The organism is Actinomadura sp. NPDC048955, assembly GCF_040649435.1.
Lineage (GTDB): Bacteria > Actinomycetota > Actinomycetes > Streptosporangiales > Streptosporangiaceae > Spirillospora > Spirillospora luteofluorescens.
This window is the reverse complement of the sequence record NZ_JBEZJI010000003.1, coordinates 110,058-166,798: the sequence shown is the minus strand read 5'-3', so window position 1 is coordinate 166,798 and position 56,741 is coordinate 110,058. Positions and strand designations below refer to the sequence as shown.

48 protein-coding genes (2 of these 48 cut by a window edge) are annotated in these 56,741 nt (G+C 73.2%); 28 read left to right on the top strand and 20 right to left on the bottom strand.

The features are described 5' to 3' along the window. A protein-coding gene (locus AB0C84_RS04595) for a hypothetical protein (protein ID WP_361061099.1) crosses the window boundary here: on the top strand, positions 1-475 show its 3' portion. 65 nt of this gene lie to the left of the window's left edge; 475 of the gene's 540 nt are visible here — the last part of the coding sequence; its start codon lies off the left edge, out of view; the stop codon is at positions 473-475. A gap of 19 nt (positions 476-494) precedes the next feature. Here AB0C84_RS04595 and AB0C84_RS04590 read toward each other — a convergent pair whose 3' ends face one another. From AB0C84_RS04590 to AB0C84_RS04580, 3 genes are all read right to left on the bottom strand, one after another. Further along, positions 495-1,223 carry a hypothetical protein gene (locus AB0C84_RS04590; protein WP_361061097.1) on the bottom strand — a complete coding sequence of 243 codons (729 nt, stop codon included), beginning with the start codon at positions 1,221-1,223 and terminating at the stop codon, positions 495-497. Positions 1,224-1,358: 135 nt separating this feature from the next. After that, the gene (locus tag AB0C84_RS04585; protein WP_361061095.1) at positions 1,359-1,559 is read right to left on the bottom strand and encodes a DUF397 domain-containing protein; all 201 of its coding nucleotides are present in this window, start codon (positions 1,557-1,559) and stop codon (positions 1,359-1,361) included. Next, positions 1,556-2,440, bottom strand: coding sequence for a helix-turn-helix transcriptional regulator (locus AB0C84_RS04580; protein WP_361061093.1), 885 nt, complete (start codon positions 2,438-2,440; stop codon positions 1,556-1,558). Before AB0C84_RS04580 ends, AB0C84_RS04585 begins: the two co-directional genes overlap by 4 nt. A 415-nt stretch (positions 2,441-2,855) precedes the next feature. Here AB0C84_RS04580 and AB0C84_RS04575 point away from each other — a divergent pair, with 415 nt between their 5' ends. The 3 genes from AB0C84_RS04575 to AB0C84_RS04565 all read left to right on the top strand — a co-directional run bounded on the left by AB0C84_RS04575 (position 2,856) and on the right by AB0C84_RS04565 (position 4,848). Continuing rightward, complete coding sequence (locus AB0C84_RS04575) at positions 2,856-3,143, top strand: hypothetical protein (protein ID WP_361061091.1); 288 nt, start codon at positions 2,856-2,858, stop codon at positions 3,141-3,143. Beyond that, complete coding sequence (locus AB0C84_RS04570) at positions 3,140-3,436, top strand: hypothetical protein (RefSeq protein ID WP_361061089.1); 297 nt, start codon at positions 3,140-3,142, stop codon at positions 3,434-3,436. The genes AB0C84_RS04575 and AB0C84_RS04570 overlap by 4 nt, the downstream gene beginning before the upstream one ends. Positions 3,437-3,540: 104 nt before the next feature. After that, positions 3,541-4,848 carry an aspartyl protease family protein gene (locus AB0C84_RS04565; protein ID WP_361061087.1) on the top strand — a complete coding sequence of 436 codons (1,308 nt, stop codon included), beginning with the start codon at positions 3,541-3,543 and terminating at the stop codon, positions 4,846-4,848. 24 nt (positions 4,849-4,872) lie between these two features. Here AB0C84_RS04565 and AB0C84_RS04560 read toward each other — a convergent pair whose 3' ends face one another. The 3 genes from AB0C84_RS04560 to AB0C84_RS04550 all read right to left on the bottom strand — a co-directional run bounded on the left by AB0C84_RS04560 (position 4,873) and on the right by AB0C84_RS04550 (position 9,637). Continuing rightward, positions 4,873-5,715, bottom strand: a complete 843-nt coding sequence (locus AB0C84_RS04560) for an oxidoreductase (protein ID WP_361061085.1) — start codon at positions 5,713-5,715, stop codon at positions 4,873-4,875. A 34-nt stretch (positions 5,716-5,749) separates the two neighbouring features. Next, complete coding sequence (locus tag AB0C84_RS04555; RefSeq protein ID WP_361061083.1) at positions 5,750-6,772, bottom strand: alpha/beta hydrolase; 1,023 nt, start codon at positions 6,770-6,772, stop codon at positions 5,750-5,752. A gap of 117 nt (positions 6,773-6,889) precedes the next feature. Further along, the gene (locus AB0C84_RS04550; protein ID WP_361061080.1) at positions 6,890-9,637 is read right to left on the bottom strand and encodes an AAA family ATPase; all 2,748 of its coding nucleotides are present in this window, start codon (positions 9,635-9,637) and stop codon (positions 6,890-6,892) included. Between the two features lie 318 nt (positions 9,638-9,955). Between AB0C84_RS04550 and AB0C84_RS04545 the strand changes: the two genes are divergently transcribed. Continuing rightward, positions 9,956-11,458 carry a N,N-dimethylformamidase beta subunit family domain-containing protein gene (locus AB0C84_RS04545; RefSeq protein ID WP_361061078.1) on the top strand — a complete coding sequence of 501 codons (1,503 nt, stop codon included), beginning with the start codon at positions 9,956-9,958 and terminating at the stop codon, positions 11,456-11,458. A gap of 20 nt (positions 11,459-11,478) precedes the next feature. Here AB0C84_RS04545 and AB0C84_RS04540 read toward each other — a convergent pair whose 3' ends face one another. From AB0C84_RS04540 to AB0C84_RS04525, 4 genes are all read right to left on the bottom strand, one after another. Then, positions 11,479-12,243, bottom strand: a complete 765-nt coding sequence (locus AB0C84_RS04540; RefSeq protein ID WP_361061076.1) for an SDR family oxidoreductase — start codon at positions 12,241-12,243, stop codon at positions 11,479-11,481. An 87-nt stretch (positions 12,244-12,330) separates the two neighbouring features. Continuing rightward, a complete protein-coding gene (locus AB0C84_RS04535) occupies positions 12,331-12,933 on the bottom strand; it encodes a TetR/AcrR family transcriptional regulator (RefSeq protein ID WP_361061074.1) in 603 nt (200 codons plus the stop codon). 170 nt (positions 12,934-13,103) lie between these two features. Next, positions 13,104-14,993 (bottom strand): hypothetical protein, encoded by a 1,890-nt coding sequence (locus AB0C84_RS04530; RefSeq protein ID WP_361061072.1) that lies wholly within the window; start codon positions 14,991-14,993, stop codon positions 13,104-13,106. Between the two features lie 315 nt (positions 14,994-15,308). Continuing rightward, positions 15,309-15,938, bottom strand: a complete 630-nt coding sequence (locus AB0C84_RS04525) for a hypothetical protein (protein ID WP_361061070.1) — start codon at positions 15,936-15,938, stop codon at positions 15,309-15,311. Between the two features lie 439 nt (positions 15,939-16,377). On the opposite strand from AB0C84_RS04525, the gene AB0C84_RS04520 reads away from it, so the two are divergent. The 6 genes from AB0C84_RS04520 (at position 16,378) to cydC (ending at position 24,801) form a co-directional block, all read left to right on the top strand. After that, positions 16,378-17,550 (top strand): helix-turn-helix domain-containing protein, encoded by a 1,173-nt coding sequence (locus tag AB0C84_RS04520; RefSeq protein ID WP_361061068.1) that lies wholly within the window; start codon positions 16,378-16,380, stop codon positions 17,548-17,550. A 33-nt stretch (positions 17,551-17,583) separates the two neighbouring features. Then, entirely contained in the window at positions 17,584-18,813 is a 1,230-nt protein-coding gene (locus AB0C84_RS04515; protein ID WP_361061066.1) for a helix-turn-helix domain-containing protein, read from the top strand. Positions 18,814-18,929: 116 nt separating this feature from the next. Beyond that, positions 18,930-20,348 carry a cytochrome ubiquinol oxidase subunit I gene (locus AB0C84_RS04510; protein ID WP_361061064.1) on the top strand — a complete coding sequence of 473 codons (1,419 nt, stop codon included), beginning with the start codon at positions 18,930-18,932 and terminating at the stop codon, positions 20,346-20,348. Between the two features lie 23 nt (positions 20,349-20,371). Then, positions 20,372-21,478: a cytochrome d ubiquinol oxidase subunit II gene (gene cydB / locus AB0C84_RS04505; RefSeq protein ID WP_361061062.1), complete on the top strand. Its 1,107-nt coding sequence runs from the start codon at positions 20,372-20,374 to the stop codon at positions 21,476-21,478. 7 nt (positions 21,479-21,485) lie between these two features. Next, positions 21,486-23,099, top strand: coding sequence for a thiol reductant ABC exporter subunit CydD (gene cydD / locus AB0C84_RS04500; RefSeq protein WP_361061060.1), 1,614 nt, complete (start codon positions 21,486-21,488; stop codon positions 23,097-23,099). 22 nt (positions 23,100-23,121) lie between these two features. Next, positions 23,122-24,801, top strand: a complete 1,680-nt coding sequence (gene cydC / locus AB0C84_RS04495) for a thiol reductant ABC exporter subunit CydC (RefSeq protein WP_361061058.1) — start codon at positions 23,122-23,124, stop codon at positions 24,799-24,801. Between the two features lie 4 nt (positions 24,802-24,805). On the opposite strand, the gene AB0C84_RS04490 is transcribed toward cydC, so the two are convergent. After that, positions 24,806-26,311: a cryptochrome/photolyase family protein gene (locus tag AB0C84_RS04490; protein WP_361061056.1), complete on the bottom strand. Its 1,506-nt coding sequence runs from the start codon at positions 26,309-26,311 to the stop codon at positions 24,806-24,808. 167 nt (positions 26,312-26,478) lie between these two features. Here AB0C84_RS04490 and AB0C84_RS04485 point away from each other — a divergent pair, with 167 nt between their 5' ends. The 3 genes from AB0C84_RS04485 to AB0C84_RS04475 all read left to right on the top strand — a co-directional run bounded on the left by AB0C84_RS04485 (position 26,479) and on the right by AB0C84_RS04475 (position 30,014). Next, positions 26,479-27,594 carry a Vms1/Ankzf1 family peptidyl-tRNA hydrolase gene (locus AB0C84_RS04485; RefSeq protein ID WP_361061054.1) on the top strand — a complete coding sequence of 372 codons (1,116 nt, stop codon included), beginning with the start codon at positions 26,479-26,481 and terminating at the stop codon, positions 27,592-27,594. A gap of 73 nt (positions 27,595-27,667) precedes the next feature. Beyond that, the gene (polX, locus tag AB0C84_RS04480) at positions 27,668-29,386 is read left to right on the top strand and encodes a DNA polymerase/3'-5' exonuclease PolX (RefSeq protein ID WP_361061052.1); all 1,719 of its coding nucleotides are present in this window, start codon (positions 27,668-27,670) and stop codon (positions 29,384-29,386) included. Between the two features lie 127 nt (positions 29,387-29,513). Continuing rightward, the gene (locus AB0C84_RS04475) at positions 29,514-30,014 is read left to right on the top strand and encodes a DUF2267 domain-containing protein (protein WP_258943907.1); all 501 of its coding nucleotides are present in this window, start codon (positions 29,514-29,516) and stop codon (positions 30,012-30,014) included. A gap of 33 nt (positions 30,015-30,047) precedes the next feature. Here the strand turns inward: AB0C84_RS04475 and AB0C84_RS04470 are convergent, their stop codons facing one another. Together AB0C84_RS04470 and AB0C84_RS04465 are read right to left on the bottom strand one after the other, a co-directional pair. Beyond that, on the bottom strand, positions 30,048-31,520 hold the full coding sequence (locus AB0C84_RS04470; protein WP_361061049.1) for a phosphoribosyltransferase: 1,473 nt from the start codon (positions 31,518-31,520) through the stop codon (positions 30,048-30,050). 2 nt (positions 31,521-31,522) lie between these two features. Continuing rightward, complete coding sequence (locus AB0C84_RS04465; RefSeq protein ID WP_361061047.1) at positions 31,523-32,404, bottom strand: universal stress protein; 882 nt, start codon at positions 32,402-32,404, stop codon at positions 31,523-31,525. A gap of 85 nt (positions 32,405-32,489) precedes the next feature. Here AB0C84_RS04465 and AB0C84_RS04460 point away from each other — a divergent pair, with 85 nt between their 5' ends. Then, entirely contained in the window at positions 32,490-36,095 is a 3,606-nt protein-coding gene (locus AB0C84_RS04460) for a hydantoinase B/oxoprolinase family protein (protein WP_361061045.1), read from the top strand. On the opposite strand, the gene AB0C84_RS04455 is transcribed toward AB0C84_RS04460, so the two are convergent. Further along, entirely contained in the window at positions 36,083-37,315 is a 1,233-nt protein-coding gene (locus AB0C84_RS04455) for a serine hydrolase domain-containing protein (RefSeq protein ID WP_361061043.1), read from the bottom strand. The genes AB0C84_RS04460 and AB0C84_RS04455 overlap by 13 nt on opposite strands. 169 nt (positions 37,316-37,484) lie before the next feature. On the opposite strand from AB0C84_RS04455, the gene AB0C84_RS04450 reads away from it, so the two are divergent. After that, positions 37,485-38,855 carry an erythromycin esterase family protein gene (locus tag AB0C84_RS04450; RefSeq protein ID WP_361061041.1) on the top strand — a complete coding sequence of 457 codons (1,371 nt, stop codon included), beginning with the start codon at positions 37,485-37,487 and terminating at the stop codon, positions 38,853-38,855. A gap of 64 nt (positions 38,856-38,919) precedes the next feature. Here the strand turns inward: AB0C84_RS04450 and prs are convergent, their stop codons facing one another. Next, positions 38,920-39,873, bottom strand: coding sequence for a ribose-phosphate diphosphokinase (prs, locus tag AB0C84_RS04445; RefSeq protein ID WP_361061039.1), 954 nt, complete (start codon positions 39,871-39,873; stop codon positions 38,920-38,922). Between the two features lie 162 nt (positions 39,874-40,035). Here prs and AB0C84_RS04440 point away from each other — a divergent pair, with 162 nt between their 5' ends. The 4 genes from AB0C84_RS04440 (at position 40,036) to AB0C84_RS04425 (ending at position 43,311) form a co-directional block, all read left to right on the top strand. Continuing rightward, positions 40,036-40,239: a DUF1918 domain-containing protein gene (locus AB0C84_RS04440; protein WP_179845602.1), complete on the top strand. Its 204-nt coding sequence runs from the start codon at positions 40,036-40,038 to the stop codon at positions 40,237-40,239. A gap of 17 nt (positions 40,240-40,256) precedes the next feature. Then, positions 40,257-41,060 carry a sigma 54 modulation/S30EA ribosomal C-terminal domain-containing protein gene (locus tag AB0C84_RS04435; RefSeq protein ID WP_179845601.1) on the top strand — a complete coding sequence of 268 codons (804 nt, stop codon included), beginning with the start codon at positions 40,257-40,259 and terminating at the stop codon, positions 41,058-41,060. Between the two features lie 285 nt (positions 41,061-41,345). After that, entirely contained in the window at positions 41,346-42,617 is a 1,272-nt protein-coding gene (locus AB0C84_RS04430) for a YncE family protein (protein ID WP_361061037.1), read from the top strand. A 142-nt stretch (positions 42,618-42,759) separates the two neighbouring features. Further along, complete coding sequence (locus AB0C84_RS04425; protein WP_361061035.1) at positions 42,760-43,311, top strand: hypothetical protein; 552 nt, start codon at positions 42,760-42,762, stop codon at positions 43,309-43,311. A gap of 5 nt (positions 43,312-43,316) precedes the next feature. Here AB0C84_RS04425 and AB0C84_RS04420 read toward each other — a convergent pair whose 3' ends face one another. Continuing rightward, the gene (locus AB0C84_RS04420) at positions 43,317-44,045 is read right to left on the bottom strand and encodes an HD domain-containing protein (protein ID WP_218905564.1); all 729 of its coding nucleotides are present in this window, start codon (positions 44,043-44,045) and stop codon (positions 43,317-43,319) included. Positions 44,046-44,245: 200 nt separating this feature from the next. On the opposite strand from AB0C84_RS04420, the gene AB0C84_RS04415 reads away from it, so the two are divergent. Then, positions 44,246-45,754: an MDR family MFS transporter gene (locus tag AB0C84_RS04415; RefSeq protein ID WP_361061033.1), complete on the top strand. Its 1,509-nt coding sequence runs from the start codon at positions 44,246-44,248 to the stop codon at positions 45,752-45,754. A gap of 86 nt (positions 45,755-45,840) precedes the next feature. Here the strand turns inward: AB0C84_RS04415 and AB0C84_RS04410 are convergent, their stop codons facing one another. The 3 genes from AB0C84_RS04410 to AB0C84_RS04400 form a co-directional block, all read right to left on the bottom strand. Continuing rightward, positions 45,841-46,812 (bottom strand): DUF523 and DUF1722 domain-containing protein, encoded by a 972-nt coding sequence (locus AB0C84_RS04410; protein ID WP_361061031.1) that lies wholly within the window; start codon positions 46,810-46,812, stop codon positions 45,841-45,843. Beyond that, a complete protein-coding gene (locus tag AB0C84_RS04405) occupies positions 46,809-47,321 on the bottom strand; it encodes an RNA polymerase sigma factor (protein ID WP_361061029.1) in 513 nt (170 codons plus the stop codon). The genes AB0C84_RS04410 and AB0C84_RS04405 overlap by 4 nt, the downstream gene beginning before the upstream one ends. 114 nt (positions 47,322-47,435) lie before the next feature. After that, positions 47,436-48,368: a MerR family transcriptional regulator gene (locus tag AB0C84_RS04400; RefSeq protein ID WP_361061027.1), complete on the bottom strand. Its 933-nt coding sequence runs from the start codon at positions 48,366-48,368 to the stop codon at positions 47,436-47,438. Between the two features lie 217 nt (positions 48,369-48,585). On the opposite strand from AB0C84_RS04400, the gene AB0C84_RS04395 reads away from it, so the two are divergent. From AB0C84_RS04395 to AB0C84_RS04370, 6 genes are all read left to right on the top strand, one after another. Further along, positions 48,586-49,116, top strand: coding sequence for a TspO/MBR family protein (locus tag AB0C84_RS04395; protein ID WP_361061025.1), 531 nt, complete (start codon positions 48,586-48,588; stop codon positions 49,114-49,116). Beyond that, positions 49,116-50,432, top strand: a complete 1,317-nt coding sequence (locus AB0C84_RS04390; RefSeq protein WP_361061023.1) for a deoxyribodipyrimidine photo-lyase — start codon at positions 49,116-49,118, stop codon at positions 50,430-50,432. Before AB0C84_RS04395 ends, AB0C84_RS04390 begins: the two co-directional genes overlap by 1 nt. Before the next feature lie 53 nt (positions 50,433-50,485). Next, positions 50,486-51,991, top strand: a complete 1,506-nt coding sequence (locus tag AB0C84_RS04385; RefSeq protein ID WP_361061021.1) for an SDR family oxidoreductase — start codon at positions 50,486-50,488, stop codon at positions 51,989-51,991. Between the two features lie 180 nt (positions 51,992-52,171). After that, positions 52,172-53,641 carry a phytoene desaturase family protein gene (gene crtI, locus AB0C84_RS04380; protein ID WP_361061019.1) on the top strand — a complete coding sequence of 490 codons (1,470 nt, stop codon included), beginning with the start codon at positions 52,172-52,174 and terminating at the stop codon, positions 53,639-53,641. Beyond that, complete coding sequence (locus tag AB0C84_RS04375; RefSeq protein WP_258943931.1) at positions 53,638-54,543, top strand: phytoene/squalene synthase family protein; 906 nt, start codon at positions 53,638-53,640, stop codon at positions 54,541-54,543. The genes crtI and AB0C84_RS04375 overlap by 4 nt, the downstream gene beginning before the upstream one ends. Position 54,544: 1 nt before the next feature. Beyond that, positions 54,545-55,483, top strand: coding sequence for a phosphate acyltransferase PlsX (locus AB0C84_RS04370; RefSeq protein WP_361061017.1), 939 nt, complete (start codon positions 54,545-54,547; stop codon positions 55,481-55,483). On the opposite strand, the gene AB0C84_RS04365 is transcribed toward AB0C84_RS04370, so the two are convergent. Beyond that, complete coding sequence (locus AB0C84_RS04365) at positions 55,477-56,211, bottom strand: spheroidene monooxygenase (RefSeq protein WP_361061015.1); 735 nt, start codon at positions 56,209-56,211, stop codon at positions 55,477-55,479. The genes AB0C84_RS04370 and AB0C84_RS04365 overlap by 7 nt on opposite strands. Positions 56,212-56,223: 12 nt before the next feature. On the opposite strand from AB0C84_RS04365, the gene AB0C84_RS04360 reads away from it, so the two are divergent. Next, positions 56,224-56,741: the 5' portion of a glycerol-3-phosphate acyltransferase gene (locus tag AB0C84_RS04360; protein ID WP_258943934.1), read on the top strand. 88 nt of this gene lie beyond the right edge of the window; 518 of the gene's 606 nt are visible here — the first part of the coding sequence; it begins with the start codon at positions 56,224-56,226; its stop codon lies off the right edge, out of view.

Below are 56,741 nucleotides of genomic sequence, written 5' to 3'. Positions count from 1 at the left end.
CGGAGAGTTCATCTCGGACGGGTTCGAGCTGACCGATTTCGGAGAGCCCCAGCACGACTCATGGTCGGACGCCCAGGAGTTCGTCGAGGCGTTCCTCCCCTTCGCGCAGGCCAACGGCTCAGGCTCGTTCTACGCCTTCTGGCGCGTGGACGACCGCGCGGACCTCGCCACCCTGCCGATCGCGGCGTTCGGTGACGAGGGAGGAATCCATCTCACCGCACGCCACCTCCGGGATCTGCTCTGCCAGCTCGCGAGCGACCGGCCGCTGTCGATCGACTGGGACGACGCCTACTTCGCGGAGTACGAGGGGTACCACCGCGAACGCGAAGGCGCCCCCGAGGCACACCAGTCCTACGTCGCATGGCTGAAGCAGCACTTCGGCCTGGCTCCGGTGAGCGACCCCAATGACCTGATCAAAGCGGCCCGGGACGAGTTCGGGGCACGGTTCGAGACCTGGATCAGGCCCTTCATTTGAGCGGCGCTCTGCCGGGGCGTCATTGGTCCCTGCGCACGGGTTCCTCGGTCGGGGCCGGTTTGAAGGAGAGGCTTCCGTCGGGTCGTTCGCCATCTTCTGCGGACAAGACCACACGGAAGGCGGCGACCCTGGTTTTGTAACCGAGGCGGTAGAGGTCATAGCAGCGATAAGGCGTCGGTCCCGGGGGCACCACAATCGCTTCTGGGATGTGGGCGTCGCAGCGGTACTCGTTATCGTCGTCACCAGACGGGTGGTAGCCCCACTGGCGGTGGACGCCTTCGCGGGTGAGCACGAGCTTCGTCGCAACGGCCGTGAGCCTGTACTTGTACTCGGTCCCGCTCGGGAAGTTCTGTCCGGGCTCGGACGTCAGCCGCTTCGACAGCACTGAGACGCTAGCGCGGAACTCGGCGGTCTTGCCTTTGTAGGACACCGTGCACGCAAAGGTCTCGGGGCGCGTCCCGATTCGTTTCTTGTCGGTCTCGCAACGTGCCTTGGTCGGTGCGGCCACGCCCCCGGCCCTCACGGTCGCCTCCTCCATGTGATGCATGAGCTGGTCGAGGCGGGGGGCGCCGACGGGTGGGGCGGAGGTAAGTGGTTTCGGCACCGTGTAGCCGTCTGATACCGGGACGCGAACACCAGGCTTCTTGCCGTCGTCACCGCAGCTCGCAACCATGCCCGCCGCCAGAATCATCGCGGCTGCGAACGTCCAGCGCCGACGTTCCGAAGCCCGATTAACACCGAAGGTCATCGGACGATTACAGCATGGTGGACGTGCCCGCACCGCATGCTAAAGAAATCCGGCCGCCGCCCGACAATGCCGGGCTTCATCCGGGTGGAGAGGCGTCCCAGGAGGTGACCGGGACGCCTCTCGCGGGGAGCGTTGTCAGAGGTCCAGGTCACCGGCCTTCACACGAGCGAGAAGCCCGTTGAACGCGCTGCGGTCGAGGGCCAGGTGCCCGCCCTCGGGATTCTTACTGTCCCGGACACCGATGGCGATCGGCGACTGGGCCACCTCCACACACTCCTGCTCGGAGTTGCTGCGACTGCTCTTGCGCCACTGGGCCCCTGCGAAGTCAGCGTTCATGGCCCGATCATCTCCCTTGCCGTCTGTCGGAACAATGCCGAACTCTCCTCCTGCGGCAGAGCGGCGTCCCAGATGGCCGCGAAGCCCGCGGCGTAGCGGTCGATCTCGCGGGGTTTATCCAGGTACAAGGCTCCGGTGAAGCCTTGTATGTACACCGTTGGCGGTTCGTGGTTTCGTCCATCCCCTGCGGTTGGGAACCGCATGAGTATGAAGGAGCCGCTGTCAAGCCCCTGATGCGCCCCCAGTGAGAAGGGCACGAGACGGATCGAGACGTTGGGGCGTTCGTTCAGTTCCGCCAGCCAGGTGAGTTGAGCTGCCATGACCGTCGTCCCGCCCACGGCCCGGCGAATGACGGCTTCGTTCAGGACCGCGCGGAGGATGGTCGGCTCCGTGAAGCGTGTCACCAGCGTCTGTCGCTGGACTCTCAACTGCACTCGGCGGTCGATCTCCTCCTCTTGAAGACGAGAGTTGTTCTTGATGACCGCGCGGGCGTAGTCAGAAGTCTGGAAGAGGCCGGGTACCAGTTCCGGCGAATACAGTTCCAGGCTGCTGGCTGCCTCCTCCAGGCCGATGAAGAGATCGAAGCTCTCCGGGATCACGTCGCCGTAGGCGTGCCACCATCCCTTTCCCTTGGTCTCCTTGGCGAGGCCCATCAGGGCGATCTTCAGTTCCTCGGGTGCGCCGTACACGCGGCACATCGTCTCCACGTCGTGGGAACGCAGGGACGTTTGGCCGGTCTCGATCCTCCACATCTTTGCTTCGGACCATTCAAGCGCTTTCGCCGCGACTTGGACGGTTAAGCGGGCATTAGTCCGAAGTTCGCGGAGGTACCGGCCGAGTTGCCGCCGGGGGACGGTCGAACCCGTGGTTGCTTCCGACACTCAGATCACCTCCATCTCGCATCTCGGGGCCGCCTTTCACCCGGAATGAAAGCATCCCCTCGCCCGGTCCGCAACAGGCTCTGACCTGCGAAAATTCCCGGCCGAGAATCGATCCGATTGCTTGCGGACGTTGCTTTCATGGTGCTCTACTCGGAGTCAGCACGGGAGTGAATCGCGATAATCCGCGATCACGGCGAGCCGGACAGGGCGCCCGTTCCGCGCATCGCCCCATCAAATGGATCAACTGTCCCCCGCACCAAAAAGAGGTCGATCATGAAAAGTAACCGACGATCCCCGGGCGTCCGCCGCCGGGCGCCCGGAGCGTGACGCCGTGGGAGCGCACGAGCGGACTTCCCAAGGACGCCGCCTTCCGCCGCCACTCCCCGAACTGAACCGGCCGCGAGGGCCCGCGCTGGTGATCCCGCAACGCGAGCGGATCACCTTTCTCGTCCTTCTCGCGGACGTTCTCGCCCCGTGGACCGGCGTGGTGACCGCGTTCACGGCGATCGAGGGTTTCGCCGTCCTCAACGTGATCCCCGTGGAACCGGCCCGGCGTTCCCTGACGATCGGGTGCCGCTACAGCAGGCACGGGGCCTGGTGGCTCTACCACGTCCACAGCGGGGAACTCATCGGGCCGGCGAACGACCTGGCCGGAGCGGCGCGCCAGATCAGGAACCAGATGGAAGTGGCGGCAGCGGCATGATCCCGTCGAATCCGGATGGGCCCGGCGCGGGCCCGACGGGCGTGGAGTTCACGACCACGCTCGGGAATCTGTTGCGAGGCCAGAAACTCGCGGTGGAGAGCGTTTCGGCGCTGCGACTGCGCGTGGCGAAGGAGCCGGAGGCCTGCGGCGTGGAGGTCGAGTGCCGCCGTCGCGCGAGTGACGGCGACCGCTGGTGGTTCGTCCAGGGCGGTTTCTGGATGTGCGAGGCCGACAGCCCCGTCAATGCCGTCGTCCTGTTAAAGGCGGCCCTCGGGGCCGACGCGGGCCTTTGACCGCACCCCGGGGCGCGGGGAGGCGCGCCCCGGGGTGTTTTCGATACGCCGACGATATGTGCCGGTTCGTAGCGTTCGAGGCGCATCTTGATCGCCGGAGAAGAATGGAGAAGGCCGTGGCCGACAACGGGAAATGGGATCGGCGTTCGCTGCTGCGGGGCGCCGCCGTGGTGGCCGGTGCCGCGGCGAGCGCGCCGCTGCTGGGCGGGACGGGCGCAGCGCGCGCCGACGACGCCGACGCGGACGCGCTGTTCAAGGCCGGAGAGTTCGAACAGGCCGGCCGCGCCTATGAGGAGATCCTGAGAAAGGATCCTTCGAACGTGCACGCGGCCCGGCAGCGCGGCCACGTGGCGCTACTGGTGAACCAGTTCCCGGTCGCCGAGAAATATCTCCTAATGGCGTCCGAACTAGCGCCCGGCGACAAGGAGACCAACCAGCTCCTGGGCGACTGCTACATCCGGCAGGACAAACTCTCCTTGTCCGTTCCGTGCTGGCAAGCGGCCGGCAAGGACGTCTTCGCCAAATGGTTCGGGGCGGTTCACGGCGAGCCGTACCAGGTCCACGGCGACACCGCGCGGCTGCCGTGGCAGCAGATGGACCCGTCACCGCAGGTCGAGGGATCGGTCAACGGCGGACCGACGAAGCGCTTCATGCTCTACACCGGCGCCCCGTGGCTCGGCCTGTCCGCGGACGCGGCCAGGGAGGCCGGGCTGACCGCCGTGGCGAAGCAGCAGATCGACTACCTGGACGGCACCGCGTGGCAGTACTTCGGGGTGCTGGAGTCCTTCAAGCTGGGCGGCATCGAACTGCGCAACCTCCCCGTTGAGTGGACGGAGACGGACCAGGCCTCACCCGGGGGGCCGAGCGACGGGATCATCGGCACGTGGATCTTCTACCACCTGCTGACCACCTTCGACTACGCGGGCCGGTCGCTGATCCTGCGCCGCCCGACTTCCGAAACGGCCCGCAGGGCACGGCGCGACGCCGCTCGGGCGGGCGCCGAGCCGCTGCCGCTGTGGCTGGCCCATGAGCACGGGCTGTACAGCAGGGGCAGCATCGGCGGTTCCGGCACGCGAGTGGTGGGCCTGTCCATCGGCGGGACCAGCGAGAGCGCCGTGGCCATGCCCGAGGAGACGGCCAAGCAGCTGCGGATCCGCACCGACTACGACCGCCCGCTGGAGACTTTCGCGCACAGTCACCCGGCCGTCACCTACCCCTGCTACCCGGAGGAGATCCGCCTCGGCGACGCCGTCGCCAGGGAGGTCTACTGCGTGGCGAACCCGACCAGCAGACCCCCTCGCTCCGGGTTCGACTCGCTGGGCGCCTTCTTCCACCCGTTCTTCAAGCCCTACAACGTCACCCTCGACTTCACCGGCATGAACCTCTACATCGCCCGCGGTCCGGCCGCCTGATCGAGCAGGGCGGCCCGCCCGCGGCTAGCGGTCGTCCGGCGGGAAGTCGGTCGAGCCGGTCACCGCGGCCCACTGCTCGGCCTCGGCGGCGCGGGCCTCGCCGGACCTGCGGGCCAGGGCGAGGGCGTCGCTGCCGAGGATGAGGCGGCGGGGCGGTTCGCCGGCGCCGACCACGTCGACGATGGCCCTGGCGGCGCGGGCCGGGTCGCCCTGCTGGGTGCCGTCGTTGGCCTGCCGGTAGCCGTTGACGGCGCCGACCGTCTCCTCGTAGTCGGGGCCGACGGGGTGGAGTTCCATGGACGAGCCCTGCCAGTCGGTGCGGAACGCGCCCGGCTCGACGATGAGGACCTTCACGCCGAACGGCGCCACCTCGGCGGCGAGTACCTCGGAGAAGCCCTCGACGGCGAACTTCGCGGCCTGGTAGGCGCCCATTCCGGGGGTGCCGCCGACGCGTCCGCCGATGGAGGAGATCTGCACGAACATCCCGGAGCGCTGCGCGCGCAGGAAGGGCAGCGCCGCGCGCGTCACGTTCACGACGCCGAAGAGGTTGGTCTCGATCTGGGCGCGGAAGTCGTCCTCGGCCATCTCCTCGATCGGGGCGCTGTTGGCGTAGCCCGCGTTGTTGACGACGACGTCGAGGCGGCCGAAGGCGCCGGTGGCCTCCGTCACCGCGCGGGCGGCCGCGGAGGGGTCGGTGACGTCGAGCGCGACCGCCCGGATCCGTTCGCCGTGCCGGGCCGCCAGGTCGTCCAGTTGCTCCGGGCGCCGCGCGGTGGCGACGACACGGTCACCACCGTTCAGGACGGCCTCGGTGAGGTGGCGTCCGAGTCCTCGCGACGCCCCGGTGATCAGCCATGTCCTGGCCATGGTCGTTCCTCCTTATCGGTGAGAGTGGTCTCGGTCAGAAGTGGTCCGCGTCGGTGACGGCCTGGGCGAAGGCCGCGGGAGCCTCCTGCGGGACGTTGTGGCCGATGCCCTTGAGCAGGCGGTACTCGTAGGCGCCGGTGAACCTGTCCCGGTAGGACGCGTCGCTCAGGGCCGTGAAGGGGTCGCGGTCGGCGTCCAGCACGATGGTCGGGGCGGTGATGACCGGCCGCGCGTCGAGCCGCTTCTCCAGGCCGTCGTAGCGGCGCTCGCCGTCGGCGAGGCTCAGCCGCCAGCGGTAGTTGTGGACGACGATGGCGGCGTAGTCGGGGTTGCGGAAGGCCGCGGCCGTGCGCTCGAAGGTGGCGTCGTCGAAGCCCCACGTCGGGGAGACGGTGTCCCAGACGAGCCGGGCCAGGTCGTGCCGCTTGCGTTCGTCCCGCATGGCCAGCAGTCCTCGCTCCGTGGCGAAGTAGTACTGGTACCACCATGCGTGTTCGGCCTTGGGCGGCAGCGGCCGGAGGTTGGCCTCGCGGTCGGTGACCAGGTACCCGCTGACCGAGACGAGGGCCTTGCAGCGTTCCGGCCACAGAGCCGCGACGATGTCGGCGGTCCGGGAGCCCCAGTCGAAGCCGGCGAGGACGGCCTTCTCGATCTTGAGGGCGTCCATCAGGGCGATGACGTCGAGGGCGATCACCGACTGCTGGGCGTTCCGGAACGTCCGGGCGGACAGGAAGCGCGTCGTCCCGTGCCCCCGCAGGTAGGGGACGATCACGCGGTAGCCCTTCGCCGCCAGCGCCGGGGCGACGTCGACGAAGCTGTGGATGTCGTAGGGCCAGCCGTGCAGGCAGATGACCACCGGCCCGCGCGCGGGGCCCGCCTCCGCGTAACCGACGTCCAGCAGGCCCGCCCTGATCTGTTTGAGGGTGGTGAAGGACGTGCGGCCGCCGGGGGCCGGGCTCGGCGCGGCGGCCGACGCGTCCGGCAGGCCGGCCGCGGAGGCGGCGGCCCCGCCCGCGACCAGGCCGAGCCCCTTGCCGAAAGTACGTCTGTCGATCATGGTCCCACCGTGTGCCCGATGTGTGCCGGCGCTGTGCCGGCACCGTCGACTCTCGTTCCGGAGGGGATGCGGCCACATCCGTCATTTGACGGTGGGACCCGATTCAGTCGTTGCGGATCAGGTGTCCCGGGCCCTGGCCAGGGCGTCGCGCAGGGCGCCCCGTGAGGTGATACCCAGTTTCGGGAAGACGCGGTAGAGGTGGGAGCTGACGGTGCGCGGGGACAGGTGCGTCCGCTCCCCGATCTCCTTGTTCGTCAGTCCGGTGGCGGCGAGCTCGGCGATGCGGCGTTCCTGCCAGGTCAGGGCCGTCAGGGACGGGAGCGAGGCGCGGGCGGGCGCCCCGCACGCCCGGAGTTCGGCGCGGGCGCGCCCGGCCCAGCCCGAGGCTCCGAGCCGTTCGAAGGACTCGGCGGCACCGGTGAGGACGGGCCATGCCGCCTTCGGCCCCTGGGTGTGCCTCAACCGGACGCCGTGGGCGAGGCGGACGCGGGCCAGCTCGAACGGGAAACCCGAGGCCTCGGGGTGGGACTCGGCCCGCGCGTACATGTCGTCCGCCTCCTTCTCGCCGGACGCGGTCATCGCCAGCGCCCCGTACGTCACCAGCGCGAGGCGCGGGGAGATGTCGGGCAGGCGCGCGTCGCGTGCGGCCACGGCGTGCAGGCGCGCCTGCTCCAGGCGGCCGGTCTGCACCGCCGCCTCCACGAGGTCGAGCAGCGTCCGGGACGCCTGATGCGCGCAGTCCTCGAACGAGCCCGGCGCGGTGATGCCGATGGCGTGCAGGTAGGCGCCTTCGTAGTCCCCCTCGCTGAGGGCCGCGGCGGTGCCGACGGCATCGGCGATCTGGGTCAGGAACCCCACTCCGCGCGGACGGGCCCAGGCGTCCACGATGGCCTGCGCCTCCCGGGCACCGTCCAGGTCGCCGCGCATCGCGGCGAGGAGGCCGAGGTGGGCGCGGCTCTGGTGGGCGAGCAGCGCGTATCCGTGGGACGTGGTGAGCTCCAGCGCGCGGCGGCCGGTCCGCTCGGCGTCGTCCCACTCGCCGGCCGCCATCTGGTCGAGCATGAGCAGTTGCAGCACGGTCATGCCGTTGGCCACGGCACCGGTCTTCACCTCCTGGTCGGCTGCTCGCCGCAGGTAGGGACGGAACCGGCTCAACGCGTCGACCTGGGAGGCGGCGATGGCCAGGCGCGAGACGTCCCACGGCTCCAGGCCGGACGGGTCCGCGAAGGCGCGCTCGACGCGTTCGCGCAGGCCGGCGCCGTGACGGACGACGTCGCTCCAGGCGTCGTGGTAGATCGCGGCCCTCGGGTCGACGCGGTCCGCGAGGGAGCGCAGGAGTCGCCTCGTGCGTGTCCACGTGGCGCCGTCACCGGCGTACTGGCCGATGGCCAGCAGAAGGATCATGAGCCGGTCGAGCGCTTCTCCGGACTCCCCCGCGTCCCGTCCCGCGAGTCTCTCGATCGCGGCGGCGACCCGGAGGTGCGAGGAACGGACGTCCCCGTCCTCGTGGAGAGCGACGTATCCGGCGGTGACGGCCGTGGACGGCGGCTCGGACCCGTCCGGCGGCGGGACGGAGCGGACGATCGCCTGGGCCCGGTCCAGGAGCGCGGAGTGCCCGGCGATGAAGGCCGCGTCGCCGAGCCTTCTGGACCGCGCGGCGGGGTCCTCGCTCACCTCGGCGGCGCGAATCAGCCAGGTCACGGCCGCCGTCGCGTGCCCGCGCCGGGTCGCCGAGTCCGCGGCGGCCTCCAGCGCGGCGGCCGTCTCCTCGTCGGGGTCGACCGCCGACGCCGCGAGGTGGTGCGCGCGGCGTTCGACGTCGCCTCGGTGCAGGGCCGCGAGTTCCGCGTGCGCCGCTCGCCGCAGGCCGGGCGTCGCGGACTGGACGACGGCGGAGCGGATCAGCGGGTGGCGGAAGACGACGGCGCCGCCGGCGGGATCGACGTCGAGGAGACCGGACGCGGCCGCCCGGTCCACGTGGCGCATGCGGTACCGCGCGCCGTGGGCGCGGTTCGCGGCGATGCCCGCTCCGACGCCGTCCAGAGCGCCTTTCAGAAGTTCCGCACGCTCGGACGGGTCGAGACGCTCGATCCGCGTGCCGTAGAGGTGCTGGAGCCGACGCGAAAGGGGGATGTCGAGGAGTTCTCCGGCCGCGTCCCCGGCGCGCTCGTCGTCCAGGTGGGGCGGCAGTTCGAGGAGGGCCAGCGGGTTGCCCTGGGCGTGCTCCAGGACGACGCGGCGGGCGTGCGCATCGAGGTCGGGGTAGCGCAGGTCCAGGAGTCGCCCGGCGGCCTCGTCCGGGAGGGCCGCCACCGCCGTTTCGGGGAGCGCGGCCGTGTCGAACCTCGAAGGGCTGTCGGCCCGTACGGCGATCAGCATCTTGACCGGGACGCCCGCGAGACGGCGCCCGACGAAACCGCACACGTCGGCGCTGGCGGCGTCCAGCCACTGGCCGTCGTCGATCAGCAGCAGCGGCGGATTCCTCGCGGCCGCCAGGGACAGCAGGTCGAGGACGGCGATGCCGAGCGACATGACCGACGGCGCCTTCCCCTCGCGCCGCCCGAAGACGACGTCGAAGACGGCGCGGTACCCGTCGTCCAGCCCGGGCAGGTGGGTCAGCAGCGGGTGGACGAGCTGGTGCAGGCCGGCGAAGGGCAGTTCCGCCTCCGCCTCGACCCCGGCGGCGCGGATCACCTCGTACCGGTGCGACGCCGCGACGCTCGCCGCGTGGTCGAGCAGGGCGCTCTTGCCGACCCCGGCCTCTCCCCGCAGGACGAGCGCCCGCCCGGTGTCCGCCGCGACGAACGCGGACAGCAGCTCCCGCTCGCCGTCCCGGCCCACCATCGTCAAGCCCTGCGCTTCCACCGCTCCCCACTCCTCTCACCGCCGCACGAGCCGGCCACGCGCGTGGGGGTCAGGAACACGAGGGTAGAACGGGCGACCTGCGCCGACGATCGGCGGGTCGTCGCGGGCAGGGGGCCGAGCGCGCCGACATAATGGCATGAACTCTCCCGAACCAGATGCGGTCCGTTGAGCTCGGTCCGGACCGGTGGTTATGCGGTCGCGGGGCGGGAAGACGATCTCCGGTACGTGGCGGTGGACGGGTTGCCCACAGGGATTCAGGGTGAGGGCGGGTCCGCCGTGGAAAAGGGGAGTCCCTCAAGCGAGGGTGTGTTCGCGCGCGTGCTCCGGGTTCCGGTCGCGCTGGCGTTGGTCTCGGCGCTCGTCCTGGCCGGCGCGTGCTCGACGTCGCGCCGCCCGTCCGGCGGCGAGCGGCCGGCCAACGCGGGCGCGGCGGTCGCGGAGACGCCCGAGAACGCCAAGCCGGGCACGGCGGACTGGCAGGTCCGCCGCAAGGGCGCCGAGCACGAGATCGAGGGGTACGCCGACCGCGTGAGCGTGCTACCGGGCCAGTCGTTCCGGCTGTTCGTCTCGACCACGACGTCCGGGTTCAGCGCCGAGGCGTTCCGGATGGGCTGGTACGGAGGCGCGAACGCGCGGCGCGTGTGGCGGTCGGGCCAGGTCGCCGGCGTCCGGCAGGCGGCGGCCCTGATCGACCGGAAGACCCGCACCGTGTCGGCGCCGTGGCGGCCGTCGCTGACCGTCGCCACGGCGGGCTGGCCGGCGGGCAGCTACCTGGTCAGGCTGACCGCCGTGTCGGGCGCGCAGCGGTGCGTGCCGGTGACCGTCCGCTCGCCGGACACCGCCGGGCGGGTCGTGGTGCTGAACGCGACCACCACCTGGCAGGCGTACAACATGTGGGGCGGCCACGACCTGTACGAGGGGCCGTCCGGCTACGACGACCGGTCCTACGCGGTCAGCTTCGACCGTCCGTACGACAAGACGGGCGCGGGCAAGTTCCTGACCTACGAGCAGCCCGCGATCGCCCTGGCCGAGAAGGCGGGCGTGCCGCTGGCGTACGCGACCGACAACGACCTGCACAGCGACCCCGCTCTGCTGAGCAAGGCGCGCGGGCTGCTCACCCTGGGGCACGACGAGTACTGGTCGTCGGCCATGCGGCAGCGCGCGACGCAGGCCCGCGACCACGGCGTCAACATCGCCTTCCTCGGCGCCAACGCGGTGAACCGGCACATCCGGTTCGAGACCACGCCGCTGGGCACCGACCGGCTGGTGGTCTGCTACAAGGACTCCTCCGCCGATCCCGTCGCCCGGACGGATCCGGCCGAGTCGACGCAGGACTGGCGGCTGCCGCCGAAGCCGCGGCCGGAGAGCGACATCATCGGCATCCAGTACATGTGCTTTCCGGCGGAGGGCGCGTTCACCGTCTACCGGCCCGATTTCTGGCTGTTCCGCGGCACGGGCGTGCGCGCGGGGACCCGGTTCCCCGGGATGGTCGGCCCCGAGGCCGACGCGATCGCCCCCGGCGGCCCGACACCGCCGACGCTGGAGATCGTCGGACGCCCCCCGATCAGCTGCGGGACCGGCACCGCGGTCGCGCACGCGTCCTACTACACCACCCGCAGCGGGGCGGGGGTGTTCGCCACCGGCACCATGCGCTGGGTGTGCGCGATGCGGGGACGGGCCTGCGGCCATGGGGTCGACGAGGCGGGCCGAGCGTTCACCATGCGGGTGACCGACACGCTCGTCCGGGCGATGGCCGCGGGGCCGCTGGGCCGCAGCCACCCGTCCCGTCCCAACTCCAAGGAGCTCGCCATCGCGCCGTGAGGCACGCGCCGGGGCGCGGGTCAGGCGGCGATGACGGCCGTCGTGGTGCGGCCGCCGTCCACGTCCAGGGTGATGCCGTGGACGAAGGCGGCCTCCTCGGCGGCCAGGTAGACGGCGGCGTGCGCGATGGCCCCCGGCCTGCCCATGCCCCCGGCCGGGGTGCCGGCCATCATGGCCTCGCCCGGGTGCGGCTCTCCCGGCGCGGGTTCGAGGATCACACCGGGAGAGATCGCGTTCACGCGGACGCCGTGCGGGCCGAACTCCGCGGCCCACGCCCGCGTGAGCGTCTCCATCGCGCCCTTGGTGGAGCTGTAGAGCGCGCCCGCGGGGACGCCCAGGCGCGCGATCCACGACCCCAGGTTGATGATCGCGCCGCCGCCGGCCTCGGCCATGGCGGGGGCGACCGCCGCGGTCAGGAAGAACGGCGCCTTCACGTTGACCGCGTAGACCCGGTCGAAGGTCTTCTCGTCGGTGGCCGCCGTGGCGTCGGCGGGGTAGATGCCCGCGTTGTTGACCAGGACGTCGATGCCGCCGCCGAGCACCGACGCCGCGTCCCGCGCCAGGGCCCGGGAGGCCTCGGCGCTGCCGTCCAGGTCCGCCTGGACGAAGTCGGCGCGGCCGCCCTGCGCGCGGATGCCGTCCACGACCTCCCGGCCCCGCTCGGCGCTGCGGCCGGACACGACCACGTGCGCGCCCTCGGCGGCGAACGCCTCGGCGATCGCCCGCCCGATGTTGCTGGTCGATCCGGTCACCAGCGCCCGCCTGCCCTGCAGCCGTCCGCTCATCACGCGCTCCCCTCGGTACGTCCGGCGCCGCCCGAGCCCGAGCGGCACCGTCACTCTGCAAGGGAAAAAATGGACCCGCAAGTCCAATCAGCGGGGCGCGAGGCGGCGCAGGTCGTCGATCGCCTGGTCGAGCGCGGCCCGCAGGTGGCAGGACCGGCCGGTCGACTGGAGGATCGCCACGCCGCCCTGGATGCCCGCCAGCAGTGCGGCCGCCCGCTGGTCGGCGTCGACGCCCGCGGGCAGGTGCCCGGCCGCCTGCAGGGAGCGGATCCCGGCGGACAGGCTCGCCTGCCACTGGTCCATCAACTCGACCACGATGGCGCGCGCTCCGGGTGTGGCCCGGCCGACCTGGAGGAACAGCGAGCCGAGCGGGCACCGGTCGCCCTGCGTCTCGTAGCGATCGACCACCACGTCGCGCCACTGCCGCCAGGCCTCCCACGAGTCCAGGCGCCCCAGGTAGGGCTGCTGATCCTCCAGGACCTGGCCGGCCTCGTACCGGGCGACGGCGAGCAGCAGCTCGTCCTTGCCGGCGGGAAAGTAGTGGAACAGCTGGCTCTTGCTGGCCCGGGTGCGCGTCATGACGTCTTCGAGGGTCGCGAAGGCCACTCCCCTGTCCCGCACCACCTCGGCTGCGCCCTCGATGATCCGGTTCCGGGTCGCCGCACCCTTCGCCGTCAGCTTCTTCCCCACGCCCCCGCCTCCGCGATCTGGACCATTCGGTCCAACCTAGCGCGGCGGCGACCGGGGAGTTCCCCTCACTTCCCCGGGGGAAGCGGTTCATCCGTCCACAGGGTGTGGACGGCGCGAAGGCGCCTCCGAAGGACGGGCCTTCGGGGGCGCCTCCGCTCGCGGTGTCGTTCCTAGCGGCGGGCCTTGACCTTGTAGGTGGCCTTCTTCGGGGCCCGAGCCGGGGCCTTGGCCGTCTTGCGCGGGGTCTTGGCGGACTTGAGGATCTGCTTGAGCTTGGCGGCGACCGGTCCGGACGCCAGGCTCTGCGGGATGTTGCTCGCGTTGGTCCCGTTGCCCAGGTTGAGGACGCCGGTCAGCTTCATGGAGTTCTGCGACGCGGGCGACGGCAGGCCCATGAGCTGGTTGATGACGCCGTCGAGCATGCCGAACGGACCGCAGCCCTTCGCGGCGGGGACCTCGATCGGCGCCTCCAGGGAGACCGCGGCGGGGACGAAGCCGAGGTGCGGGTCGCCGTTCGGGGAGCCGGCCAGGAAGGTGGTCGGCAGGCTCGCGGTGATCGGGCCGATGACGCAGGTCGTGCCGAGCAGCTGGTTGTTGAGGTGCACGTTGAGCGGCACCCGGACGCCGAGCCCGGTGTCGGTGAGGTAGGCGTGCACCTTGCCGGCCAGCGTCTGGCTGATCGTGAGGCGGTTGACGTCCCACATCGCGGCGGGCGACTTGCCGAGGATCGGGCCGATCAGCGGCAGCTGCCCGATGAGCCCGCCCGGCACCTCCACCTGCCGGGAGATGAGCTGGTCGCCGACCACGGGCGGGTCGAGCACGAAGTCGCCGGTCTCGTCGGGCGCGCCGAGGGAGCCGGTGATGCGGATGGCGCCGCTCGGCAGGCTCTGCCGGAAGGTGCCGATCTTGACGTCGCCGCCGGTGGTGACCTGCGTCTGGCAGAGGGACTCCACCGCGCACTGGTTCTGGAACCGCGCGCCCGGCGTGGGGCTGGACCCCGGGGACGAGGCCGGCACCGCCGGGTGGGACGAGCCGGACGGCGGGGCCGCCGGGTCAAAGTGCCCGATCAGGCCGCGGCCGGGCTCGGTGAACCACAGGTGGCCGCCGGGGCCGTTGACGATGCGGGTCGGCGCCGAGAGCGTCGCCGGCAGCGGGTACTCGGCGATCTCGCCGGTGGCGGGGTCGAGGCTGCCGATGTTGCTGGCGGCGGCCTCGGTGAACCACAGCTTGCCGTCCAGCGCGACGATGCCGGTCGGGTCGGAGTCGGGGCGCGGCGTCGCGTACTCGGCGACCTCGCCGGTGGCCGGGTCGAGGCTGCCGATCCGGCCGACGCCGGGCTGGGTGAACCAGACCTTGCCGTCCGGGCCGGACACGATCTCGCCCATGCCCGGGTAGCCCTGGAAGGTGAAGGGCGTGTCGTAGGAGGTGACCTGGCCGGTGGCGGGGTCGAGCCGGCCGATCCGGCCGCTGGTGTCGGTGAACCACACCGCCTGGTCCGGGCCCACGGTGACCGCGTACGGGCTCAGTCCCGTCGCGTACGCCGTGACGTTCCCGGACGGGTCGACCCGCCCGATCGAGCCGGAGTACCCGCCGGTGATCCATACCGAGCCGTCCGGGCCGGGCGCGATGCCGTTGACCTGCGCGTTGGCGAAGTTGACATCGCCCGTCGTCGGCAGCTCGAACAGCGTCGCGGCGCCGCTCGCCGGGTTCACCCGCCCCACCCGCGGGACGCTGTAGGAGATGTCGGTGAACCAGAGCGCGCCGTCGCTCGCGGCCGTCATCGCGTCCGGGACGCCGACCTGGTGCTGCGAGTTCTCACTGATCTCGAATTCGGTGACCTTGCCGTCGGCGCCGACGCGGCCGATGCCGCCGGCGTTGGCGGCGTACCAGAGGGTGCCCGACGGTCCGGCGGCGAGACCGACCGGCGCGACGTCGGGCACCGGCAGCGCCACCTCGGTCACCTGGCCGTCGGCCGATGCCGGCGGCACCGCCGCGAGCGGGCTCAGACCCAGCACCGCGGCGAGGGCGAGTGATCCGGCCCGTGTACGTCGATGGCGCATGCCATCGCCTCCCATGGTTCCTCATCCCCGAAAGCCGACAGGAGCAACGGTGATCGCGAAGGACCACGGGGGCCAATAGAAACGCTGGAGTGTCCAGAGTCAAGCAAGATCGCCGGAACGGGCCGCTAGCGGCCAACCGGTACACCGGGACGTTCCGGAACACATCGCCGGGCGCGGGCCACGGGCCTGCTCGGCGGGCGCCGTCCGGACAGGCGGCGAGCCGGAAACGCGTCGGCGTTTCCGGCTCGCCGAAGCGGTGCGGAGGCGGCGTGCGGGGGGCGCCGCCTCCGCGGTGGCGTGCGCGGGATCAGGGGGTCACGGCGAGGTGGTGTTGATCTGCGGGAAGGTTCCGCCGCTGTTCTTGACGATGTAGGCGCCGGTCAGCGAGGCGGAGTGGCCGTTGCCCGCGATGCCCAGGCAGCCGGCGGTGACGTTGCTGATCACCAGGCCGCTGCCGCCCGCCGTCAGCTTGCCGGTGGCGTTGGTGTACGAGCCGGAGGCGGTGCCGGCGATGTCCATCTGGCAGACGCCGAAGGCGGCCGAGGCGTGCGCGGAGATGCCGCTGATGCTGCCCGCGGTGACGCCGCCCGACGTGGCGCCCGTGACGTTCACCTTCCAGGGGAGGGCGTTCGTCGTCACGGTGAAGGTGAACCCACCGCCCTTGCAGCCGGTGAACGAGATGGCGCCGATCGTGCCGACCTGGAGCGGCGAGGCGCCGCTCTTGACCCCGTTCGGGATGCTGCCCGTGCCGGTGGACGCGGTGCAGGTCACCGCGACGCCGGTGGTGGTGTCGGTGATGACGAGGTTGCCGGAGTTGGTGGCGGTCACCGAGCCGCCGTTCGTCACGGTCGCGGTGAGGTTGGCCGCGTAGGCGGCGGGGCTGAGGAACAGCGCGAGCGCGGACGCGCTCGTGGCGGCGAGGGCCGCGGAGGTGATCTTGCGCACGGGGAATGACCTTTCCTGGGGGTGGGACCGGGTGCCTGGGGACGGGCACGGGCCTTCCTGCGTGGGTGGGTGTGAGCTCACCATTCACCTACTAGCCGGTACGGTAAGCGGAGATTTTCACGGCGGACAAGGTTCGGACGCGGGGCCGACGCCGATTCCGGCAAGGTCTGTCAACGGATGAGTAAAACGCTTCGCGAAGTTTGTACGCCGATGAGGAGGCACCGGGACCGTTGAAGCGGTCAGACCGGAATGCGTAATGGAGGCTCGCCGATACCGGCAGCGCCGTTGACTCTCCGCGATGAAAGCCTGTCAGCGACCCTATTCCTTTTTCCCGCCGTGGTTCGGGCCCTTTTCCGACTAGGAGCCCCTGGGTATTTTGAACGGCATGTCGCTTCCGGTGGGTCAGCCCGCTCCGGCGTTCCGGCGGGAGGGTGCGATCGTGCGACCCGAGCCGGCGCCTCCCGAACTCGTGGAGGTCCTGCGGTCCGCGCTCCCCGGACTGGCCGAGGAGATCTACACGGCCGTCCGCGCCACCGTCCCCGACTACGCCGTCGCCGACGGCGGCCCGCCCACCCCGGAACGGGTCCTGCGGGAGGCCATGCGCAGCTACATGGCGCGCTTCGCCGACCCGGCCGAACCGCTGGACGGGCTGCTGGAACTGCTGCACTCGTTCGGCCGCAAGGAGGTCACGGGCAACCGGAGCCTGGAGTCGCTGCACGCCGCGATCCACATCGCCTTCGACACCTCCTGGCACCGGATCACCGAGGTGTGCGTCCGCAACAAGGTGTCGGGCGCCGACCTGGCCCGCGTCGCGGAATTCCAAATGGCCTTCATGGACCAGATAATCGACCCGATCGTCGAGGCCTATCTGGACCAGGGACTGAAGGCGCCGGTCGATCTCGTCCATTCGCGCAGGCTGCTGATGCGGGGCCTTTCCACGCGTCCGGTCGCCTCCCGCGAGGTGATCGAGCATCTCGCGGCCGGGCTCGGATGGAACGTGCCGGAGACCGCGACGCCGGTCGTGGTCCGCCGCGGCACGCGCTGGCGGCCCGCCGCCGCGCGCCGCGACGTCCTGCCGGCCCTCGGCGGGGCCGCGCCCTGGCTGCTCGTGCCCGGCGCGGTGGACGAGGCCCGGCGCGCGCTGCTCGGCGCGGCGCTCGACCGCGGGCCCGTCGTGGTCGGCCTGACCGTGCCGCTCGGCGAGATCCCCGACGCGCTGCGCTGGGCGCGCGGCGTGCTCGCCCTCGCCGAGGACGGCGTGATCGGCGCCGCGCCGCTGATCCGCGCCGAGGACCATCTCCTGGACCTGTGGCTGACCTGCGACCCGCCCCTCGTGGAGGAGATCGCGCGGCGCCGGCTCGGCGGCCTGGCCGGCCTGCCCGAGGGCAAGCGGCGCGCGCTCACCGAGACGCTGCGGGTCTGGCTGGAGCAGTGGAGCACGGCGGCGGACGTCGGAAGCCGGCTGCACCTGCACCCCCAGACCGTCCGGTACCGGCTGCGGCAGATCAGGAAGGAGATCGGCGACCGGCTGGACGACCCCGAGACGCGCTTCGTCCTGGAGGCCGTCCTGAAGGCCCGCCGGCGGGCGGCGCCGGGACGGCCCGCCTCCTGAGACCCCCGCCACCCACCCCACGGAGCGTGTGCGATGCCGAGGCCACTGCCGCCGCCGGAGTCCGCCGAGCTGCGCGAGCTCGTCGCGGCGCTGTCGCCGGACGTCCGGACGTCCGTCGTCCCGGGCCTCGTCGACGAGATCGTGGAGAGGATCCGCGCCGCGATCCCCGCCTACGCGCGGCCTCCCGGAAGCGCTTACAACCGCGTCATCCGCACCGCGGTCGAACGCAACGTGCTCGGCTTCCTGGACTGGCTGGCCGACCCGGCCGGGCCGCTCGACCGCCGCGACGAGCTGTGCCGCAAGATGGGCGCGTTCGAGGTGATGGAGGGGCGCCCGCTCACGGTGATCCAGTCGGCCTACCGCGCCGCGACGCAGGTGGCGTGGTCCCGGATCCGGGCGATGCTGGACGACCGGGTCGCGTCCGTCCTGGCGGTCTCCGCGCTGGCCGAGGCCGTCATCGCCTACATGGACGACGCGGCGGCCCTGTCCCGGGAGGGCTACGAGCGGGCCAAGGCGGAGGCGTGCGGCGAACGCGCCGACGCCCGGTTGGCCCTTCTGCGCGCGCTCGTCGGCCCCCCGTCGCCGATCGGGCCCGACCCGGCCGCCGACTGGCCGCTCCCGGACGAGGTCACGCTCGTCGCGCTGCCTCCGGGGACGCTGCCCGTCTGCCCCCTGCTGGACGCCGACGTCCTGCTCGACCCGGAGGACCCGGCGCCCTGCCTCCTCGTCCCCGGCCCGCTCACCGGCGACCGGCGGGCGATGCTCGAAGCGGCCCTGGCCGGGGAGCGCGCCGCGGTGGGCCTGACCGTCCCGCCGGCCCGCGCCGCCGACTCGCTCCGCTGGGCCAGGCGGCTGCTCGATCTCAGCGACGTCCTGCACGACGGCACGCTCACCCTGTGCGAGGACCACCTGATGAGCCTGTGGCTGCTGGCCGACGGCGCGCTGATGGACCAGATCGCGCGCCGCGGGCTGGCGCCCCTCGCCCCGCTCAGCGAGCGGCGCCGGCTGCCGCTCGTCGACACGCTCGCCGTCTGGCTGCGCACCCGCGCGCCCGCCACGCGGATCGGCGAGGAACTCGGCGTGCACGTGCAGACCGTCCGGTACCGGATGCGCGTCCTCGAACACCTCCTCGGCGACGAGCTCGCCGACCCCGGCACCCGGTTCGCCGTCGAGGCCGCGCTGCGCGCCCGCCGGCTCCGTGCCCGCCCGGCACCGGAACCCGGCGCGCCGCCCGCGAAGCCCTCCGCGCGGCCCGCGACTTGATCAACGATTGACCGCGGGCTGTCTTTCGTCAGCCGGACGGCCGGGAACCTGCCCGGTGGCGGCGGCTCGCGACGGTGCCCTGCCGCCGAGACCTCCGACGACGGGAAGGGAGCGCGGTGGGGACGACGGCGGTCCTGGACCGATGGCAGTTCGCGGTCACCATCGTGTACCACTTCCTGTTCGTGCCGCTCACCATCGGCCTGGCCTGGTTCGTCGCCGGGATGCAGACCGCCTGGCACCGCACCGGCAAGGAGCACTACCTGCGGATGACGCGGTTCTTCGGGAAGCTCTTCCTGATCAACTTCGCGCTGGGGGTCGTCACCGGGATCGTGCAGGAGTTCCAGTTCGGCATGAACTGGTCGGTCTACTCCAGGTTCGTCGGATCGGTGTTCGGGGCGCCGCTCGCGATCGAGGGCCTGGTGGCGTTCTTCCTGGAGTCCACCTTCATCGGGCTGTGGCTGTTCGGCTGGGACCGGCTGCCCCCGCGCGCGCACCTCGCGATGATCTGGCTCGTGGTGGCGGGCACCTCGTCGTCCGCCTACTTCATCCTGGCGGCGAACAGCTGGATGCAGCATCCGGTCGGCTACGCGATGAAGGGCGGGCGCGCCGAGATGACGTCGCTCGGCGACGTCCTGCTCCAGCCCCTGCAGATCACCCACTTCTTCCACACGATCGCCGCCTCGCTGGTGACGGCCGGGCTCCTGGTCGTCGCCGTGGCCGCCTACCGGCTCCGCAGGGCCCGGCGGGAGGGCACCGGACCGGACGATCCGGACGTGACGCTGTTCCGCGCCGCCGCGCACGGGGCGCTCTGGGTGACGGCGGTCGCGTCGGTGGTGGTGATCGGAGTGGGGCACTTCCAGGCGCAGCTCCTGGTCAGGTACCAGCCGATGAAGATGGCCGCGGCCGAGGCGCTCTACGAGACGCAGGCGCCCGCGCCGCTGTCCCTGCTGGCCATCGGCCCCTGGGAGAAGCACCCGGAACGCAACAACGTCGACATCGCCATCCCGCACGGGCTGTCGGTGCTGTCCACGAACAACTGGAACGGGGAGATCCGCGGGATCAACGACATCCAGCGCGAGTACGAGGGGCGGTACGGCCCCGGCGACTACACGCCGATCATCGGCAGCGTCTACTGGTCGTGGCGCTTGATGATCACCGTCGGGTTCCTCGTGCTGCTGTACAGCGCCGCGTGGCTGTGGATCATCCACCGGCGCGGCTGGGCGTCGTCCCGCCGGTTCGCGTGGACGGCCTACGCGTTCCTCGCGCTGCCGTTCCTCGCCAACACGGCCGGCTGGCTGGTCACCGAGATGGGACGCCAGCCGTGGATCGTGCACGGGCTGCTGAGGACGAACGACGCGATCTCCCCGACCGTCGGGACCGGCCACGTGATCACCACGCTGGCCGGCTTCGCGGCCGTCTACGGGGTACTCGCCGCGATCATGGGCTGGCTGATGGTCCGGGCCGTCCGCGCCGGCCCGGAACGCCCCGCCCCCGAGGTGACCCGCGAGGACGCGCTGCCGCCCATGCTCCACTGACCTGCCATCGGAGGCGCACCGCCATGGAGACCGCAGGGCACTTCGACCTCCAGACGCTGTGGTTCGCGCTGATCGCGATCCTCTGGACGGGGTTCTTCCTGCTGGACGGCTTCGACTTCGGCGTCGGGATGCTCTACCCGTTCCTCGGCCGCGACGACCCGGAGCGGCACGCGCTGCTCGCCACGATCCTGCCCGTGTGGGACAGCTACGAGGTCTGGATCATCGTGGCGGGCGGCGCGACCTTCGCCGCGTTCCCCGGCTGGTACGCGAGCATGTTCTCCGGCTTCTACCTGGTGTTCTTCGGGATCCTGCTGGCGCTCATCGTGCGCGGCGTCGCCATCGAGTACCGCAACAAGCACGACTCCCCGTCCTGGCGCCGCCGCTGGGACGTCGCGATGCCGATCTCCAGCGCGGCCATCCCGTTCCTGCTCGGCGTCGTGTTCGCCGCGATCACGCGCGGGGTGCCGCTGGACCCGCGCGGCGACGTCACCGGCGGGCAGGGGGTGCTGTTCAGCGGCTACTCGGTGCTGGCCGGGTTCACGCTCGTGGCGGCGTTCGCGCTGCACGGCGCGCTGTTCCTCGCCGTCCGCACCCGGGACGGCCTGGAGGAGCGGGCGCGCGGCTTCGCGCTGGCGCTCTACCCCGTCGCGGCGGTGCTGCTGATCGTGTTCACGGTGTGGACGGCCGTGCAGGCGTCGTCGTCGGCGCCCTATCCCACACCGGTGTACGTGCTGCTGGGGCTGAGCCTGCCGGCGGCCGCCGCGTCCGGGCCGCTGGCCCTGCTGAAGCGTCCGCTGGCCGCGTTCGCCGGGACGTCCGCCGCGACCGTGCTGCTGGTCGCCGCGCTGTTCGCCCGGCTGTACCCGCGGGTCATGGTGTCGTCCACGGCCGGGTCGCCCAGCCTGACGGTCTACGGCACCGCGTCCAACCACTACTCGCTGGTGGCGATGACGATCATCGCCGCCGTGTTCGTGCCCGTGGTGCTCGTCTACCAGGTCTGGGCGTTGTGGGTGTTCCGGGCGCGGCTCTCGCGGGAGGACTTCGCGCGCCCGCCGACCCCGCTGCACATGATCACGGCGAAGCGGCCCGGGTCGTCCTCGGGGGGCGCGTCCGCCGGGGACGGGGAGTAGGCCGCCGATGCGGGCGCTCGATCCCTGGCTGCCCCGGGACGTCCCCGGCGTCCGCCGGTTCCTGGCGGCGGCGGGAGCGGCCGCCGCGTGCTCGGCGGCGCTCACAGTCGCGCAGGCCGTGCTGTTCTCCCACATCGTCGCCGCGGGCTTCCTCGGGGGCCGCGACGTGCGGGACGTCGTGCCCGCGCTGCTCGGCTTCGCGGGGGTGGGCGCGGCGCGCGCCGCGCTCGGCTGGACGTCGGAGACCGGCGCCCGCACGGCCGCGTCCCGGATGGTCGCCGAGCTGCGCGGGCGGGTGCTGCGCCGGATCGTGCGGGCGCGCCCGGGGAGCGCGCCGACCGGCGAGGCGGTGACCGTCACCACCGACGGCGTCGAGGCGCTGGAGACCTACGTCGCCCGGTTCCTGCCGCAGCTGGCGACCGCCGCGCTCGCACCGCCCGCGATCCTCGCGTGGGTCGCCTTCCGGGACGTCCCGTCGGCGCTGGTCATGGCCGGGACGCTGCCGCTCGTCCCGGTGTTCGGGGCGCTGATCGGCCAGGCGACCAGCGCGCGGACCCGGGAGCGGTGGAGGGCCCTCGCCGTGATGAGCGGGCATTTCCTGGACGTGGTGACCGGGCTGACGACCCTGCGCGCCCATCGCCGGGGCCGCGCCCAGGCGGCCGCCATCGCCGCGACCGGCGACCGCTACCGGCGGGAGACGATGCGCGTCCTGCGCACGGCCTTCCTGTCGGCGTTCGTTCTTGAGCTGGCCGCCACCCTCGGCACGGCGCTGGTCGCGGTGGGCATCGGGCTGCGGCTGACGACCGGCGGCATCGGCCTGGAGGCGGGCCTCGCGGTCCTCGTCCTCGCGCCGGAGCTGTACGGGCCGCTGCGCGGGCTCGCGGCCGAGTTCCACGCGGGCGCCGACGGGCTGACCGCGTCGCGAAGGCTGTCCGCGCTGCTCGCGCTGCCTCCGGCCGTGCCGGCCCCGTTGCGCCCGCGTCCGGCCGCGTTCGGGACCGTCCGGCTGGAGCACGTCACCGCCGCCTACGACGGCCCGCCCGTGCTGACCGTGACGTCGCTGGAGATCCGCCCCGGGGAGCTCACCGCGCTCGTCGGGGACAGCGGCGCGGGCAAGAGCACCCTGCTGGCGCTGCTCATGCGCTTCGCCGAGCCGTCGTCCGGGCTCATCACCGTGGACGGCGCGGACCTCGCCGCGTTCGACCCGGACGAGTGGCGGCGCCTGGTCGCCTGGCTGCCGCAGCGCCCGCGGCTGCGTCCCGGCCCCGTGCTGGAGGCGATCGCCCCGGCCGAGCCCGGCGGGCTGAGCCCGGCCGCCGCGGCCGAGCTCGCCTGCGCCGGTTCGCTGGTGCACCGCACGGTGGGCGAGGCGGGCGACGGGCTCTCCGCCGGGGAGGTGAGGCGCGTCGCCCTGGCGCGGGCCCTCGCCCGCCCCGCCCCGCTCCTCCTGCTGGACGAGCCCACCGCCCACCTCGACGAGACCACCGCCCAGCGGGTGACCGACGCCCTGCTGACCCTCGGCGACCGGACGCTCGTCGTCGCCACGCACGACCCGCGCCTCGCCGCGAGCGCGGACCAGGTGATCGATCTGACCGGCTCCCGCGCGGGGGCCCTCACATGATCGACCGGACGGGAGCGTGCGCGTGAGCGGGGGGTCGCTGGCGGAGCTGGTCAGGGCCGCGCGGCCCGTCGCGCACCGGTTCGCCGGGGCCGCGCTCTGCGGCGCGCTCGCCTTCGGGTCGGGTGTCGCGCTGATAGGGACGTCCGGCTACCTCATCTCGCGCGCCGCGCTCCGGCCGCAGGTCGTCGCGCTGGCCTTGGCGATCACGGCGGTGCGGGCGTTCAGCCTGTCGCGGGCCGCGTTCCGCTACGCCGAGCGGCTGATCTCCCACGACGTGAGCCTGCGGCTGCTGTGGGAGCTGCGGGTGCGGTGGTTCCGGCGGCTGGAGCCGCTCGTCCCGGCCGGGCTGCCGGGTGCCCGGTCGGGGGACCTGCTCAGCGGGTTCGTCGCCGACGTCGAAGCCGTCCAGCACCTGTACCTGCGCGGGTTCGGCCCGCCGCTCGTCGCGCTGACCGTGGGCGCCGGGACGGCCGCCGCCACCGCGTGGATGCTGCCCGCCGCCGGACTCTGGCTGGCGCTGGGGCTGCTGCCGGCCGTGCTCGGCCTGCCCGCCGCCGCCGTCGCGCTCACGCGCGGCTCCGCGTCCTGGCGGACCGAGGCCCGCGCGGTGCGCGACGCCGAGACCGTGGAGTTGCTGCACGGCGCGCCCGATCATGTCGCGTTCGGGGAGGTGGACGGGCAGCTCCGCCGGATCGGCGCCGCCGACGCCGCGCTCGCCCGGATCGCGCGCCGCGACGCCCGCACCGCCGGGTTCACCTCGGCCTCGGTCACCCTGCTCACCGCCGCCACGACGCTCGCCGTCCTGGTCGCGGGGCTGGACGCGGTCCGCCGGGGCGCGCTGTCCGGCGTCCTGCTCGCCGCCCTCGCGCTGGCTGCCACGGCGGCGTTCGAGGCCGTCCGGCCGCTGCCGGACGCGGCGCGCGACCTGCTCACCGCCCGCGGCGCCGCCGCCCGCCTCAGCGCTTTGACCGCCCCTCCGGCGCCCGCCGCCGACCCGCCCCGCCCGCTGCCCGCGCCGCGCGGCGACCTGCTCCGGCTCCGCGGCGTGCGCGCCCGCTACGCCGCCGGCTCGCCCTGGGTGCTGGACGGCGTCGACCTCGATCTGCGTCCCGGCGAGCGGGTCGCGCTGCTCGGCCCGAGCGGCGCGGGCAAGAGCACCCTGGCGCACCTGCTCGTCCGGTTCCGTGACCCCGACGAGGGCGCCGTCATCCTCGACGGCCACGACCTGCGCGACTACGCGCAGGACGACGTCCGGAGCGCGATCTGCCTGGTCGACCAGCACGCCCATCTGTTCGGCGCCACGATCCGCGCCAACGTCGCCCTCGCCAGGCCGGACGCCGCCGAACCCGAGATCGTCGACGCGCTGCGCCGCGCCCGCGTCTGGGACTGGATCTCCGGCCTCCCCGGCGGGCTGGACACCCACGTGGGCGAGCACGGCGTCCGCGTGTCCGGCGGCCAGCGCCGGCGGATCGCGCTGGCCCGCGCCTTCCTGTCCGGCGCGCGGCTGCTGGTCCTGGACGAGCCCACCGCCCACCTCGACCCCGCGACCGGCCGCGACCTCCTCGCCGACGTCCTCGGTGACACGTCCGGGACGGGCGTCCTGCTCATCACCCACACACCGCCGCCGCCCGGAACCGCCGACCGGATCCTGCACCTGTGGGAGGGCCGCCTCCAAGAGCCCGGTGCCGGCGCCGGAACCTGACCGGTCAGGGCGCGGCGTCGGGGTCGCGGCTCCGGGCGTCGCCGAGCACCTCGTCCAGGTCGCTGAGGCGCTCCAGCTGCTTGACGGCACGGGCGGTGCGGTAGTTGTGGGAGAGCCGCTCGCGATGGCGGTGGACGAACTCCCAGTACCCGGCGGTGTAGGGGCAGGCCCGCTCCCCCGTGCGCACGGTGGGCCGGTAGGCGCAGGGGCCGCACAGGTCGCTCATGGTGTTGATGTAGGCGCCGCCCGAGGCGTACGGCTTGGTGGTGATGCGGCCGCCGTCGGCGTACTGCGACATGCCGATCACGTTGGTGAGCATCACCCAGTCGTATCCGTCCACGAAGCAGCGGTGGAACCAGTCGGTCACCGCCGCCGGGTCCCAGCCGCGCTGGAGGGCGTGGTTGCCCAGGATCATCAGCCGGGGGATGTGGTGCACCCAGCCCCGGTCGCGGACCTGCGCCAGGGTCGTCGACAGGCAGCGGGCCTGGACGGCGTCGGCGTCCAGGGACGCGAACCAGCCGGGCAGCGGCGCGTCGTGCCCCAGCGCGTTGGACTCGCGGTAGCGGGGGCCGAAGTGCCAGTAGAGGTGCCACATGTACTCGCGCCACCCGGCGACCTGCCGGATGTAGCCCTCGACGGAGTTCAGCGGCGCGTCGCCCGCCCGGTAGGCGTCCTCGGCGGCCTCGACGCACTCGGCCGGGTCGAGCAGACCGAGGTTGAGCGACGCCGACAGCAGGCTGTGGCTCATGGCCCAGTCCTCGGCCAGGATCGCGTCCTCCCACTGACCGAACGTGGGGAGGCGCTTCTCCACGAAGGCGCGGAGGGCGCGCCGGGCCTCGGCGCGCCCCGCCGGGAACAGCCTGGGACCGTCCCGGCCGACGAACGCGACGTCCCCGCTCCGCTCCCAGCGGTCCAGATCGGCCCTCACCTCCTCGTCGATCTCGTCTTCGCGCGGCCGGTAAGGGGCGGGCACCGGCAGCGTCGCCTCGCCCTTGGGCGGGGGCTCGCGGTTGTCCTTGTCGAGGTTCCACCGCCCGCCGGCGGGCTGGTCGCCGTCCATCAGCAGGTCGTGGTCCTGGCGCACCTGCCGGTAGAAGCTCTCCATCCGCAGTTGACCGCCGCCGGCGGAGTCCGCCCAGCGGGCGAACGCGTCCGGCTGGACGAGGAAGCCGCGCGGCGGCAGCACCTCCACCTGCCGGAGGCCCTGAACGAAGCGGAGGGCCGCGTGGGACGTGGGGTGGTGGACGGTCACGGGCGCGTCGCCGACGGCCTGCTCCAGGCCGTCGCGGTAGGTCTCGGCCCGGACGTAGCGGACGCGGTCGCCGAGTTCGGCCGCGCGGTGCCGCATCGCGGACAGCATCAGGTGGGCCTTGGCGCGGTGGAAGCGGCGCCGCCGGAACACCGCCCGCGACTCGATCATGACGATCTCGGCGTCCGGCCGCAGGAAGTGCGGGCCCAGCTGGTCCCCGAACAGCCAGTGGCGGCCGGCTTCTGAGCGGTCGTGAGCCACGCGGATCCTCCCCCTGGACACCTGGACTCCCGCTCAGTGTGGTGCACGGCCCGGCGCGGGCGAAGGCGGCGCGCGCCGCGGTCCGTTACGGGCGGACTCACGAAGGTCCGGCGACCTTCGGACCTTCGTCCCTAATCGGACGGCGGCCCGCTGTACAGGCTGTTGGCATGAGGCCGGACGAGATGATCGCCACCGAGACCCTGCGTCGGCTCTGTTCCGGAGGGCCGGTGACATCGGTCTACTTCAACCTGACCGCCCCTCCCGGGGAGGAGGACGCCGCGCTGCGCTGGGAACGGATGGGCAGGCGGCTCCGCGCGCAGGGAGCCGGCGGCGCCGTCGTGGACGCGCTGGACCGGCTGGTCGCGAGGGCGGAGCCGGGATCGGGGGCGCTGGCCGCGTTCGCGTTCGACGGCGACCCCGAGCCCACGGTGGTGGAGATGCCGGACGCCCGGCAGCCCGACCTCGCCGTCCACGGCCCCGTGCCGCGCCTCCTGCCGCTGCTGGCGTGGCTCCAGGAGCGCCCGCCGTACGTGCTCACCCTCGTCGACCGCAAGGGCGCCGACATCGAGGCGTGCCGCGGCGGGACGCGGACCGCGACCACGAGGACGATCGACGGCCCCGACGACGAGATCGTGCGCAACGCGCCGGGCGGCTGGTCCCAGTCGCGCCACCAGCACCGCGCCGAGGACTCCTGGGAGCACAACGCGACCCGGGTCGCGCACGCCCTGGCGGACGACCTCGCCGCGACCGGGGCGCACGTGCTGCTCCTCGGCGGCGACGTGCGCGCCATGCAGTACCTGACCAAGCACCTTCCCGACGGCGTCCGCCATGAGGTGACCGTCGGCCACGTCTCCGGAGGACGGAACCGGGACGGGGCGCGGCGGCGCCGCCAGACGCAGGTCCGGGAGCAGGTGAGCCGGTGGGCGGACGAGGAGACCCGCGGGCTGCTGGAGCGGCTGGACGAGGGGCGGGGCCCGTCCGGCCTGGCGGTGGAGGGCGCGGCCGCCACCCTGCGGGCGCTGGCCCGCGGCCAGGTCGACACGCTGCTGGTCGCCGACGACCCCGCCGACCGGAGGACGGCCTGGTTCGGCCCCGCGCCGACGCAGGTGTCCGACCGGCGGACGTCCCTCGCCGAGACGGGCGCGGACCCGGTGGAGCACGGGCGGCTGGTGGACGTCGCCGTCCGCGCCGCCGTGCTCACCGGAGCGGAGGTGCGCGTCCTGGAGCCCGGGGCTCCGGACCTTCCCGCGCAGGGCATCGGAGCCCTGTGCCGTTATGCCTGAAGCGCCGCCATGCCCGAAGCGCCGTCACGCCTGAAGCGCCGCGGCCCGGCGGGAATGTGAGGGGACGGGTGTCATGCGCGTCAACGACGAGGTGGGAGCCCTGCTGGACGAGTACGCCGACCTGCTGGCGATCACCGGCGGGGAGGCGTTCAAGGTGCGCGTCTACCAGAAGGCGGCCCGCTCGGTGGCGGGCGACCCCGCCGACCTCGCGGGCCTGGACGACGCGGGCCTGCGCGGCATCCCGAACGTGGGCAGGTCGATCGCGGCGAAGATCGAGGAGTACCTGACCACCGGGAGCATCCACGAGCTGGAGGAGCTGCGGGCGCGGATCCCGGTGGGCGTCCGGCAGCTGACGCTGATCCCGACGCTCGGCCCGAAGAAGGCGATGGTCCTCTACCACGAGCGCGGGATCGACTCGGTGGAGGCGCTGGCACGGGCCCTCGACACCGGGAGCCTGCACGGCCTGGCCGGGTTCGGCGCCAAGACCGAGGAGAACCTGCGGCACGGGATCGAGATCCTGCACAAGGCGGGGCGGCGCGTCCCGCTCGGGACGGCGATGGAGCTGGCCGAGACCATCGTGGCCGACCTGTCGGCGGTCGTCGGCTGTGAGAGCTGCGCGTTCGCCGGGTCCCTGCGGCGCATGAGGGACACAGTCGGGGACATCGACGTGCTGGCCACATCCGACCGGCCGGCGGCGCTGATGAAGTCCTTCGTGGAGCTGCCGCTGGTCGAGCAGGTCATCGCGGCCGGAGACACGAAGACCTCGATCCGCACCGGCTCCGGCCTCCAGGTGGACCTGCGGGTGGTGCCGCCCGAGGACTGGGGCGCCGCCCTGCAGTACTTCACCGGGTCCCGGGCGCACAACATCCGCACCCGGGAGATCGCCGTCCACGCCGGGCTCAAGCTGTCGGAGTACGGGCTGTTCGACGTCGAGACCGGGTCCAAGATCGTGTCAGCGGCGGAGGACGAGGTGTACGCCCGGCTCGGGCTGCCGTGGATCCCGCCGCCGCTGCGCGAGGACAGCGGGGAGATCGAGGCGGCGCTGCGCGGGGAACTGCCCGGCCTGGTCACCGAGGCCGACGTCCGGGGCGACCTGCACACCCACACCGACCTGTCGGACGGCCTGGCCAGCCTGCCCGACATGGTCGCCGCCGCCGCAGCGCGCGGGTACTCCTACTACGCCGTCACCGACCACGCGCCGGGCCTGGCCATGCAGCAGATGACCGACGAGAAGGCGCTGGCCCAGCGCGAGCAGGTCCGCGCGCTGGACGGCCGGTGCGGCGGCATGCGGGTGCTGCACGGCACCGAGCTCAACATCGACCCCGACGGCGGCGTGGACTGGCCGGGCGGCTTCCTGGCCGGGTTCGACGTGTGCGTCGCCTCGGTCCACTCCCACTTCGACCAGCCGAGCGAGCTGATGACCCGGCGGCTGGTGCGCGCCTGCGAGAACCCCTACGTCGACGTCCTCGGCCATCCCACCGCCCGGCAGATCGGCCGGCGCCCCCCGGTCGAGGCCGACTGGGACGAGGTGTTCGCCGCCTGCGCGCGCACCGGGACCGTCCTGGAGATCGACTCGTCCCCCGACCGGCTCGACCTGCCCGCCGAGCACATCCGCCGCGCCCGCCGCCACGGCGTCAGGTTCGCCGTCGACACCGACGCCCACGCCGTCCCGCACCTGGCGCACCTGCGCTACGGGATCGGCACCGCGCAGCGCGGCTGGCTCGCCCCGGGCGAGGTCGTCAACACCTGGCCCGCGGACGAGCTGATCGCCTTCCTGCGGGCGCACCGCTGACCCTCACAGCCGCCCGGACCTGCGGAAACGCTCCCGACCTGGGGACCTTCGTCCCTGCCGCCGCGCGCTCGGGCGGCGGCACGCTGGAATCGTCCGTGTTCGCCGAGACCGCTCTGGAGCCGTTGCGATGACATTCACAGGGATACATGGGCTGGATCGGAGCATCGACACCACCAACCGGTGGATCGCCGATGTGGCCGCGGCGTTCGGCACCGAGGACCGCCGGTTCGCCTACCGGGCGCTCCGGGCCTGGATGCACACGCTGCGCGACCGGCTGACCGTCGAGGCCGCCGCGAATCTGGCCGCGCAGCTGCCCGAACTGCTGCGCGGGGTGTACTACGACGGATGGAGCCCCGGTCACGTGCCCCGCAAGTACGACCTGCGCGAGGTCACCGTCCACTTCGCCGAGCAGGCGCGCATCGGACGCGACGACGTGCCCAAGACGGCGGCGATCGTCACCGGGGTCGTGTCCGCCAAGATGGCTCCCGGGGGTGTGGACCAGGCCCTGTGGAAGCTGCCCGAGGAGCTGCGCGGACTCTTCCGGCCGGCCGGCGGGCCGGAACCCGCCGCGGCACGTCCCGCGGCGCGTCCCGCCGCCGGCCCCGCGGCGCCCCGGGCCGTCATGTGAGCACGGGCCGTATGAGCTCACGGGCCGTGGCCGTCAGCGCAGGTGGGCGAGGAACCAGTCCCTGGCGTGGTCGGTCACGGCCTGCAGGGCGCCCGGCTCTTCGAACAGGTGGGTGGCGCCCGGCACGACGGTCAGCTGGGTCGGGCAGCGCATCCGCTCCTGTGCCAGCTGGTTGAGGCCCAGGACCTGCCGGTCCGCGCCTCCCACGATGAGCAGGGTGGGGGCACGGACGTCGCCGAGGCGGCGCTCGGCCAGGTCGGGACGCCCGCCGCGGGACACGACGGCGGCGATGTCGGCGCCGGGCTCGGCGGCGGCCCAGAGCGCCGCCGCCGCGCCGGTGCTCGCCCCGAAGTAGCCGATGCGCGCGCCGGCGGTCTCCGGCCGGTCGCGGAGCCACCCGGTGGCGGCGACGAGCCGCGCGGCGAGCATCCCGATGTCGAACACGTTGCCGCGGTCGAGTTCCTCCCCGGTGGTCAGCAGGTCGAACAGCAGCGTGCCGAGGCCCGCCCGGTTGAGCCCGGCGGCGACCAGCCGGTTGCGCGGGCTGTGCCGGCTGCTCCCGCTGCCGTGCGCGAACGCCACCACCCCGGTGGCCCGCGCGGGCACGGTGAGATGCCCGGTGAGCTCCACGAACCCGCCGTCGATCCACACCTCCTCGTCGACCGCCGGCGGGTCGTCCGCGGCCGGACCGGACGCCTCGGACGGGTTCGTGGCCCCCGCCGGATGAGCGCCCCCGCCCAGGTTGGCGATCTTGCCGGGATCGGCCGATCCGCCGGGGTTGGTGGCCCCGCCGGGATGGGCCGGGTCGGGTGGAGTGCCGGGGTCGGGCGGTGCGGGCGGGGCGGAATCGTGCCGGGCGCTCGCCGGCGGCGTCGCGGCGCGTTCCAGAAGCTCGACGACCTCGCCGTCGGACGTCTGGCCGAACTCGCGGTACCACTGCCCGACGGCGAAGAAGAGCTCCGGTTCCATCAGGCACACCACGTCGTCGGCGATGCGGCGCAGGCCGGCGATGGTGTCGGGCGAGCCGACGGGGACCGCCAGGACGACGCGCCGGGCGCCCTGGGCGCGGGCGACCTCGCAGGCGGCCCGCGCGGTGGCGCCGGTGGCGACGCCGTCGTCCACGATGACGGCCGTGCGGCCGCTCACCTCGACACGGGGACGGCCGCGGCGGAAGCGCTCGACGCGGACGTCGAGTTCGGCCTGCTCGCGCCGTTGCGCGTCGACCACGTCGGCCTCGCCGACGCCGGTGTGCCGGATGATCTCATCGTTGACGATCAGCACGCCGCCCTCGCCGATGGCGCCCATGGCCAGCTCGGGCTGGAACGGCACGCCCAGCTTGCGGACCACGATCACGTCCAGCGGGGCGCGCAGCTCCCGGGCGACCTCGAACGCGACGGGCACCCCGCCGCGCGGCAGGCCCAGCACGACGGCGTCCTGGCCGCGCAGGCCGTCCAGCCGCTCGGCCAGCCGCCGTCCGGCGTCGGCGCGGTCGTCGAAGTCCAGCATCGTCACCTCCCGGGTTCGGACGCGGGCACCACCGCCACCGGGCAGCGGGCCTCGTGCAAGGCGACCTGGGGCACCGGCCCCAGGAGCATCTGGGGCAGCGACCCGATCCCCCGGACGCCGACGACCAGCAGGGCGGCGCCGTGGGAGGCGCTCACCAGGGCCCGCCGCGGCGCGTCCAGGATGAACTTGGTCTCGATCAGCACCTCGGGCCGCTCGGTCCGCCACGGCGCGACGGCCCGTTCGAAGCGCGCGATCGCCTCGTGCCTGACGGCCTGCGTGTCGATGAAGGGGACCCGGTCCGGTCCGGGCAGCGCGGCCGGATCCCACCAGCCGCACACCGCCGTCACCGGGTCGTGGTGCAGCGCGGCCTCCTCGACGGCGAAGCCGAGGGCCGCGTCGCCCGCTGGCGAGCCGTCCACGCCGACCACGATCCGCCCGCCGTCCAGCCGCGTGGGCGACCGCACGACGACGACCGGGCAGGAGGCGTGGGACGCGACCTGGACCGCGGTGGAGCCCACCGGGAGCCCCTCGAACCCGCCGTGGCCGCGCGAGCCGAGCACGACCATGACGGCGCCGCGGGACGCCTTCAGGAACGCGGCCGCCGCCGACCCCTGCTCCAGGCACCACCGGACCTCCAGGTCGCCGGCGAAGGCGCGGGCCTTGCGGACGCCCTCGTCGGCCACGATCGCGCCCTCGCTCCGCAGGATCTCCAGGGTGTCCTTGTCCGGCGGACGCATCGGATAGGGCCAGTGCCACACGTGGCAGACGGTGAGGGCCAGGCCGCGGAGCCGCGCCTCCGCCGCCCCCCACTGGAGCGCCTGCTCGGCGGCGGGGGACCCGTCGTAGCCGACAAAGACGGAGCGCATCTCGTTCTGATCGCCCATCGGCCGCCTCCCTCCTCTACCGCGAGGGTGTTTCCATCCTCATCGAACGGAAACGGCCCAGGTAGAAGCGGTTTCGGAGGTCGCCATGGCGGCGCGCTGGGAGTTCTGGATCGATCGCGGCGGCACGTTCACCGACGTGGTCGGCCGGCGGCCGGACGGCACCCTCGTCACCGACAAGCTCCTCTCCGAGGACAGGGCGCGCTACCGGGACGCGGCCGTCGCCGGGATCAGGCGCCTCCTCGGGGTCGCGCCCGGCGAGCGCATCCCGGCGGAACTGATCGCGGGCGTGCGCCTCGGCACGACGGTGGCGACGAACGCCCTGCTCGAACGCACGGGCGAACCGACCGTCCTGGTCGTCACCGAGGGCTTCCGGGACGCGCTGCGGATCGCCTACCAGAACCGGCCCCGCATCTTCGCCCGGGAGATCGTGCTGCCCGAGACGCTCTACGCGCGGGTGATCGAGGCGAGGGAGCGGATCGACGCGCACGGGCGGGTCCTGGTCCCGCTGGACGAGGGCGCGGTCGAGCGCGAGCTGCGCGCGGCCTACGACGACGGGTTCCGCTCGGTGGCGGTCGTGTCGATGCACGCCTACCGGTACCCCGTCCACGAGATCGCGATCGGGAGGATCGCGCGCCGGATCGGCTTCCCCCAGGTCTCGGAGTCGCACGCGACGAGCCCGCTGATGCGGCTGGTCTCGCGCGGCGACACCACCGTCGTCGACGCCTACCTCTCGCCCATCCTGCGCCGGTACGTGGACCGGGTCGCGGGGGAGCTGGACGGCGCCCCGATCATGTTCATGCAGTCCAGCGGCGGCCTCACCGAGGCGCACGGCTTCCGCGGCAAGGATTCGATCCTGTCCGGCCCGGCGGGCGGCATCGTCGGCATGGCGCGGACGTCGGCGGCGGCGGGCTTCCACCGGGTCATCGGCTTCGACATGGGCGGCACCTCCACCGACGTCTCGCACTACGCGGGCGAGTTCGAGCGCCAGTACGAGACGCAGGTGGCGGGGGTGCGGATGCGGGCGCCGATGCTGAGCATCCACACGGTCGCGGCCGGCGGCGGCTCGGTGCTGCGCTTCGACGGCGGCCGGTACCGGGTCGGCCCCGACTCCGCCGGCGCCGACCCCGGGCCCGCCTGCTACCGGCGCGGCGGCCCGCTCACCGTCACCGACGCCAACGTGATGCTCGGACGGATCCGCCCCGACCACTTCCCGCACGTCTTCGGCCCGGACGGCGACCGGGCCCTGGACGCCGCGGTCGTCCGGGACCGCTTCGCCGCCCTGGCCGGCGAGATCGGCGACGGCCGCCCGCCCGAGGACGTCGCCGCCGGGTTCCTGCGCATCGCGGTGGCGAACATGGCCAACGCGATCAAGAAGATCTCCGTCCAGCGCGGCTACGACGTCACCGGGTACGTCCTCGCCACCTTCGGCGGGGCGGGCGGGCAGCACGCCTGCGCGGTCGCCGACGCGCTCGGCATGCGGCAGGTGCTCGTCCACCCGCTGGCGGGAGTGCTGTCGGCGTACGGGATGGGGCTGGCCGACGTCACGGCCATGCGGGAGTGCGCGGTGGAGGCGCCGCTGAGCGAGGACCTGCTGCCCGAGCTGGACGCGACCTTGGGAAGGCTCGGGGACGACGCGCGCGGCGAGCTGCGGGACGAGGGGATGGACGCCAGGCACGTCGTGCGCCGCGCCCACCTGCGCTACGCGGGCACCGACACCGCCCTCCTGGTGCGGGCCGGGCCCGTGGAGGCGATGGTCGCCGAGTTCGAGGAGGCCTACCGGCGCCGCTTCTCCTTCCTCATGCGGGACAAGCAGATCGTCGTGGAGGCCGTGTCGGTCGAAGCGGTGAGCAGCGACGACAGAGCGGCCGAGACGCCGGTCGCGGGCGTCGGCGAAGGCCCGGCCGAGGCCGCGCGCGTCCCGATGCACGTCGACGGCGCATGGCGCGACGTCGACCTGTACCGGCGGGAGGGGCTGCGGCCCGGCGACGCCGTCCCCGGCCCGGCGATCATCGTGGAGGCCAACGCCACGACCGTCGTCGACCCGGGCTGGCGGGCGGCCGTGAACGACCTCGGCCACCTGCTCCTGGACCGCGTGGCGGCCCGGTCCGGCGGGCGCGCCGTCGGCACCGGGGCCGACCCCGTCATGCTGGAGATCTTCAACAACCTGTTCATGTCGATCGCCGAGCAGATGGGCGTCCGGCTGCGCGGCACCGCGCACTCGGTCAACATCAAGGAACGGCTGGACTTCTCCTGCGCGATCTTCGACGCGTCCGGCGGGCTCATCGCCAACGCGCCGCACATCCCCGTCCACCTCGGCTCGATGGGGGCGTCCATCAAGGAGCTCGTCCGGCGCCGCCGCGCCGCCGGCGGCATGCGGCCGGGCGAGGTCTACGTGCTCAACGACCCCTACCACGGGGGCACCCACCTGCCGGACGTCACCGTCGTCACCCCGGTCTTCCTCGGGGACGTCGCGTCCGGGGCGGCCGGTGGCGGAGCCGCCGAGATCTCCTTCTTCGTCGCGTCCCGCGGCCACCACGCCGAGATCGGCGGCATCACGCCGGGGTCGATGCCGGCCTTCAGCGCGCTGGTGGAGGAGGAGGGCGTGCTGATCGACAACTGGCTGCTGGTCGAGGGCGGCCGGCTGCGGGAGGAGGAGACGGTGGAGCTGCTGACCTCGGCGCCCCACCCGTCCCGCAACCCGCTCGACAACGTCGCCGACCTGCGCGCCCAGATCGCCGCCAACGAGAAGGGCGTCGTCGAGCTGCGCGACATGGTCCGCCACTTCGGCCTGGACGTCGTGCACGCCTACATGCGCCACGTCCAGGACAACGCCGAGGAGGCGGTCCGCCAGGTGATCACCGCGCTGCGGGACGGCTCCTGCGCCTACGAGCTGGACGACGGCTCCGTGATCGAAGTCGCGGTGCGGGTCGACCGCCACGCCCGCACGGCGGAGATCGACTTCACCGGCACCTCGCCCCAGTCGGCCGGCAACGCCAACGCGCCGTCGTCGGTGGCGATGGCCGCGGTGCTGTACGTGTTCCGCACGCTGGTGGCCGAGGACATCCCGCTGAACGCCGGGTGCCTCACGCCGCTGCACGTCACGATCCCGCCGGGCTCGATGCTCGCGCCGCGCTACCCGGCGGCCGTGGCGGCGGGCAACGTCGAGACGTCCCAGGCCGTGACCGGCGCCCTGTACGCCGCGCTGGGGGTGATGGCGGAGGGCTCCGGCACGATGAACAACGTCACCTTCGGCAACGAGCGCCACCAGTACTACGAGACGGTGGCCAGCGGATCCGGCGCCGGGGACGGCTTCGACGGCGCCGACGTCGTCCAGACCCACATGACCAACTCCCGGCTCACCGACCCCGAGGTGCTGGAGTGGCGCTACCCCGTCCTGCTGGAGGACTTCGAGATCCGGCGCGGGAGCGGCGGCGCGGGACGGTGGCGCGGAGGCGACGGCGGCCGGCGCCGCGTCCGCTTCCTCGAACCGATGACGGTGACCACGCTGTGCAGCCACCGGCGCGTCCCGCCGTACGGGATGGCGGGCGGCGGGCCGGGCGCGCTGGGACGGCAGTGGGTCCAGCGCGCCGACGGCTCCGTGACGCCGATGGAGGGCCGCGACTCGCTCACCGTCGGCGCCGGGGACGTCTTCGTCATCGAGACGCCCGGCGGCGGTGGCTACGGCCGGTGACCCGCGTTCCTCGTGCGGCTCCCCTTCTTGGAGCCGGCGCAGTACTCGGCGGTCACCGCCTGCTCGGTGAGCCGGACCTGGTTGACGGCGTCGGTGGTGAAGACGAACGACATCGAGTGCCGCCCGCCCTTCGTGCTGCCCGTCCAGGTCTCCCAGCCGTCCAGGGTCCCGCCGTTGCCGTACGCCTTCACGCCGCACGGCGGTGTGGCGATCACCGCCCCGAGCCCGTAGCGGAACATGTCGCTGCCGGGGTAGGGCTGCGAGCCGGGGACGGGACGCAGCATCGCCCGCAGGAGCCGTCCGGGCAGGAGCCGTCCGCCGAGCAGGGCGGCGTCGAACCGGTTGAGGTCGCCGACGGTGGAGATCAGGTCGCCCGTGGCGCGCGCGAACGTGGTGTTGACGTCGGTGGTGTCCTTCAGCTCCGCCGGGTCGTCCGCCACCGGCGTGTACCCGTGCAGGTGCGGGCCGCGGATCCGCGGGTTCGTGCCCGGGAAGTAGGTGCCGCGCAGGCGCAGCGGCCGGATCAGCCGCTTGTTGATCTCGTGGACGTAGGTCCGGCCGGTGACGCGCTGGATGACCATGCCGAGCAGCACGTAGTTGGTGTCGGAGTAGCGCCACGAGGTGCCGGGCGGGAAGTCGGGCGGGTACTCCAGGCCCGCCTCCGCCAGCTCCCGCAGGGTGAAGTCGTGCCGCGGGTCGGTGACGGCGATCTCCTCGATGCGGGGATTGTTGGTGTAGTCGGCGATCCCGCTGGTGTGGTTCAGCAGCATCCGCATCGTGATCTTGTTGCCCTGGTACCCGTTGCCCTCCACGACACCGGGGATCACCTGGTCGACGGTGTCGCCCAGGCGCAGCCGCCGCTCGGCGACGAGCTGCAGGACCACCGTCGCCACGAAGATCTTGGTGATGCTGCCGGCCCGGAACTTCATGTACGCCCTCGGCGGGCGCCTGGTCGTGAGGTCGGCGACCCCGCTGGAGAGGTTCAGGACCCGGTGCGGCGTGCGCGATTGGGCGAGCGCACCCGGAGCGCCCTGCCGTACGGCCTCGTCCAGGACGGCCTGGAGAGCCTTCCCGGATGCGCCGCCAGCGGCCCCGCCCTTTGGCCGGTCCGCCGGCAGGACGGACGCCGCCGCGCCACTGGCGACGTTCATCGCGACGGTCAGGGCCAGGGCGCCGGAGGCGATGCCCCGGGCGCACGGATATGTCCCAAGAGTCATCATGTCGTCACTCTAAGTGAGCAACATCCCCTTCGACCGACCCCGATGCAAGGTTTACCTTTCCCGGGCGATGACCAGAGATCACGAATGGAAAGATCAGCACAGGCCGCACATCTGTGGGGCCCGCTTCGTTTTACGGCGACACGATCCACCTTTTGCGAGGTCGGCAGATATGTTAATGCTTCGTGCCGGTAAACTCCCGGCATTCGTCACCGCACTGGCGCTCGGCGTGTGCTCGTTCACGCCGGCGGCCGCGCACGCCCGGCAGCCCGTCCCCGGGAACGAGCGGGCGGTGGTGCGCGCGCTCGACCGCGGCGCCCATCCCCTGCTGACCACCGAGCCGGACGATGGCACGCGTGACCTGCGCGCACTCGGGCGGATGATCGGCGACACCCCCGTGGTCGGGCTGGGTGAGGCCACCCACGGGACGCACCAGTTCTTCAGCTTCAAGCAACGCGTCTTCGAATACCTGGTCAAGGAAAAGGGATTCACGACGTTCATGCTGGAACTGAACTGGGGCACCGGGCTCCGGCTGAACGACTACGTCCTGCGCGGCAAGGGCGACCCGGCCGCGATCATGCGGCAGGAGTTCCAGCAGAACTACCGCCTGTTCGCCAACGAGGACTATCTGCGCCTCATCAGGTGGATGCGCCATTACAACACCGGGAATCCGAAGCGGCCCCTGCAGTTCATGGGCGACGACGTCTACTTCACCAACATCGTGATCTTCCAGGAGATCTTCCGGTACGTCCGCGAGCGCGGCCGCGCCGACCTCATCCCGAAGCTCAAGGCCCTCTACGACGGGCTGATCCCCACCACCGACCTCAACACCTGGGAGCGGTGGTACGACGCCAAGCCCATGCGCGAGCGCCAGCGCGTGCAGCGGCAGGCGTGGCAGGCCCTGCGGCTCGTCGAGAGCCTGCGCCGGGGGGCTCCCCGGCAGGCCGCCGAATGGGCCGAGCAGCAGGCGAACGTCGCGTTCTGGATCGCCAAGACGCACGCCGCCGAGGACTTCTCCGGGCCGCGCGACGAGGCCATGGCGCTGAACACCGTGTGGTGGTACCGCCACATGAAGAGCAAGACGCTGCTCTCCGCCCACAACGCCCATGTCGGGTATCTGGGTGAGGCGCCGCCGCACACGTTCAAGCGGCAGGGGACCTGGCTGCGCCAGATCCTCGGGCCCCGCTACCTGGCCATGGGCGCCAGCTTCTACAAGGGGACGTTCACGGCGCTCGACGAGAACACCGGGTACATCCGCAGGTTCACCGTGGGCCCGCCGCCGCCGATCAACGCCGAGCAGGTGCTGAACCGCGTGCCCTTCCCGAAGTACTACCTCGACATGCGCACGGTGGACCAGCCGGCGCGCTCGTGGCTGCGGGAGGAGCACCAGGTCCGGTACATCACGGCGGTGTACTCGCCGACGGCGGTGGAGGAGAACAACATCGTGCAGCCGCTGGGACGCACCTACAGCGTCCTGTACGAGCTGCGCGACACCACACCGTCCAACCTGATCCCGGGAATTCCGCTGGGGCCGGGCCACTAGCGCTGGTGAGCGGGCCGGGTCCTATGGAGCCCGGCCCGCTTCGGCGTCCGTGCGGGCCGGCGCGTCACCCGCGCACCATCAGGGAATCCAGGGACTGCCCGTTGTGCAGGCGGCCGATGGCGTCGGCGATCAACGGGGCCACGGACCGCACCCGCGGCCGCGGCTCCCGCGCCCCGCCCACCGGGAGCGTGTCGGTGACCAGCAGGCAGCGGATCGGGAGCCGGCCGAGCCGGTCCCGCGCGGCGTCCACCAGCGGCCCGTGCGCCGCGGCCACGGTGATGTCGGGCGAGGCGCCGTGGGCCAGCAGGACGCGCACGGCCGCCTCGATCGTCCCGCCGGTGCTGATCATGTCGTCCACGACGACCGCGGGCCGGTCCCGCACGTCGCCGACCAGCTCCTCGGCGTGCACCCTCGCACCGCTCACCCGCGTCTTGCGCACCACGGCGACCGGCCGCCGCAGCAGCCGCGCGCAGTGCTCGGCGAGCTTGACCGCGCCGAGGTCGGGCGCCACCAGCACGGCCGTCTCGGAGGTCAGCTCCGCCAGCTCCCCGGCCAGGATCGGGACGGTCGTCAGCATCTCCACCGGAACCGGGCACATGGCCTCCAGGGCGACGGTGTGCGGCTCCACCACGATCAGCCGGTCCGCCCCCGCCGACGCCAGCGCGCCGAGCGCCACCCTGGCGCCCACCGCCTGGCCCGCCCTGCCCCGGCGATCCTGCCGGGCGTACCCGAAGTACGGGAGGACCGCGGTGACGGTCTCGGCGCCGCCCCGGCGGCACGCGTCCAGGAGCAGCAGCGCCTCGATGAGGTGGTCGTTGACCGCGGGCCCGGTGGGCTGCACCACGTAGACGTCCCCGCCCTGCACGCCGGACACGACGGGCCGCAGCTCGCCGTCCGGGAACCGCTCGACCTCGCAGGGCACCGGCCGGACGCCCAGCGCGGCCGCGACGGCGGCCGCCAGCCCCGGATGGGCGGTACCCGCGACGATCCGGGCCGGCATCGTGCTCCTGTCGGACATCGCCCTCCTGTCGGCCGCTCTCAAGGAGTCCTTCCCCTCCCCCGGCCAGATAGCCGGATTAGCCGCATATCGGACTGACCTGCACATATATGGACCTTTGGCCCTGGTGGCGCCCCGCCATCCGGCCGCACGATGGACTCGACGCGACGTGAGGGGGACACGATGCGAGCCAGCGAAGGCGACCGGCTGATCGTCCACGGGCACCACGTAGGCGAGGCGGCGCGCAGGGCCGAGATCCTCGAAGTGCACGGACGGGACGGAGAGCCGCCCTACCTGGTGCGGTGGGACGACGGCCACGAGAGCACGTTCTTCCCGTCCTCGGACTCCACCATCGAGCACCAGCCGGCCGAATGGGCGAAGCGGTAGAGCGACGGGGGGACGACATGGACCGGGCGACGACCAGGGCGGCTCCCGAGGTGGCCGTGGAACACCGGGGAAGGGTGCCGGAGGGCGCCACCGACTACGCGCGCTCCAAGGTGAGCGCGGTGTTCACGCACGCGCCCGAGCCGGTGCTGTTCGCGCGCGTGAAGCTGATCATGTCGCCGGACCCGGCAGTGCCGCGCCCGGCGACTGCCCAGGCCAACCTGGACGTCAACGGCCGCCTGGTCCGGGCACAGGTGGCCGCGCCGACCATGACCGAGGCCGTCGACCGGCTCCACGACCGGCTGCTGAACCGGCTCGACCGGGTCTCCCGGCACTGGGAGGCCCGCCGCGGCGCCTACCCCACGAGCCCCGCCACGGGCCCGCACGAGTGGCGGCACGGCGCCGAGCCGACCCAGCGCCCGGACTACTACCCGCGCCCCCCGGAGGAGCGCGAGCTGATCCGGCACAAGTCGTTCACGCTGACCTCCGAGACGCCCGACGAGGCGGCCTTCGACATGGAGGTGCTCGACTACGGGTTCCTGCTGTTCACCGACGTCGAGACGGGTGAGGACAGCGTCATCTACCCCGCCGACCACGGGTACCGGCTGGCGCAGACGACGCCCCGCGAGCGGACGGGCGCGCCCCGCGCCATCCCCCTGACGATCAGCCCGCGTCCCGCGCCCGAGTTGACCATCCAGGAGGCGATCGAGCATCTGGAGGTGGCCGGCGTGCGCTGGGTGTTCTTCCGCGACGCCGAGACCGGGCGGGGCAACGTCCTCTACCACCGCTACGACGGGCACTACGGCCTGATCATCCCCGCGTAGCGCGGAATCCCTCGATACCGGGTCTTGCGGCGCACAGCACCCCTGCCTACTATCCAGTAACCAAAGTCTGAATACGGTGATGTTCGGATTTGGGCGGATTCTCATGCGGCCCACAAGGCCGGCGGAATCCAGGGTCGGCCATGCCCGCGACCGTTCATCACCGCGCAGCCGGCGCCGCGGCCCGCGCGGGAGGGTCCCGCCTGCCGCAGTGCGCCGGCATGGACGCGGAAAGGTTCCGCGCTCCCGCCCCCTCTGGGCGACCCCCACCCCCTGGGAGAAGCAAGCATGCACGCTGCGACCGCCCCTGCCCGCCCCAGACCACACCGTCGCCTGCGAAGCATCGCCGCCGCCGCCGTCCTGGCCGCCGGCGCCATCGCCCCCGCCGTCACCGCGACCACCGCGCACGCGGCCCCCCTGCGCGAGGTGATGTTCGTCGGCAACAACTGGGAGGGCACCGCCGACGTCATCAGGTCCAGCGGCGACTTCGCCAAGATCGGCCGGATCGACGTCGTCCCCGACAAGAGCCAGCGGCTCACCGCGATCTACCTCAACCCGATCAACCTGGCCGTCTTCCTGGGCATCCGCGCCACCGCCGGCGAGGGCCACGACCAGCTCGTCGACGACCTGTACTCCACCCCCGACGGCTCCGCCCTGGTCGCCTCGCGGCCCAGCTTCGGCGACGTCGTCTCCATCGACCTCACCACCGGGAAGGTCCGGTGGCGGTTCGCCGTCTCGGGCTACCGCGCCGACCACATGTCGGTCTCCCCCGACGGCACCAAGGTCGCGGTGTCGGCCTCGCTCGGCAAGGTCGTCCACGTCCTGGACATCGGCACCGGCAAGCAGCTCGGCTCGTTCGCCACCGGCGACAAGCCCCACGAGAACATCTTCACCAGGGACGGCCGGTACATCCTGAACATGTCCATCGGGAACGTCGAGACGGACTTCGACGACCCGTCCCAGGACTGGACCAAGGGCGACCGGCACATCACGATCGCCGACGCCTCCACCTACAAGGTCGTCAAGACCATCGACATGCGCTCCCGGCTCGACGCCTTCGGCCGCAAGGACCTGTCGAACGCGATCCGGCCCGCGGTGTTCTCCCCGGACGAGTCGAAGCTGTACTTCCAGGTCTCGTTCTTCAACGGCCTCGTCGAGTACGACATGGCCACCGACAAGATCACCCGGGTGAGGACGCTGCCGAAGAACCCGGCGACCAGCGACGACCGCAAGACCTTCGTCAACGACTCCCGCCACCACGGGCTGTCGATGAGCCCCGACGGAAGCAGGCTCTGCGTCGCCGGGACCATGGACGACTACGCCACCGTCGTCAACCGCTCCACCCTCCAGGAAGGCCCCCTGGTCACCGCGTCCAAGCCCTACTGGGCCACCGTCAGCGGCGACGGCCGCGCCTGCGTCATCTCCGAGAGCGGCGCCGACCAGGTCACCGCCATCGACTTCGGCACCGGCCAGAAGATCACCTCCGTCCCCGTCGGCGACCACCCCCAGCGCGTCCGCCTGGCCCACATCCCCGCCACCTGGACCGGCACCACCGGCTGACCTCCGTCCCGTCCCTCCGGCAGGGAACCGGCCAGTCCGGCGGGGCGGGCCGGTTCCAGGGCCTCCTCGTGGGTCCGGCGACCCTCCCGGCAAGAGATCGCTAGTGTTCGGCGATCTCTTGTCGGACGGGGTGGCGGAACTGATGGCGCTACGGGCGGATGTGGCCGCGGTGGTCGCGGATGCCGGGATGCTCGGTGTGGACGTCGACGAGGCCGTCGAGGACGAGCATGTGCGGGTTCGGGTGTACTGCGAGGCCGTTGCGGCGGTCGCCGCGTCCGGACGTCCTGACGCCGAGCGCAGGATCGTGGCGCTGATCCTGCGCGATCCCGTTTCGTCGGTGGCCAAGACGGCGGTCGTCCAGCTCGTCGACGAGGTCGCGAAGAGGGCCGGCGATCCGGGCGGGTTCCAGCGGTGGGCGGACGGGCTCCTGCCGGAGCTGCGCAGGCTGGAGGCGGACGGGCACCGCGAGTTCGTGCGTCGCCGCGTCCACGACTGGTCGGTCTACCTGGCGGTCGAGGAGGGGCGGGAGCCGTCGTCCGCCGAGTTGGCGGGCACCACGCCCTGGATGCAGCGCATGCTCGCGGAGAGCACCGCCTTCCTGCCCGTCCTTGAGCTGCTGGCCGAGAGCGGCGGAACGAGGAAGGTACGGAACATCGCCAGGCAGCGGGCCGACGCGCTCGCGAGGAGGCGGTAGAGGTGTCAGCTCGCCCGGGCGGCGACGGCGTGGCCTTGCAGGATGGCCGTGAAGCGCTCGTCGGCGCGGTCGAGCTGGCCGGTGATGTGCTGCTTGATCCGCTCCTTGAGCGGGGTGTCGGGGCGGTTGATCAGGTCCTTGAGCTCCGGGACGAGCGGGCGGTACTTGCGGGCCAGCTTGCGGAGCTTGGGGCCGGTGGTGTGGATCAGGCCGACGCCGTTGTCGGTGAAGTCGGAGACCTTGATGACGCGGGCGGCCGGGTGGCGTTCCAGGCTCTCGACGACGTGGGCGCGGTACTGGGCGTGGACGTCCCCGCCGCGGTCGTAGACGGGGTTGGTCACGGCGCGGACGAGCTCGGCGACGCGCGGCCCGAACTCGGCGGACAGGACGCCGAGCGCGGCCTCCGCCGGATCGGCGTGGCCGTCGCCGGCCAGGTCGGCCGGGTGGTCCTCGACGGAGTCGTGCATGAGGGCGGCGACGAGGAGGTCCGCGTCGTCCATCTCGTAGTGGCACATGATGCGCAGCGTCACCCGGAGCAGGTGGTTGACCACGGGCTCGCGGACGCGGCGGTCCTGCCGGTGCAGGTCGCCGGCCAGCGCGAGCGCCGTGCTGAGGCGCCGCCAGTCCGGCTCGCGGAACCGCAGGATCTCGCGGGAGAACCGGTCGCGGAGTCCGGCCTCGCCGTACACCTCGGTGATCGTGTGGAGCGGAAGAGTCTGCAGATAGCTGGGCACCGTGTTCCCCTCTCGCGGGAGGTGCGCGCCCGTCCGCGGGCCGGAGGGGCGTTCCCGCGTACCGGTCCGACGTTGTTCGCGATCATCTGGTTCCGTCCGCGGCGGGCGTTCTCGCTGGTGGCGGGCCGGCACCGTCGGACAGTCGAAAGAATTCTCGAATCGAGCGATGAGTTCTCCGGGCGGCGGGGGTCTACCCCGGCATGACGACGATGCGAGAGCACGCAAGCGGCGGGACGGCGGGGACCGCGCCCGGCCGTTCGAAGACGCCCGCCGTGATCCGGCTGCTGGTGCTGGCCACCTTCGTGGTGATCCTCAACGAGACGATCATGATCAACGCGATCCCGCGGCTGATGGCGGACATGGACGTCACCGAGCAGGCCGCGCAGTGGCTCTCGACCGCGTTCATGCTGACCATGGCCGCGGTGATCCCGGTGACGGGGTGGTTCCTGCAGCGGGTCACCACCCGCCGCGCCTACGCCACCGCGATGGGCGTCTTCCTCGCCGGGACGGCGCTGGCCTCCGTCGCGCCGGTGTTCGAGGTGCTGCTGCTCGCGCGGATCGTCCAGGCGACCGGCACGGCGGTGATGATGCCGCTGCTGATGACGACGCTGATGACCGTGGTGCCCGAGGAGGACCGCGGTCGCGTGATGGGCAACGTGACCATGGCGATCTCGGTCGCGCCGGCGCTGGGCCCGGCGGTGTCGGGCCTGATCCTGCAGCTCGGCTCGTGGCGGCTGCTGTTCGCGGCGGTGCTGCCGGTCGCGGCGCTGGTCGCCTGGCGGGGCCTCGGACGACTGGAGAACGTCGGGGAGCCGCAGGCCGGCACCATCGACTGGTTCAGCGTCGCGGCCGCCGCCCTCGGGTTCGGCTCGCTGGTGTACGGGCTGAGCAGGTTCGGGCAGGGCGGCGCGGTGGTCCCCACGGTGATCGTCGCGGTCGGGGCGGTCACGATCGCGGTGTTCGCCGTCCGCCAGCTCCGGTTGCAGCGCCGCGACGTCCCCCTGCTGGACCTGCGCGTCCTGCGGCACCCCGTCTACGCCCTCTCGCTGCTGCTGATGGCCCTGGGGTTCATGGCGATGATGGGGTCGATGATCCTGCTGCCGATCTACCTGCAGAACCTGCGCGGGCTCACGCCGCTGGAGACGGGCCTGCTGATGATGCCCGGCGGGCTCGCGATGGGGCTGCTCGGCCCGGTCGTCGGACGGCTCTTCGACCGCTTCGGCGGGCGGATGCTGATCATTCCGGGGGCGGCCGGCATCGTGCTCGCCCTGGCCGGGTTCACGCAGATCTCGGCGACGATGCCGTACTGGCAGGTCCTCGGCCTGCACTCGCTGCTGATGGTGTCGCTGGCGGCGGCGTTCACCCCCGTGTTCACCCTCGGCCTCGGGGCGCTCCCGGCCCCGCTCTACTCGCACGGCAGCTCGATGCTGGGCACCCTCCAGCAGGTCTCCGCGGCCTTCGGCACGGCGCTGGTCGTGACGGTGATGACCGGGCGCGCCGAGGGCCGGATCGCCGACGGTGTCGCCGCCGCGGCCGCCCAGCTCGACGGGATGCGGCTGGCGTTCGTCATCAGCGCCGCGCTGTCCCTGGTGATGGTCGGGGTCGCGTTCCTGCTGCCCAGGCGGGCGAAGGCCGCCGCCGCGCCCGAGGCGCCGCCGGCTGCCGACGCGCAGGCCGCCGACCGGGCACTGGAGCCCGCCGCCTGCTGAACAGACGATGCCTGCTGAACGGACGGTGCCTGCTGAACGGGCCGGTGGTGAGACTCGCTCTCACCGCCGGCCCGTTCGCTTCTGCGTCACAAGTAGTGGCGGAGGACCAGGTCGGCGGGGTAGGGGTCCAGGTAGGTCTGCTGGGTCAGGTAGCCGAGGCCCTCGCCCTTGGCGTGGTGGCGCAGAAGCGCGATGGGGACGCTGAGGGGCGACTGTCCCTGGCGGTAGGTCTCGATGGCCGCCAGGAGGTCGTGGCGGCGGGTGTCGTCGAGGTGGTCGCTGAGCATCCCGAAGACGTGCTGGAGGGCGTTCATGTGGCGCCCGCGCTTGGGGCGGACGGCGAACGCCGCGCTGAACGCGTGCCGGTAGTCGGTCTCCAGCTCGTCCCGTGGACGGGTCCCCGCCTGCGCGACGATCCGTCCGAGCGCCTGGTAGGCGGACGGGTCGTGGGCGAGGATCTGCAGCTTGTGGCGGCTGTGGAAGGCGACGAGGTCGCGGGGCCGCCAGTCGGCGCCGAACAGCTCGCGGAGCCGGGCGTGGGCGAAGATGCGCTCGATGAAGTGCTCGCGCAGGACGGGGTCGCGGAGGCGGCCGTCCTCCTCGGCGGGCAGGTCCGGGAGCGCCTCGCGGACGAGTCCGGCGAACACCCCGCGGCCCTGGCGGTCCACGGGCTGGCCGTCGGTGCGCTCACCGGGCCCGCCCGAGGCGTAGCGCGGCAGGCGGAACAGCCCACAGGAGGGCGAGCGCGACTTGAGCACGTAGCCGTCCAGGTCCTCCAGCTGGGGGACGCGCGTCTCGGCCAGCGCGGTCATCGCGGCGGTGTGGTCGGCGGACCCGTCATGGGTGACGAGGTGCCCGTCGGTGAGCAGCCGCAGCGTGGGACGCGGCGTCCCGAGGCCGATCTCCATCTCCGGGCAGACCGGGACCCAGTCGACGTGCGGGTCCAGGACGTCGGTGAGGAACCGGTCGCGGCTGTGGCCGGCGTTGTAGCGGACCGGGGCGCCGAGCAGGCAGCTCGACACCGCCAGCCGGGGACGCGGGTAGGGGGCGGCGGTCATAGGAGCTCTCTCATCCGGCGCAGGCCGCGGGCCGTGCGCGCCTTGACGGTGCCCAGGGGGACGGACAGCCGGTCGGCGATCTCGGTCTGCGTCAGCTGCCCGAAGTGGGCCATCACGATCGCCTGCCGCTGCGGCAGCGGCAGGACAGCGAGGGCGTCCCGGACGTCGCAGGCGGTCTCCACGGACGGCGAGGCGTCGGGGGTCCGCGCGGCGGGAAGCTCCGCGTGGTCCTCCAGGGGCAGCGTCCTGCGGTAGTGGCGGGCCTCGGCGCGGAGCTGGTCGATGGCGCGCCTGCGGGCGATGGCGAGGACCCAGGGCTCCAGGTTGCGGGACGGGTCGAAGCGGCGGCGCGACTTCCAGACCTCCAGGAAGACCAGCTGGACGACGTCGTCCACGGCGTGCCGGGGCACGAGCCGGACGACATGGCGGCGGACGAGCGGGCCGAGCGAGGTGTAGCACTCGGCAAGCGCGGTCTCGTCCCCGCGTGCGAGCCGCTCTCCCAGGTTCATGAGCTGGGCCTTTCCCGAGGGAATCGTTTCAAAACTTGTTCATAGTCGATTCCGGGGGCGGCGTCGAGCCCGACACGGCGACGGGTGATGCGATCGTGCGGCTTTCCCGGCGGATCAGGGCGCCGCGGGGCCGTCCAAAATCTCGGTGACGGCTTGGGAAAGACTCGTCACGAAGCGGACGGCGTCCGGCAGCCGGTCCCGCCTCCAGCCCGGGCCGCCGGCCAGCAGCCGCACCGCGGGACGGGTTCCCGGAAGATCGGCCAGCCAGTCCGGGTCGCCGGTGCGGGCGATCTGCGACCAGACGAAGACGGTGCCCGGCCCCGTACGCCGGATCGCGGCGGCGAGGGCGTCCGCGGGCACCCGCGCCCCCAGCAGGCTCGCCGCGACACCGCCCTGCGCCAGCGCGGCGGCCAGCGCGTACAGCGGCAGGCTGTGCTGCTCCTCGGGGGCGCAGGCCAGCAGGACGGGCCGGACGTTCACCGGCCGCGCGGGCGGCGGCACCTCCGCCAGCCCGCCGAGCACCACGGTGGACAGCAGGTGCTCGACCTCGACGCAGCCGCCGGACGACGCGTGCTTGCGGCCGATGCCGACCAGGACCGGGACCATCAGGCCGTCCCAGGCCCGCACGACCCCGTCCCGCGCGATCGCGGTCCGGACGGCGTCGTTCATGGCGGGGACGTCCAGGGACATCGCCGCGCGGGCCAGGCCGCGCACCTCGGCGGTGTCCGCTCCGGCGGGCGCCTCCCCGACGGGCACGCGGTTGCCTCCGGCGCCGTGCCCGCGCGGCGGGCGCGGCTCGCCGGGCGGCTCGCGCAGCGCGACGTGGGCGGCCTCGCCCGGCGGGGCGCCCGCGAGGATCAGCCGCTGCATCGCTTCGAGCCGTGCCACGTCCACGGGCGTGTAGCGGCGGTGGCCGCCGGGGCTGCGCCCGCTCGGGCCGATGCCGTACCGGCGGTCCCACGTGCGAAGGGTGGCGGCCGCCAGGCCCAGGCGCCGCGCCACCGCGCCCACGCCCAGTCCCGGTTCCCGGTCCGTCTCCCCACGCATGCGTTTCGATCTCCCGTGCTGCTCCGACGGCACAGCGTACGGCGTCTCCGGTTCCGCGATGTCCCCGGCCGGACGAGCCCACCGGTCGCACGGCCGCCTGGTCGTACGGTCTCCCTGGTCTTCGCCGGAGCCGGTCGTTCCGGTTGCATCCCGGGCCGCCGCTGACCTCCGCGAACGCGGACGTGCGGATGCCGCCGCAGCGGGAAGGCTCACGGCCATGAGTGCGACGAACGAGCGGCATCGCGTCCGGACGAGCACCCGGTGGGCCGTCTACGGGGCCACCGCGGCGGCGGTGACGGCGACGGCGGCGGCCGGGGCCAAGGCGGTCGATCCCGGCAGCCGCTGGTACCGGGCCCTCGACAAACCGCCGTGGCAGCCTCCTTCCTGGGCCTTCGGGGTCGTGTGGACGCCGCTGTACGCGAGCGTCGCCTGGGCGGGCGGGCGCGCGCTGCTGAGGTCGCAAGGGCGCCGGCGCCGCGCCCTGGCCGCGAGCCTCGGCGTCAACCTGGTGCTGAACGCGGGCTGGAACCACCTGTTCTTCGGCCGCCGCAGCACGGGCGCGGGGGTCGCGGGCACGCTGCTGCTGGACGCCAGCAACGCCGAACTGATCCGCCGCACGGCCCGCGCCGACCGCGCCGCGGCCGCCGCGCTGCTCCCCTACGCGGCATGGTGCGCGTTCGCCACCGCGCTGAACGGCGACATCGCCTACCGCAACCGTTCGCGCCCCCGGCTCCGAAGACTCAGGTGATGGACACCTCGCTGATGCTGTTCACCCGCGACCTCCGGGTGCGCGACAACCCCGCTCTGGCCGCGGCCTGCGAGGCCGGACGAGTCGTCCCGGTCTTCGTCTTCGACGACGCGATCCTGGACGGTCCGTTCGCCGCGCCCAACCGTGTCCGGTTCCTGCTCGACAGCCTTGACGACCTGCGAAAGTCGCTCAAGGATCGGGGCGGCGACCTGGTCGTGCGGCGCGGCGACCCGGCCGGGGAGGTCGTCCGGCTGGCCCGCGAGACCGGCGCCGGCTCGCTGCTGCTCGCCGACGAGCGGACGGCGTACGCGGCCCGGCGCCTCGACCGCGTCCGGGAGGCCGCCCGCGCCGACGGCCTCGACCTGGACGTTTCGGCGCACCCCGGCATCACCGTGGTCACGCCCGGCGAGCTCACCCCGGTCAGCGGCGACCACTACAAGGTGTTCACCCCGTACTGGCGGGCCTGGGAGGCGGCCCGGTGGCGCCCGGCCGTGGACGCGCCCGAGAAGGTCCGGCTGCCGTCCGGTGTGAAGCCGGGGGCGCTGCCCCGGCTCGCCGACCTGACCTCGGGGTCCCCGTCCCCCGACCTCGCGCCCGGCGGGGAGCGCGCGGGACGCGAGCGCATGGCGGCGTGGCTGCGCGACGACGCCGCCGAGTACGACGACGTCCGCGACGATCTCGCCGCCGACCGCACGTCCCGGCTCAGCCCGTACGTGAAGTTCGGCTGCGTGTCGCCGCGCGAACTGGCGGAGGCCGCGCCGGACGCCTACCGGCGCCAGCTGGCGTGGCGGGACTTCCACCACCAGGTCGCCGCCGCCTTCCCCGACCTGCCGCGGCGCGACTACCGGTCGCGCGACCGGCGGTGGAAGGACGACGAGGACGCCTTCGCCGCGTGGTGCGACGGGACGACCGGCGTCCCGATCGTGGACGCGGGGATGCGCCAGCTGCACCGCGAGGGGTTCATGCACAACCGCGCCAGGCTCATCACCGCCTCGTTCCTGACCCGCGACCTCGGCATCGACTGGCGGCGGGGCCTCGGCCACTTCAACGAGTGGCTCGTCGACGGCGACGTCGCCGACAACGCGGGGAACTGGCAGTGGGTCGCCGGTACGGGGAACAGCACCCGGCCCGACCAGGTCATGAACCCGTTCCGGCAGGCGGCGCGCTTCGACCCGCGCGGCGACTACGTCCGCAGGTACGTCCCCGAACTCGCCGGTGTCGAGGGGGCCCGCGTCCACCGGCCCTGGACGCTGGACGAGGACCGCAGGCGGTCGCTGGACTACCCGCCGCCGATCATCGACCCGGACGACCGATGACCCCCGGGGAGGGCGGCCCGGCCCGCCCGGCCGACGACGACCGAGGGAGACGGATGGACACCGGGGAAGGGCGGCTCTGCCTCGTCACGGGAGCCAGCGGCTACATCGGAGGCCGCCTCGTGCCGGAACTCCTGGACGCCGGATTCCGGGTGCGGTGCATGGCGCGCTCGGCCCACCGGCTGCGAGACCACCCGTGGGCGGACCGGGTGGAGATCGCGGAGGCCGACGCGACAGACCCCGGGTCGACGCGGCGGGCCCTGGAGGGCGTGGACGTCGCCTACTACCTGATCCACGCGATCGGCGGCAACGGCGGCTTCGCCGAGACCGACCGGCGGGCGGCGCGCACGTTCTCCGCCGCGGCGCGGGACGCGGGGGTGGGGCGGCTGGTCTACCTCGGCGGCATGGAGCCGGAGGAGGAGCTGTCGGCGCACCTGCGGTCCCGCGCCGAGGTCGCCCGGATCCTGCTGGACGGCGGGGTGCCGACCGCGTGGCTGCGCGCCGCCGTGATCATCGGTTCGGGCTCGGCGTCGTTCGAGATGCTGCGGTACCTGACCGAGCGGCTGCCGGTGATGGTCACGCCGCGCTGGGTGCGCACCCGCATCCAGCCGATCGCGATCCGGGACGTCCTGTACTACCTGGTGGCGGCCGCGGACCTGCCCCCGGACGTGAACCGGGGGTTCGACATCGGCGGGCCGGACGTGCTCACCTACCTCGACATGATCCGCGGCTACGCGCGTGTGGCGGGCCTCAGGCAGCGGATCATCATTCCGGTCCCGGTGCTGAGCCCGCGGCTGTCGAGCCATTGGGTGGGGGCCATCACCCCCGTCCCCGGCGCCCTGGCGCGACCGCTGGTGGAGTCGCTGCGCAACGAGGTCGTGTGCAGGGAGAACGACCTCGCCGAGTACGTGCCGCCGCCGCCCGGCGGGACGGTCGGGTTCGAGCGCTCGGTCGAGCTGGCGCTGCGCCGCGTCCGGGAGACGGACGTCGCGACGCGCTGGTCGTCGGCGAGCACGCCCGGCGCGCCCAGCGACCCGCTGCCGACGGACCCGGACTGGGCGGGCGGCAGCCTCTACACCGACGAGCAGGTCCGCCGGACGTCCGCGCCGCCCGAGCGGCTGTGGGAGGTGGTCGAGGGGATCGGCGGCGACCGCGGCTGGTACTCCTTCCCCGTCGCCTGGCAGGCCCGGGGCGTCCTCGACCGGCTGGTGGGCGGGGTCGGGCTGCGGCGCGGCCGCCGCGACCCGCGCCGGCTGCGGATCGGGGAGGCGGTGGACTTCTGGCGCGTGGAGGAGATCGAGCCGGGGCGGCTGCTGCGGCTGCGGGCCGAGATGCGCCTGCCGGGGCTGGCCTGGCTGGAGTTCTCCGTGCGCCGCGACGACTCCCGCACGTTCCTCACGCAGCGGGCCCTGTTCCACCCCCGGGGCCTCGCCGGGCACGCGTACTGGTGGGCGTTCCGCCCGTTCCACGACGTGATCTTCGGCGGGATGTGCACGGGCATCGTCCGCGCGGCCGAGCGGGGCGGGAAGGCGAAGGCCCGCGCGACCGTGCGGGCCCACTGAACGCCCCTGCCGCTCACGGCCCCGCGCCCGCGGGGGATGCAACCGACCGGGCCTCGCGTCCCGAAGAACTGTGCAGACCTGAAGAACGACGCAGAACCGAAGAACTGCGCAGAACCCACTCGGGACGGCGATGGAGAAGAAGTTGCGAACCCGACTCGTGCCGATGAGAGGGCGGGGCTGATGGGAGGGCGGGGCCCGGTCGTCGTGATCGGGGCGGGTCTCGGCGGCCTGTCCGCCGCGGTCCATCTGGCGGCGCGGGGACGCGAGGTGGTGCTGGTCGAGGCCCGGGACGTGCCCGGCGGCTGCTGCGGCACCGCCAGCACCGGCGGGTACCGGTTCGACACCGGACCCTCGGTGCTGACCATGCCGGACGTGCTCGCCGAGACGTTCGGCGCGGCGGGCGCCGACCTGGAGAGCGTGCTGCCGCTGCGGCGCCTGGACCCGTTCTACCGGCTGGCGTTCCACGACGGGTCCCGGCTGGACGTGGTGGGCGGCGCCGAGCGGATGGCCGCGAACGTCCGGGAGCTGTGCGGCCCGGCCGAGGCGGCGCGGTACCTGCGGTTCCGGCGGCGCCTCGGGGAGATGTTCGAGGCGGAGTGGTCGTCGTTCATCGACGCGGACATGACCCGGCTGCGCGGCATGGCGCGGCCCTACGCGCTGCTCAGGCTGGCGGCGGCGGGCGGGTTCCGGCGCCTGGACCGCTTCGTGGCCGGTCACCTGACCGACGAGCGGCTCGTCAGGGCCCACACCTTCCAGGCGCTCTACGTGGGGCTGCCCCCGCACAAGGCGCTGGCGATCTACGCGGTCGTCGCGCACATGGACACCGTCGGCGGCGTCTACTTCCCCGCCCGGGGCGGCATGCACGCCGTGCCGCAGGCGCTGGCGGCCGTCGCGGAGAAGGCCGGCGCCTCGATCAGGTACGGCGTCCGCGCCGAACGGGTCGAGACCGGGGCGGACGGTGTGACGGCGGTCCGGCTGGACACCGGTGAGCGGCTCCCCGCGAGCAGCGTCGTCGTCGCCTGCGACCTGCCGCGGGCGCACGCCGGGCTGCTGCCGGAGGAGGCCGGCGACTGGCGGCTGCGCAGGCCGCGGTACTCGCCGTCCTGCCTGGTCATGCACTTCGGGCTGGACAGGCGGCTGCCCGGGCAGTCCCACCACACCCTGCACTTCGGCCGCGAGTGGGGCGGCGTCTTCTCCGCCCTGGCGGCGGGACGTCCGCAGCCCGACCCCAGCCTTCTCGTGACATATCCCGAATCGGACGACACCGCCGCGCCCGCGGAGCACTCGACGTTGAGCGTCCTGGAGCCCGCGCCGAACCTGGCGGGCGGAGCCGACTGGGACCGTCTCGCCCCGCACCTGGAAGACCGCCTGCTGGGCCGCCTGGCCGACCTCGGGTACGGCGACCTGTCGGCGGCGCCCCGGGAGACGTTCGACCCACCGGCGTGGGAGCGTCTCGGCCACTCGGCGGGCACGCCCTTCGCCCTCGACCACCGCTTCCGGCAGACGGCGTGGTTCCGCCCGTCCGGCCGTAGCCGCCGCGTCCCGGGACTGCACTTCGCCGGGATGTACACCGCGCCGGGGGTGGGGGTCCCACCGGCGCTGATCTCCGGGAGGCTGGCCGCCGCCCGGATCCTGGAGGGCGCCCGATGACGCTGACCGCGAGCTACGAGCACTGCCGCCGCCTGAACGCCCGGCACGGACGCTCCTTCTATCTGGCGACGCTGCTGCTGCCCGCGTGGAAACGCCGGCACGTCCACGCGCTGTACGGGTTCGCCCGCCATGTGGACGACATCGTCGACGAGTACAAGGCCACTGGCGCGGAGGGCCGCGGCGCGGCGTTGGACCAGGTCAAGGAGCGGCTCGACGCGGCGCTGGCCGGCGAGCACGTCCGCGACCCGGTGCTGCCCGCGCTGGTGCACACCGTGCGGTCGTTCGACGTCGAGCGTGCGGACATCGACGCGTTCCTGGAGTCGATGCGCGCCGACCTGACCGTCACCCGCTACGCGACGTACGACGATCTGCTGGCTTACATGGAGGGGTCGGCCGCGGCCATCGGCCTCATGATGCTGCCCGTCCTGGAGACCCTGCCCGGCGCCGGGCGGTCCGCGCGCGAGCCCGCACGGGAGCTCGGGCGGGCGTTCCAGCTGACCAACTTCCTGCGCGACGTGGCCGAGGACCTGGGCCGCGGCCGCGTCTACCTTCCGACGAACGACATGAAGAAGTTCGGCGTCACCGAGGACGACCTGGCCTCCGGGACGTGCACGCCCGGCCTCCGCGAGCTGGTGGCCTTCGAGGCCGGCCGCGCGCGGGAGCACTACGCCCGGGCGCTGGAGGGGGTGAAGCTGCTGGTGCCGTCCTCGCGTCCGTGCATCCGCGCGGCGCACGAGCTGTACGGCGGGATCCTGGACGAGATCGAGGCGTCCGGCCACGACGTGCTGGCCGGGCGGGCGCGGGTGCCCCGCCGCCGCCGCGCCGTGATCTACGCGCGGCACCTGGTGGCGGCGTCCGCCGCGGGCCGGGCCGAGCGGCGCGTTCCCGCCGGGACGGTCTGACATGGGAGAAAAGGGCGGTACGGCGCGGGTCGTGCTCGACGCGATGGGCGGCGACCGCGGGCCCGCCGAGACCGTCCCGGGCGCACTGGCGGCGCACCGCGAGCACGGCGTGCCCGTCCACCTGGTGGGACGGGCCGACGAGATCGACGAGGAGCTGCGGCGGCACGGCGGCATCGGCGAACTGGAGGTGCAGCACGCCGACGACGTGATCCCCATGGCCGACCGGGGCTCGAACGCCGCGTTCCAGGCGAAGTCCAGCCTGATGGTGGGCTGCGAGCTGGCCCGCCGCGAAGGAGCGGCGTTCGTGTCGGCCGGGTCCACCGGCGCGGTGGTGACCTGCGCGGTCCGCGCCTTCGGGCGGCGCAAGGGCGTGCTGCGCCCCGCGCTGGCCGTGGCGCTGCCCGCCCTGTCGGGCCACACCGTCCTGGTCGACGCGGGCGGCACCGCCGACCCGTCGGCGGAGATGGTGGCGCAGTTCGCGACGCTCGGCGCCGAGTACGCGCGGAGCGTCCTGGGCGTGACCGACCCCTCGGTGGGGCTGCTGTCCATCGGAGCGGAGCCGGGCAAGGGCAACCGGCTCGTCCGGGACGCGGCGGTGCTGCTGCCGGGGATGCCGGTGCGCTTCCACGGCAACGTCGAGGGCCACGACGTCCTGGCCGGAACCGTCGACGTGGTCGTGACCGACGGGTTCACCGGGAACGTCGTGCTGAAGAACATCGAGGGCTGCGTCCGCACGACGCTCGGCCTCGTCGCGCGCGCCGGGGTCACCGACACCGGGCCCCTGGAGGCGGTCGCGCGGCTCTACGCCGCCGACACCCACGGGGGCGCCGCCCTGCTGGGCCTGACCGGGACGGTCGTCGTCGCGCACGGCTCGTCGAACGCGGCGGCCGTCGCGCGCGCCTGCCTGGTGGCACACGACCTGGCCGCGGAGGGTCAGTGAGCCACGGGGCCGGGGGCGGCTCCGTCCCGCTCCCCGGGGCGCAGCGGGTCGCGGCCGTCCCAGGTCCCCTCGGCACCGAACGGAACGAAGCGGGCGAAAAGCTCCTCGCTGTACCAGCCCTCGCGGCGGACGCGCCTGATGACGGCGCGGTGGGCGCTCCCCTGGTAGGCGTAGCGGTGGACGGACGCCTCGTCCCGCCAGAGCGAGAACGTCGCCTGCCGGGCGAGGGGCCACTCCCCGATCCCGACCGAGGCGAGGCAGCCGTCCTGGCCGCCCAGCAGGCGGTCCACGTCCGGCACGGAACGGTAGAACGCCACCAGCCGTCGCGGACGGATCGACGCCCTGGTCAGCACGGCCACCGGCCCGCACGGCGCGGGACGGTCCACCGTGTCCCCGAGCGGATCCGACCCTCCCCAGCCGCCCCGGGACGCCAGCGGCGCGAGCCGCACATGCCAGGACTCCTCGGCCTCGTCCCGCCACCGCGCCGCGATCGGCGAACGCGCAAGGAAGCGCTCCAGCGCCGGTTCGCCGTCCCACACCGCGAACAGGGCCCAGCGGCGCAGGTCGGCGCCGAGGCTCATGGAGCGGCCCCTCCCCGTCCCGAGCAGCCGCCAGAACCGCAGCCCTCCGGTGCCGCGCAGCACCGGACGGTCGAACGCCATGTGCCGCATGGCGTCCACTCCCGCGTACCTGATGAGGTGGAACGAGGCGATGATGTCCGTGCTCATGGCGGTGGTCCCGTGTTCACAGCGGTGATTCCCATGCTCGTGGCGGTCGTCGGCGGCTACCTGCTCGGCTCGGTGCCTGTCGCGGTGCTCGTCGGGCGAGCCCACGGCCTCGATCCGCGCGACGTCGGCGACCGCAACCCCGGTTTCTGGAACGTCATGGAGCAGCTCGGCCGGAAGGCCTCCGTGCCCGTCTTCGCCGGCGACATGCTCAAGGGGACGGCGGCCGGGCTGGTCGGCCTGCTGGTGAGCGGCGCCGAGACGGGCCGGTTCGGTTCGGTGGCCGGGGCGAGCGTCCTGCCGGTGTACGCGGCGGTCGGCGCGGCGATGGCCGGCCACGCCTGGCCGGTGTTCGCCGGGCGCCGGGGCGGGCGCTCGATCCTGACGTTCGCGGGCGGGTTCGCGGTGATCTGCCCGGTGGCGTTCGCGCTCGGCCTCGTCCTGCTCTTCGCGGGCAGCCTCGTCTTCTCGTTCGCGTGGGGCACCCGCCTCGCGGTGTTCTCGCTGCCGGTGCTCCAGCTGTTCTTCGCGCC

Excerpts from the sequence above, each read along its gene's own strand:
- AB0C84_RS04375 (WP_258943931.1), top strand. The coding sequence starts at position 53,638 with ATGACGCTGACCGCGAGCTACGAGCACTGCCGCCGCCTGAACGCCCGG.
- AB0C84_RS04475 (WP_258943907.1), top strand. The coding sequence starts at position 29,514 with ATGACATTCACAGGGATACATGGGCTGGATCGGAGCATCGACACCACC.
- AB0C84_RS04455 (WP_361061043.1), bottom strand. The coding sequence starts at position 37,315 with ATGATGACTCTTGGGACATATCCGTGCGCCCGGGGCATCGCCTCCGGC.
- crtI (WP_361061019.1), top strand. The coding sequence starts at position 52,172 with ATGGGAGGGCGGGGCCCGGTCGTCGTGATCGGGGCGGGTCTCGGCGGC.
- AB0C84_RS04530 (WP_361061072.1), bottom strand. The coding sequence starts at position 14,993 with ATGCGCCATCGACGTACACGGGCCGGATCACTCGCCCTCGCCGCGGTG.
- AB0C84_RS04560 (WP_361061085.1), bottom strand. The coding sequence starts at position 5,715 with ATGGCCAGGACATGGCTGATCACCGGGGCGTCGCGAGGACTCGGACGC.
- AB0C84_RS04400 (WP_361061027.1), bottom strand. The coding sequence starts at position 48,368 with ATGCGTGGGGAGACGGACCGGGAACCGGGACTGGGCGTGGGCGCGGTG.
- AB0C84_RS04415 (WP_361061033.1), top strand. The coding sequence starts at position 44,246 with ATGACGACGATGCGAGAGCACGCAAGCGGCGGGACGGCGGGGACCGCG.
- AB0C84_RS04590 (WP_361061097.1), bottom strand. The coding sequence starts at position 1,223 with ATGACCTTCGGTGTTAATCGGGCTTCGGAACGTCGGCGCTGGACGTTC.
- AB0C84_RS04485 (WP_361061054.1), top strand. The coding sequence starts at position 26,479 with ATGAGGCCGGACGAGATGATCGCCACCGAGACCCTGCGTCGGCTCTGT.
- AB0C84_RS04435 (WP_179845601.1), top strand. The coding sequence starts at position 40,257 with ATGGACCGGGCGACGACCAGGGCGGCTCCCGAGGTGGCCGTGGAACAC.
- AB0C84_RS04460 (WP_361061045.1), top strand. The coding sequence starts at position 32,490 with ATGGCGGCGCGCTGGGAGTTCTGGATCGATCGCGGCGGCACGTTCACC.
- prs (WP_361061039.1), bottom strand. The coding sequence starts at position 39,873 with ATGTCCGACAGGAGCACGATGCCGGCCCGGATCGTCGCGGGTACCGCC.
- AB0C84_RS04465 (WP_361061047.1), bottom strand. The coding sequence starts at position 32,404 with ATGGGCGATCAGAACGAGATGCGCTCCGTCTTTGTCGGCTACGACGGG.
- AB0C84_RS04515 (WP_361061066.1), top strand. The coding sequence starts at position 17,584 with ATGCCGAGGCCACTGCCGCCGCCGGAGTCCGCCGAGCTGCGCGAGCTC.
- AB0C84_RS04585 (WP_361061095.1), bottom strand. The coding sequence starts at position 1,559 with ATGAACGCTGACTTCGCAGGGGCCCAGTGGCGCAAGAGCAGTCGCAGC.
- AB0C84_RS04410 (WP_361061031.1), bottom strand. The coding sequence starts at position 46,812 with ATGACCGCCGCCCCCTACCCGCGTCCCCGGCTGGCGGTGTCGAGCTGC.
- AB0C84_RS04555 (WP_361061083.1), bottom strand. The coding sequence starts at position 6,772 with ATGATCGACAGACGTACTTTCGGCAAGGGGCTCGGCCTGGTCGCGGGC.
- AB0C84_RS04370 (WP_361061017.1), top strand. The coding sequence starts at position 54,545 with ATGGGAGAAAAGGGCGGTACGGCGCGGGTCGTGCTCGACGCGATGGGC.
- AB0C84_RS04365 (WP_361061015.1), bottom strand. The coding sequence starts at position 56,211 with ATGAGCACGGACATCATCGCCTCGTTCCACCTCATCAGGTACGCGGGA.
- cydD (WP_361061060.1), top strand. The coding sequence starts at position 21,486 with ATGCGGGCGCTCGATCCCTGGCTGCCCCGGGACGTCCCCGGCGTCCGC.
- AB0C84_RS04395 (WP_361061025.1), top strand. The coding sequence starts at position 48,586 with ATGAGTGCGACGAACGAGCGGCATCGCGTCCGGACGAGCACCCGGTGG.
- AB0C84_RS04440 (WP_179845602.1), top strand. The coding sequence starts at position 40,036 with ATGCGAGCCAGCGAAGGCGACCGGCTGATCGTCCACGGGCACCACGTA.
- cydB (WP_361061062.1), top strand. The coding sequence starts at position 20,372 with ATGGAGACCGCAGGGCACTTCGACCTCCAGACGCTGTGGTTCGCGCTG.
- AB0C84_RS04390 (WP_361061023.1), top strand. The coding sequence starts at position 49,116 with ATGGACACCTCGCTGATGCTGTTCACCCGCGACCTCCGGGTGCGCGAC.
- AB0C84_RS04570 (WP_361061089.1), top strand. The coding sequence starts at position 3,140 with ATGATCCCGTCGAATCCGGATGGGCCCGGCGCGGGCCCGACGGGCGTG.
- AB0C84_RS04405 (WP_361061029.1), bottom strand. The coding sequence starts at position 47,321 with ATGAACCTGGGAGAGCGGCTCGCACGCGGGGACGAGACCGCGCTTGCC.
- AB0C84_RS04425 (WP_361061035.1), top strand. The coding sequence starts at position 42,760 with ATGGCGCTACGGGCGGATGTGGCCGCGGTGGTCGCGGATGCCGGGATG.
- AB0C84_RS04430 (WP_361061037.1), top strand. The coding sequence starts at position 41,346 with ATGCACGCTGCGACCGCCCCTGCCCGCCCCAGACCACACCGTCGCCTG.
- AB0C84_RS04385 (WP_361061021.1), top strand. The coding sequence starts at position 50,486 with ATGGACACCGGGGAAGGGCGGCTCTGCCTCGTCACGGGAGCCAGCGGC.
- polX (WP_361061052.1), top strand. The coding sequence starts at position 27,668 with ATGCGCGTCAACGACGAGGTGGGAGCCCTGCTGGACGAGTACGCCGAC.
- AB0C84_RS04565 (WP_361061087.1), top strand. The coding sequence starts at position 3,541 with ATGGAGAAGGCCGTGGCCGACAACGGGAAATGGGATCGGCGTTCGCTG.
- AB0C84_RS04450 (WP_361061041.1), top strand. The coding sequence starts at position 37,485 with ATGTTAATGCTTCGTGCCGGTAAACTCCCGGCATTCGTCACCGCACTG.
- AB0C84_RS04540 (WP_361061076.1), bottom strand. The coding sequence starts at position 12,243 with ATGAGCGGACGGCTGCAGGGCAGGCGGGCGCTGGTGACCGGATCGACC.
- AB0C84_RS04470 (WP_361061049.1), bottom strand. The coding sequence starts at position 31,520 with ATGCTGGACTTCGACGACCGCGCCGACGCCGGACGGCGGCTGGCCGAG.